This is a genomic window from Micromonospora sp. 15K316 (assembly GCF_004348525.1).
In the GTDB taxonomy this organism is placed as follows: Bacteria; Actinomycetota; Actinomycetes; order Mycobacteriales; family Micromonosporaceae; genus Micromonospora.
Genome location: NZ_SMKG01000031.1, coordinates 1 through 41,314 on the forward strand (window position 1 = coordinate 1; position 41,314 = coordinate 41,314).

General features: G+C 73.8%; 43 protein-coding genes. 21 read left to right on the forward strand and 22 right to left on the reverse strand.

The window, feature by feature from the left end:
• Positions 1 to 157: 157 nt before the first annotated feature.
• Positions 158 to 2,065 carry an adenylyl cyclase gene (locus tag E1211_RS09765; protein WP_132347627.1) on the reverse strand — a complete coding sequence of 636 codons (1,908 nt, stop codon included), beginning with the start codon at positions 2,063 to 2,065 and terminating at the stop codon, positions 158 to 160.
• Positions 2,066 to 2,265: 200 nt separating this feature from the next.
• A complete protein-coding gene (locus E1211_RS09770; protein ID WP_132347629.1) occupies positions 2,266 to 2,781 on the reverse strand; it encodes a helix-turn-helix domain-containing protein in 516 nt (171 codons plus the stop codon).
• Between the two features lie 118 nt (positions 2,782 to 2,899).
• Here E1211_RS09770 and E1211_RS09775 point away from each other — a divergent pair, with 118 nt between their 5' ends.
• From E1211_RS09775 to E1211_RS09790, 4 genes are all read left to right on the forward strand, one after another.
• Entirely contained in the window at positions 2,900 to 3,223 is a 324-nt protein-coding gene (locus tag E1211_RS09775; RefSeq protein WP_132347631.1) for a nuclear transport factor 2 family protein, read from the forward strand.
• A 55-nt stretch (positions 3,224 to 3,278) separates the two neighbouring features.
• A complete protein-coding gene (locus tag E1211_RS09780; RefSeq protein ID WP_243709466.1) occupies positions 3,279 to 4,070 on the forward strand; it encodes an FkbM family methyltransferase in 792 nt (263 codons plus the stop codon).
• Positions 4,071 to 4,175: 105 nt separating this feature from the next.
• On the forward strand, positions 4,176 to 6,575 hold the full coding sequence (locus E1211_RS09785) for a PEP/pyruvate-binding domain-containing protein (protein ID WP_132347633.1): 2,400 nt from the start codon (positions 4,176 to 4,178) through the stop codon (positions 6,573 to 6,575).
• 70 nt (positions 6,576 to 6,645) lie between these two features.
• Positions 6,646 to 7,290 (forward strand): TetR/AcrR family transcriptional regulator, encoded by a 645-nt coding sequence (locus E1211_RS09790; RefSeq protein ID WP_132347635.1) that lies wholly within the window; start codon positions 6,646 to 6,648, stop codon positions 7,288 to 7,290.
• A 36-nt stretch (positions 7,291 to 7,326) separates the two neighbouring features.
• Here E1211_RS09790 and E1211_RS09795 read toward each other — a convergent pair whose 3' ends face one another.
• From E1211_RS09795 to E1211_RS09805, 3 genes are all read right to left on the reverse strand, one after another.
• Positions 7,327 to 8,082: an ABC transporter permease gene (locus E1211_RS09795; protein ID WP_132347700.1), complete on the reverse strand. Its 756-nt coding sequence runs from the start codon at positions 8,080 to 8,082 to the stop codon at positions 7,327 to 7,329.
• A gap of 104 nt (positions 8,083 to 8,186) precedes the next feature.
• Positions 8,187 to 9,161 carry an ATP-binding cassette domain-containing protein gene (locus E1211_RS09800; RefSeq protein ID WP_132347637.1) on the reverse strand — a complete coding sequence of 325 codons (975 nt, stop codon included), beginning with the start codon at positions 9,159 to 9,161 and terminating at the stop codon, positions 8,187 to 8,189.
• 67 nt (positions 9,162 to 9,228) lie between these two features.
• A complete protein-coding gene (locus E1211_RS09805; protein ID WP_132347639.1) occupies positions 9,229 to 12,393 on the reverse strand; it encodes a BTAD domain-containing putative transcriptional regulator in 3,165 nt (1,054 codons plus the stop codon).
• 100 nt (positions 12,394 to 12,493) lie between these two features.
• On the opposite strand from E1211_RS09805, the gene E1211_RS09810 reads away from it, so the two are divergent.
• Positions 12,494 to 13,696, forward strand: a complete 1,203-nt coding sequence (locus E1211_RS09810; protein WP_243709467.1) for an aromatic acid exporter family protein — start codon at positions 12,494 to 12,496, stop codon at positions 13,694 to 13,696.
• A 76-nt stretch (positions 13,697 to 13,772) separates the two neighbouring features.
• On the opposite strand, the gene E1211_RS09815 is transcribed toward E1211_RS09810, so the two are convergent.
• From E1211_RS09815 to E1211_RS09830, 4 genes are all read right to left on the reverse strand, one after another.
• Positions 13,773 to 14,492: a hypothetical protein gene (locus tag E1211_RS09815; RefSeq protein WP_132347644.1), complete on the reverse strand. Its 720-nt coding sequence runs from the start codon at positions 14,490 to 14,492 to the stop codon at positions 13,773 to 13,775.
• A 67-nt stretch (positions 14,493 to 14,559) separates the two neighbouring features.
• Positions 14,560 to 15,642: a Gfo/Idh/MocA family oxidoreductase gene (locus E1211_RS09820; protein WP_132347646.1), complete on the reverse strand. Its 1,083-nt coding sequence runs from the start codon at positions 15,640 to 15,642 to the stop codon at positions 14,560 to 14,562.
• Between the two features lie 108 nt (positions 15,643 to 15,750).
• Positions 15,751 to 16,116: a hypothetical protein gene (locus tag E1211_RS09825; protein WP_132347647.1), complete on the reverse strand. Its 366-nt coding sequence runs from the start codon at positions 16,114 to 16,116 to the stop codon at positions 15,751 to 15,753.
• A 203-nt stretch (positions 16,117 to 16,319) separates the two neighbouring features.
• A complete protein-coding gene (locus E1211_RS09830; RefSeq protein WP_132347649.1) occupies positions 16,320 to 17,174 on the reverse strand; it encodes a hypothetical protein in 855 nt (284 codons plus the stop codon).
• Between the two features lie 76 nt (positions 17,175 to 17,250).
• On the opposite strand from E1211_RS09830, the gene E1211_RS09835 reads away from it, so the two are divergent.
• Complete coding sequence (locus E1211_RS09835) at positions 17,251 to 17,733, forward strand: hypothetical protein (RefSeq protein ID WP_132347651.1); 483 nt, start codon at positions 17,251 to 17,253, stop codon at positions 17,731 to 17,733.
• 76 nt (positions 17,734 to 17,809) lie between these two features.
• Positions 17,810 to 19,024, forward strand: coding sequence for an MFS transporter (locus E1211_RS09840; protein ID WP_132347653.1), 1,215 nt, complete (start codon positions 17,810 to 17,812; stop codon positions 19,022 to 19,024).
• A 25-nt stretch (positions 19,025 to 19,049) separates the two neighbouring features.
• Here E1211_RS09840 and E1211_RS09845 read toward each other — a convergent pair whose 3' ends face one another.
• Positions 19,050 to 19,988 carry an SMP-30/gluconolactonase/LRE family protein gene (locus tag E1211_RS09845; RefSeq protein WP_132347656.1) on the reverse strand — a complete coding sequence of 313 codons (939 nt, stop codon included), beginning with the start codon at positions 19,986 to 19,988 and terminating at the stop codon, positions 19,050 to 19,052.
• 272 nt (positions 19,989 to 20,260) lie between these two features.
• Here E1211_RS09845 and E1211_RS09850 point away from each other — a divergent pair, with 272 nt between their 5' ends.
• The 3 genes from E1211_RS09850 to E1211_RS09860 all read left to right on the forward strand — a co-directional run bounded on the left by E1211_RS09850 (position 20,261) and on the right by E1211_RS09860 (position 23,091).
• Positions 20,261 to 21,160, forward strand: a complete 900-nt coding sequence (locus E1211_RS09850) for a LysR substrate-binding domain-containing protein (protein WP_207915317.1) — start codon at positions 20,261 to 20,263, stop codon at positions 21,158 to 21,160.
• A 139-nt stretch (positions 21,161 to 21,299) separates the two neighbouring features.
• A complete protein-coding gene (locus tag E1211_RS09855) occupies positions 21,300 to 22,040 on the forward strand; it encodes an SDR family NAD(P)-dependent oxidoreductase (protein ID WP_132347658.1) in 741 nt (246 codons plus the stop codon).
• Between the two features lie 115 nt (positions 22,041 to 22,155).
• Complete coding sequence (locus E1211_RS09860) at positions 22,156 to 23,091, forward strand: MerR family transcriptional regulator (RefSeq protein WP_132347660.1); 936 nt, start codon at positions 22,156 to 22,158, stop codon at positions 23,089 to 23,091.
• A 46-nt stretch (positions 23,092 to 23,137) separates the two neighbouring features.
• Here E1211_RS09860 and E1211_RS09865 read toward each other — a convergent pair whose 3' ends face one another.
• Positions 23,138 to 23,476: a putative quinol monooxygenase gene (locus E1211_RS09865; RefSeq protein WP_243709468.1), complete on the reverse strand. Its 339-nt coding sequence runs from the start codon at positions 23,474 to 23,476 to the stop codon at positions 23,138 to 23,140.
• 150 nt (positions 23,477 to 23,626) lie between these two features.
• Between E1211_RS09865 and E1211_RS09870 the strand changes: the two genes are divergently transcribed.
• The 5 genes from E1211_RS09870 (at position 23,627) to E1211_RS09890 (ending at position 28,305) form a co-directional block, all read left to right on the forward strand.
• Positions 23,627 to 24,040 (forward strand): septal ring lytic transglycosylase RlpA family protein, encoded by a 414-nt coding sequence (locus E1211_RS09870; RefSeq protein WP_243709469.1) that lies wholly within the window; start codon positions 23,627 to 23,629, stop codon positions 24,038 to 24,040.
• 17 nt (positions 24,041 to 24,057) lie between these two features.
• The gene (locus tag E1211_RS09875) at positions 24,058 to 24,654 is read left to right on the forward strand and encodes a cell wall protein (protein ID WP_132347664.1); all 597 of its coding nucleotides are present in this window, start codon (positions 24,058 to 24,060) and stop codon (positions 24,652 to 24,654) included.
• 64 nt (positions 24,655 to 24,718) lie between these two features.
• Positions 24,719 to 25,585 carry a MauE/DoxX family redox-associated membrane protein gene (locus E1211_RS09880; protein WP_207915318.1) on the forward strand — a complete coding sequence of 289 codons (867 nt, stop codon included), beginning with the start codon at positions 24,719 to 24,721 and terminating at the stop codon, positions 25,583 to 25,585.
• A gap of 112 nt (positions 25,586 to 25,697) precedes the next feature.
• Positions 25,698 to 26,876 carry a peptidoglycan DD-metalloendopeptidase family protein gene (locus E1211_RS09885; RefSeq protein WP_132347666.1) on the forward strand — a complete coding sequence of 393 codons (1,179 nt, stop codon included), beginning with the start codon at positions 25,698 to 25,700 and terminating at the stop codon, positions 26,874 to 26,876.
• 52 nt (positions 26,877 to 26,928) lie between these two features.
• Positions 26,929 to 28,305 carry an N-acetylmuramoyl-L-alanine amidase gene (locus E1211_RS09890; protein WP_243709470.1) on the forward strand — a complete coding sequence of 459 codons (1,377 nt, stop codon included), beginning with the start codon at positions 26,929 to 26,931 and terminating at the stop codon, positions 28,303 to 28,305.
• Positions 28,306 to 28,403: 98 nt separating this feature from the next.
• Here the strand turns inward: E1211_RS09890 and E1211_RS09895 are convergent, their stop codons facing one another.
• From E1211_RS09895 to E1211_RS09920, 6 genes are all read right to left on the reverse strand, one after another.
• Positions 28,404 to 28,727, reverse strand: a complete 324-nt coding sequence (locus E1211_RS09895) for a TraR/DksA C4-type zinc finger protein (protein WP_132347668.1) — start codon at positions 28,725 to 28,727, stop codon at positions 28,404 to 28,406.
• A 457-nt stretch (positions 28,728 to 29,184) separates the two neighbouring features.
• Entirely contained in the window at positions 29,185 to 29,763 is a 579-nt protein-coding gene (locus E1211_RS09900; protein WP_165947218.1) for an anti-sigma-D factor RsdA, read from the reverse strand.
• A 61-nt stretch (positions 29,764 to 29,824) separates the two neighbouring features.
• Positions 29,825 to 30,373 (reverse strand): sigma factor-like helix-turn-helix DNA-binding protein, encoded by a 549-nt coding sequence (locus tag E1211_RS09905; protein WP_132347672.1) that lies wholly within the window; start codon positions 30,371 to 30,373, stop codon positions 29,825 to 29,827.
• Between the two features lie 105 nt (positions 30,374 to 30,478).
• On the reverse strand, positions 30,479 to 30,880 hold the full coding sequence (locus E1211_RS09910) for a DUF2267 domain-containing protein (RefSeq protein ID WP_132347674.1): 402 nt from the start codon (positions 30,878 to 30,880) through the stop codon (positions 30,479 to 30,481).
• A 107-nt stretch (positions 30,881 to 30,987) separates the two neighbouring features.
• Entirely contained in the window at positions 30,988 to 32,205 is a 1,218-nt protein-coding gene (locus tag E1211_RS09915; RefSeq protein WP_132347676.1) for a PP2C family protein-serine/threonine phosphatase, read from the reverse strand.
• A 61-nt stretch (positions 32,206 to 32,266) separates the two neighbouring features.
• Complete coding sequence (locus tag E1211_RS09920; protein ID WP_132347678.1) at positions 32,267 to 32,578, reverse strand: STAS domain-containing protein; 312 nt, start codon at positions 32,576 to 32,578, stop codon at positions 32,267 to 32,269.
• A 125-nt stretch (positions 32,579 to 32,703) separates the two neighbouring features.
• On the opposite strand from E1211_RS09920, the gene E1211_RS09925 reads away from it, so the two are divergent.
• Complete coding sequence (locus E1211_RS09925) at positions 32,704 to 33,126, forward strand: ATP-binding protein (RefSeq protein WP_207915319.1); 423 nt, start codon at positions 32,704 to 32,706, stop codon at positions 33,124 to 33,126.
• Between the two features lie 144 nt (positions 33,127 to 33,270).
• Here E1211_RS09925 and E1211_RS09930 read toward each other — a convergent pair whose 3' ends face one another.
• The 3 genes from E1211_RS09930 to E1211_RS09940 all read right to left on the reverse strand — a co-directional run bounded on the left by E1211_RS09930 (position 33,271) and on the right by E1211_RS09940 (position 36,480).
• Entirely contained in the window at positions 33,271 to 34,857 is a 1,587-nt protein-coding gene (locus E1211_RS09930; protein WP_132347682.1) for an MDR family MFS transporter, read from the reverse strand.
• A 35-nt stretch (positions 34,858 to 34,892) separates the two neighbouring features.
• A complete protein-coding gene (locus E1211_RS09935; protein WP_132347684.1) occupies positions 34,893 to 35,516 on the reverse strand; it encodes a TetR family transcriptional regulator in 624 nt (207 codons plus the stop codon).
• Between the two features lie 73 nt (positions 35,517 to 35,589).
• Positions 35,590 to 36,480, reverse strand: a complete 891-nt coding sequence (locus tag E1211_RS09940; RefSeq protein ID WP_132347686.1) for a LysR family transcriptional regulator — start codon at positions 36,478 to 36,480, stop codon at positions 35,590 to 35,592.
• Between the two features lie 101 nt (positions 36,481 to 36,581).
• On the opposite strand from E1211_RS09940, the gene E1211_RS09945 reads away from it, so the two are divergent.
• Positions 36,582 to 37,328 carry an SDR family oxidoreductase gene (locus E1211_RS09945; RefSeq protein ID WP_243709471.1) on the forward strand — a complete coding sequence of 249 codons (747 nt, stop codon included), beginning with the start codon at positions 36,582 to 36,584 and terminating at the stop codon, positions 37,326 to 37,328.
• 114 nt (positions 37,329 to 37,442) lie between these two features.
• Positions 37,443 to 38,579: a magnesium/cobalt transporter CorA gene (corA, locus tag E1211_RS09950; protein ID WP_132347688.1), complete on the forward strand. Its 1,137-nt coding sequence runs from the start codon at positions 37,443 to 37,445 to the stop codon at positions 38,577 to 38,579.
• A gap of 84 nt (positions 38,580 to 38,663) precedes the next feature.
• Here corA and E1211_RS09955 read toward each other — a convergent pair whose 3' ends face one another.
• Both E1211_RS09955 and E1211_RS09960 read right to left on the reverse strand, forming a co-directional pair.
• Entirely contained in the window at positions 38,664 to 38,849 is a 186-nt protein-coding gene (locus E1211_RS09955) for a hypothetical protein (RefSeq protein ID WP_132347690.1), read from the reverse strand.
• A gap of 233 nt (positions 38,850 to 39,082) precedes the next feature.
• Positions 39,083 to 39,598 carry a 2'-5' RNA ligase family protein gene (locus E1211_RS09960; RefSeq protein WP_132347692.1) on the reverse strand — a complete coding sequence of 172 codons (516 nt, stop codon included), beginning with the start codon at positions 39,596 to 39,598 and terminating at the stop codon, positions 39,083 to 39,085.
• A gap of 80 nt (positions 39,599 to 39,678) precedes the next feature.
• On the opposite strand from E1211_RS09960, the gene E1211_RS09965 reads away from it, so the two are divergent.
• From E1211_RS09965 to E1211_RS09975, 3 genes are all read left to right on the forward strand, one after another.
• Positions 39,679 to 40,191: a DUF664 domain-containing protein gene (locus E1211_RS09965; protein WP_132347694.1), complete on the forward strand. Its 513-nt coding sequence runs from the start codon at positions 39,679 to 39,681 to the stop codon at positions 40,189 to 40,191.
• Positions 40,192 to 40,323: 132 nt separating this feature from the next.
• A complete protein-coding gene (locus tag E1211_RS09970) occupies positions 40,324 to 40,725 on the forward strand; it encodes an SCP2 sterol-binding domain-containing protein (RefSeq protein WP_132347696.1) in 402 nt (133 codons plus the stop codon).
• On the forward strand, positions 40,722 to 41,314 hold a 593-nt coding region (locus tag E1211_RS09975), incomplete at its 3' end, for a glycogen debranching N-terminal domain-containing protein (RefSeq protein WP_305792200.1). The genes E1211_RS09970 and E1211_RS09975, both read left to right, overlap by 4 nt.

The following is a 41,314-nucleotide window of genomic DNA, read 5'->3' on the forward strand; positions in this document are numbered from 1 at the left end:
GGGTGGGGGACGACGGGCGGGCCCCGGCCGAGGTGGCGCCGAGTAGCGGCACCGTGCCGACCAGGAGGGCGATCGCGGCGGCGCTCGCCAGCCGCCGTACGGGGACTATCCGGAATGGACGGGTCGACGGGGCCATGCACTTCCCCTCTCGGGTGGATCACATTGGCCGGAGCCTATGGCCGCGCGCTCGGGAAGGGCAAGATCCCATCGACGTCGGTAGCTCGACCGGCGCGCCCACCCTCGTCGTGTCGGCCGCTTCGCCCACCCCGTTCACCACGTGGTCGATCGTCCCCGCGTTCAGGTTGACGGTCATGACGTGGTGCAGCCGTACGCCGGGCGCCTCCGGGACCTCGAAACCGTTAGCCGTGTGGATCGACGGGTTGTTCTGGTTGAAGACGTAGACGCCACCGCCGTGCAGGGTGTGGTGGCGCACCCGGTCACCGACCTTGTAGCCGGCCCACCCCTCGACGTCGCCGTTCATCCAGTCGGCCTGCGTCGGCGGGTCGTACGGCAGCTCGTTCTGGTAGAGGATCGTCGTGCCGTGGTCGCCGTTCCAGACCGTGTTGTACCGCTGGAAGTGCTCCACGAAGAGGCCGGTCGCGGTCACGTGGTCGCCGTTGATCACGGCGCCGTAGCGGCCGGTGTTGGTCCGCCAGCGCTCGGTGTCGCCGTTGACGCCCTCGGTGAAGCCCTCCACGCCGTGGTCGCCGCGCCAGACCCAGGTGTGGTCGATGAGCACGTGGTCGCTGTTCACCTCCAGGGCGATGTTCGTCCGGCCGATGTGCGGGCCGCCGACGCGGAAGTACACGTCGGAGAGGGTCGTCGGGTTGGACGGGCTGCCCCCGTCGCGGCCGTGCCGGTCGCCGACGCGCAGCAGGACGGGCGACTCCCGCAGGCCGGCGTCGATGGTCACGCCGGCCACGACCACGCCGGGGACGTCGGCCACCTCCAGCGGCACCGCGCCGTTCACGGCGGTGAGGGTGGCGTGGCCCAGACCCAGGACGACGGTGTCGGCCCGCTTGACCTCGATGCCGCGGGCGATGTCGTACCCGCCCGGGGTCAGCAGGAGGTGCTTGCCGCGGGCGAGCTGACTGTTGATGGTCCGCACCGAGTCGCCGGGGCGAGCCACGAAGAAGTCGTCGATCGGGATGCTACGGCCGGGCGTGATCCCGTTCGCCCAGGAGACGCCCCGGCTGTCGCGTTGCGCTGCGGGCACCCGGACGTGGTACCGGCCCTTGCCGTCGACGTACAGGTACGGCTTCTCCCGGCTGACCGGGGTGGTGTCGAGCGTGGTGTACGGCGGGTCGGGGAAGGTGGCGTCGGCGGGCGCGCCCACGACGCCGGCGAAGACCTGGTTCCAGACCGCGTTCGACCAGCCGGCGATCTCGCTGTTGCGGGTGAGCCACTGTTGCTGCGAGCCGTTGGTGGTGGCGGGCAGCCGCGAGTCGGCGATGAAGCCCCCGCTGGCGTACTGCGGGCCGGCGGTGCAGTAGTCCATCAGGGACAGCCCGCCACCACCGACGTCCAGCCGGCGCATCGAGACCGCCTGGGACACCGCCCAGAAGTTCGCCGAGGAGCGGCAGCCGTCCTGACCTGCCGCGTTGACGGTGAGCGAGAGGTTCGACAGCATGCGCCAGAAGTTGACAAGCGCGATGCAGTTGCCCGTGCCGCCGTCGGCGAGGCACCTGTTGTACGCCTCGATCTTGCCGTTGATCCGTACGTCGGTGGGCGACGCGCCGAGGCCCGCGATCTCGGTGTAGTAGCCGACCTTGATCTGCAGCGGCTGCTCCGGAGTGCCGTAGCTGCCCGGCTTGAAGAGGAACGCCTGCCGCTGGGTGCCCATCTCGGCGTCCACCTGCCGCGCGTACGTCGCGTCGAGGGTCGCCTGGATGTCACCGACCGGCATGCCGGGGTCGAAGACGGTGACGTGGGGGCCGAGGTCCGGCGTGCGGTGCCGGGGCGGGCCGGCGCTGGCGGTCGCGCTCGTCGTGGCGACGGTGGCGCAGAGCACCAGCCCGAGGGCGACTGCCCGGCCGAGTCGCCGGGCGCCTGGAGATTGGCTCATCCGGGTTCGTCCTTCCCGCCGCGTCCGGAAGGGGTTCCGCCGGCGCGGCGACGTGGGGGAGGAGGCGGTGAGAGCGCTCTCTCGTGCCTCCGGACTTGGTCCGCGTCGAATCAATTGATCGGCATGTTTCTACCCGGTAAATCCGTCGCGCGCTACGGCCGGGCGCCTCGAATCTCCGCCCTCGGGGAAGGCCGTCCGGATCAGCGCTGCCCGCCGGGCGTGGGCCGCCGCGGTGCGGCCTCCGCGTACCGGTTTCGCATGATCTCGCTGGCGGCCGGGCCGGCGGCGAAGACGAAGTTCTCCGGGTCGAGCTCCCGCCCGGTTCTCCGGTCCACCACCACGGGCTCGACCTCGGTCCCGGTCTCCCGGTCGACCAGGATCATGCTGCGCTGCTCGGGGTCGAGCCGGGAGTTGCCCCAGGCGGCGAGCGTGACGATCACCGGTCGCAGGCTGCGGCCCAGTTCAGTCAGGACGTACTCGTAACGGTCGGGGTGGGTCTGGTAGCGGCGGCGCTCCAGCAGCCCGTTGCCGGTCAGCGTCCGGAGTCGGCTGGTCAGGATGCTGGAGGAGATCCTCAGGTTCTCCTGGAACTGATCGAAGCGGGTGTAGCCGTCGAAGGCGTCGTGGAGGATCAGGAGGGTCCACCACTCGCCCACCACCCCGAGCGTCGCGGAGAGCGGGCACTCGCGGTCCTCCAGGCGGATCTTGCCGGCCATCCTTGCTCCTCACCGAGTTGGTGCTAATGTCGAAGTGACTAACTTCTAGTTCAGCAGTAACAGTACGACGCCGTCGCGCGTCCGTCTCGTGCCGCCCCTCGTCGTCAAGGAGTCGTTCATGACCGAGACCCCCGAGATCATCCGCCGCTACTTCGAGCTGGCCGGCCGGCCGGACACCGACGCCTACTTCGAACTCTTCGCCGACGACGCCGTGGTCGAGGACGAGGGGAGGACGTACGAGGGCATCGCGGCGATCCGCGCCTGGCGTGGTGCGGTGCCCCTGGTGACGTACGAGATCACGGACGTCGAGGACACCTCCGAGGGCACCGTGGTCACGGCGACCATCAGCGGCGACTTCCCCGGCAGCCCCTTCGCCGGCCTGCGGTACCGCTTCGAGGAGTACGACGGAGGCCGGATCCGCCGGCTCCGGATCGCGCCCTGACCGTGGCGGCCCGGAAGCCGAGACTCGCTCATGTCCGTCGGGCTAGATTCTGGAGGTGGATCCCCGAACCGGCGCTCTGGAGGCACTGAAGACGGATCCCGACACCGTCTCGATCCGCCGTTCGCTCGAGGTCTACTACGGCGACCCGGCGCGTGAGGCGGCCATGGACGCCTTCTATGCGCGCTTCGTCCGGCCTGGCGACCTCGTCTTCGACATCGGCGCGCACGTGGGTGACCGGGTGGGTAGCTTCCGCCGGCTCGGCGCCCGCGTGGTCGCCGTCGAGCCGCAGCCGACCTGTACGCGGGCGCTGCGGGCGATCTACCACGACGACGCCGAGGTGACAGTCGTCGAGGCGGTCTGCGCCGCCGAGGCGGGGAGCCTCTCCTTCAACGTCAACTCCGCCAACCCGACCATCTCCACCGCCTCGCCGCACTTCATCCGGGCCGCCGACGGCGCGGCCGGCTGGGAGGGGGAACGGTGGGACGTGCGGATCGACGTCGCGTCGCTGACGCTCGACGAGCTGATCGCCGCGCACGGGGTGCCCGCCTTCGTGAAGATCGACGTCGAGGGGTACGAGGACGAGGTGCTCGCCGGCCTGGGCCGCCCGGTGCCCGCGCTCTCCTTCGAGTTCACCACGATCGAGCGTGCGGTCGCGCAGCGGTGCCTGCGCCGATTGACCGGGCTCGGCTTCCCGGCCTTCAACCTCGCGCTCGGCGACGCCATGGCGCTGGCCTCCCCGGACTGGATGGCCGCGCCGCGGATGGCCGCGTACCTGCGTGCGCTGCCGCACGAGGCCAACTCCGGGGACGTGTACGCCGTCTCCCGGGCGCTGCGGCGCCTCGGCTGACGACGTGCCCGGCTGCGGGACGCCCACCATCCTTGGCATTGCACCTGCATTGTCAAACGGGTAGCCTCCTTTGCAATGCATATGCATTGCAAAGGGGGTGCGTCGATGCACGTGATCGCGTTGTCCGAGCTGGCCGACGGGATGGCCGACCTGGTCGGCGGCAAGGCAGCCGGCCTGGGGGCGCTGATCCGGCTCGGTGAACGGGTGCCGGCCGGCTTCTGCGTCACCACCGCGGCCCAGGCGGCGGGCGTGCTCCCGGCGGCGGAGATCGAGGCGGCGTACCGGCAGCTCGGCGGCGGCCCGGTGGCCGTACGCTCCAGCGCCACCGCCGAGGACCTGCCCGACGCCAGCTTCGCCGGGATCCAGGACACGTTCCTCGGCGTCACCGGCCTCGCCGACCTGCTGTCGGCCGTCGAGAAGTGCCGGCACTCGCTGCACGCCGACCGTGCCGTCGCCTACCGGGACGCCCACGACATCGACCACGGGTCCGTGCGGATGGCGGTCGTCGTGCAGCGGATGGTCGACGCCGCGGTCGCGGGTGTGCTCTTCACCGCCAACCCGGTCACCGGCCGGCGGACCGAGATGGTCGTCGAGGCCGCCGCCGGCCTCGGTACGGCCGTCGTGGACGGCGCCGGCGACGTCGACAGGTACGTCCTCGACGGGTCGCCGCGGCCCGCCCAGGGCTCGCTGACGGCCGCCCAGCTCGACGAGCTGCACGCCGTGGGCGAGCGGCTCCAGCGGCGGCTCGGCGCGCCGCAGGACGTCGAGTGGGCCTACGACCGGCAGGGCGTGCTCTGGCTGCTCCAGTCGCGGCCGATCACCACCCTCTTCCCCCTCCCACCGGCCACCGACGACCCCGAGCCGCGCGTGTACCTGGAGTTCGGGCACGTGCAGGGCATGCTGCGTCCGGTCACCCCGATGGGCATGTCGACGTTGAAGTCGGTGATCGTGGCGATGCTCGCCAGCCTCGGGCTGCGGGTCGAGGTCACCGACATCGGCGGGCGGCTCTACGGCGACCTGACCGACCTGGCCCGGGACCCGTCCGCCCGCAAGCGGCTGGTCAAGCTGATGGCCGTCGACTTCGGCCCGCGCGCCCAGGCGGTGATGGAGCGCGTGCTCGACGACCCCCGTTTCGCGCCACGGCGCGGCCGCAGGGCCGAACGCGGCGGCACACCGGACGCGCGGACGGCGCTGCGGGCACTGATCGGCGTGCTCCGGGCGCTGGCCCGGCCGGCGGCCGCCCGAACCCGGTTGTTCCGGGAGATCGACCGGCTCGCCGCCGATTCGGCCGCCCCGGCCGAGCTGCGCACCGCCGCCGACCGGCTCCAGTTCGTCCGGCACGAGGAGGCGTCGTCGTCGGGCGCGGACGCCATCGTCTGGCCCATCGTCGCCGGCATGCTGGCGGCCGCCCTCCCCGGCCACCTGCTCAAGGGCGTCGCCGAGCGCGACGAGATCGACACCGTGCTCGGCGGCATGCCGCACAACGTCACCATCGAGATGGACCTCGCCCTGTGGCGGCTCACCGAACGGGCCCGGGAGCATCGTGACCTGCTGCTCAGCACCGCGCCGGGTGAGCTGGCCGACCGGTACCGGCGCGGCACCCTGCCCGAGATCGGGCTCGCGGCGTTCCTGGACCGCTACGGTCACCGCGCCGTCGCCGAGGTCGACCTCGGGGTTCCCCGCTGGGCGGAGGACCCGACGCCGGTCTTCGCGATGATCGCCAACTATCTGCGGGTCACCGACCCCGAGCAGGCGCCCGACCGGCGGTTCGCCCGCGCCGCCGCCACGGCCGAGGCCACCCTCGACCGGCTCGTGGTACGGGCCCGCCGCCGGCGACCGGTCCGCGGTCGAATCGCCGGCTTCCTGCTGCGCCGGGCCAGGTCGCTGGCGGGCCTGCGCGAGGCCGGCAAGTTCGCCGGCCTGTACCGGCTGCGTGAGATGCGACGCCAGTTGCTGCTCATCGGCGCCGACCTGGCCGACGGCGGCCTGCTGGCGCGGCCCGACGACATCATGTTCCTGAACCTGGAGGAGGTGGCGGCGGCCGTGCACCAGGGCGTCGACCAGCGTCCGACGGTCGTCGCCCGCCGCGCCGTTCACGAGCGGGAACTGCGCCGCCGTACCGTGCCGGTGGCCCTGCTCTCCGACGGCACCGACCTCGAGGCCGCGCTGCCGGTGCCGGCCGTGGCGTCCGGCGCGCTGCGCGGGGTCGGCGCGGCGGCCGGTGCGGCGACCGGGCCGGCACGGGTGGTGCGCGACCCGGCCACCGCCCGACTGGAGCCCGGCGAGATCCTGGTCGCGCCGACCACCGATCCCGGCTGGACGCCGCTCTTCCTCACCGCCGCCGGGCTGGTCACCGAGACCGGCGCGGTGATGGCGCACGGCCCCACTGTCGCCCGGGAGTACGGCATCCCCGCCGTCATCTGCGTGCCGGACGCCACCCGGCTGATCCGCACCGGCGACATCGTCACGGTGGACGCCGCGGCCGGGACCGTGACCGTGCGGTGAGCCGGAGACGCCGGTCCGCCCCGACCGGCGACGATCAACCACCCACCCACCACGTGACAGCATGGGGACCATGCCCAAGAAGGTCGACCACCACGAGCGGCGCACGCTCATCGCGGACGCGCTGATGCGGGTAGCTGCCCGGCAGGGCCTGGAGGCCGTCAGCCTGCGCCACGTGGCGGCCGAGGCGGGCGTCTCGTCGGGCATGGTCCAGCACTACTTCCGCACCAAGGACGAGATGATGGCGTTCGCCATGGCAGTGGTGCGGGAGCGCAACCAGGCGCGGGTCGGCGCGGCCCTCGCCCGGCTGGGCGACGATCCACCGCCCCGGCTGTTGCTGCGCACGATGTTCGTCACGATCCTGCCGCTCACCGAGGAGTCCCGCGCCGACGGCCGGGTCGCGTCGGCGTTCCTCGCCTACACCGCGGTACGGCCCGAGGCCGCCGGCGACCTGATCGAGGACACCCGCCAACTGACGGACTTCATCGCGAGCCTCCTGCCCGGCCCCCGGCAGCAGGAGCGGGCGGTGGGCCTGCTGGCGCTCATGGAGGGCCTCGGCATCTACCTGCTCGGTGGCCACTACCCGCCCGAACGGGCCCTGGCCGCACTGGACGCGCAGCTCGACGTCGTCTTCGCCGACGCCGACGCCGACGCCGACGCCGACGCCGACGCCGACGCCGACGCGGACGCCGGGGCCGGCGCCGCCGACGCGAGCTGAGCCGCGTCGGCGGCGCGTCGCGCCCGGCACGACGGATCAGCTGCTCAGCCGCTGGTAGCGCCGCACGGCGAGCGGCGCGGTCACCGCGATCAGCAGCACCGGCCAGCCGGCCGCGAGCAGGAGCGCGTGCTGCGCCGCCCAGGACTCCCCACCGATGCCCGGATTGCCGAAGAGGTCACGGGCCGCCGCCACGGTGGCCGAGAGCGGGTTCCAGGCGGCGATCGCGCCCAGCCACTCCGGCAGCAGCTCCGGGGCGACGAAGACGTTGGAGAGGGCGGTGAGCGGGAAGGCGAGCGGAAACACGATCACCGACACCGTGTCCGGGTTCGGCACCAGCAGGCCCAGCAGGATGCCCAGCCAGGTGAGCGCCAGCCGCAGCAGCAGGATCAATCCCACGGCGGCCACCGCGTCGCCCACCCCGTTGCGCCACCGCCAGCCGACGAGCAGCCCGCAGACCACCAGCACGGCCAGCTCCAGCAACGCACGGAGCAGGTCCGCCCCGGCCCGCCCGGTCAGCGGCGCGGAGCGGGCCATCGGCAGCGAACGGAACCGGTCGACCACACCGCGGCCGGCGTCCACGGCGATCTGCGACGCGGTGGCCCCCAGGCCGTACAGCATGGTCATCACGAACACCCCGGGGAGCAGGAACTCCCGGTAACTGCCGTCGCCGGGCACCGCCATGCCGCTGCCGAAGACGTACCCGAAGACGAGCACGAACATGATCGGCAGGCTGAAGTAGAGGACGATCTCCTCAGGCGAACGGATCACGTGCCGCATGTTCCGCCCGGTCATCACCCAGCCGTCGACCACCGCCCAGCGCAGCCGGCTGAGCGGGCCCGCGGCTGACGCCCGCTCCGCGTGGCTCGACGGGACCCGAGGCGTCTCGACCGTCGTCGTCACGCCGCCACCTCCGTCCGCGCGCCGCCGGGGTGGCCCCCGGTGAGGTGCAGGAACGCCGCGTCCAGTGTGGGCCGGCGCAGGACGACGTCCTCCACCGCGATCCCGGCGTCCCGGAGCGCGCGCAACAGCTCCGCGAGCGCGGTGATCCGGTCGGTGACGGGCGCGCTGAGCCGGCGGATCTCCCGGTCGACGCGGACCGGCCCGCCGGTGACCCGCTCGACGAGCCCCGCCGCCGCGGGCAACTGCCCGGCGTCCCGGACGACCAGCTCGATCCGGTCCGCGCCGGAGCGGGTCTTCAGCTCGGCCGAGGTGCCCTCGGCGACCACCCGACCGGCGTCCACCACCGAGACGCGGTCGGCGAGCTGGTCCGCCTCCTCCAGGTACTGCGTGGTCAGCAGCACCGTGGTGCCGTCGGCGACCAGTGTTCGGACCGCCTCCCAGAGACCGTTGCGGCTGCGCGGGTCCAGCCCGGTCGTCGGCTCGTCGAGGAAGAGCACCTGCGGCGTGGTGATCAGGCTGGCGGCGAGGTCGAGCCGGCGGCGCATGCCCCCCGAGTACGTCCCGGCCGAGCGTCCCGCCACGTCGGTGAGCCCGAACTGGTCGAGCAGCTCGTCCGCCCGCCGCCGCACGGTACGCGGGGGCAGGTGCCGGAGCCGGCCGAAGAGCACCAGGTTCTGCCGGCCGCTGAGGGTCTCGTCGACCGCCGCGTACTGCCCGGTCAGGCCGATCGCCGCGCGTACCCGCTCGGGGTGCCGGGTCACGTCGTGTCCGGCCACCCGGGCGTGGCCGGCGTCGAAGCGGAGCAGGGTCGTCAGCACCCGCACGGCGGTGGTCTTGCCCGCGCCGTTGGGGCCGAGCAGCCCGCAGACCGTGCCCCGCGGCACCGTCAGGTCGAACCCGTCGAGGGCCGCCGTGCGGCCGTACGTCTTCCGGAGGCCCCGGGCCACGACGGCCGATGTCTCGTCAGTCATGGCGGCAGCGTCGCCGAACGCGCTGACCGGCCGCGCACCGCGCGCTGACGGCCCGCGCCGCGCGTCGTCAGGCGCCCTCCAGCAGCGCGAGCGCCCGCTCCCGGCCGAGCGCCGCGCCCCGGGTGAACTCCCGCCCGAACCGTTCGGCGCCGATGCCGGCGCGGGTCGCCCCGGTCACCGCGGCGGCCTGCGCCGCGGGCTCGGCGCCCGTGCCGACCAGCACCGCCGACACCGCGCCGAGCAGCAGCGCCGCCCGGTCACCCTCGCCGCGCCGCAGCACCGGCCCGATCAGACCGTCCACCGCGGCGCTCACGGTCGGCGCGTCCCACATCCCGACGGTCGCGCCCAGCACCTCGCGATAGTGGCCGCGCGCCGTCGGCGCGTCGCCCGCCGCGTCCGCGATCTGGCCGAGCGCGACCAGCGCCGCGAGCCGGACGACCTCGGCGCCGAACCAGCCGGCCGGGCACTCCGCCATCGCCTGCTCGCAGAGGCGCCGGGCCTCGTCGAGGTCACCGCGCCGGCGGGCGGTCTCGCCGAGCCCGTAGTGCGCCGCCGCGACCAGCTCCGGCGCCCCGGCCGGTTGCGCGATCGCCACGACCCGCCGGTAGTCGGTCTCCGCCCCGTCCAGGTCACCGCCGCCGAGCCGCCCGTCCGCCCGGGTCCGCAGCAGCTCCGCCGTGTCGAGCGCGGAGCCGAGCTCCTCGGCCAACCGCAGGGCCTGCGCCATCGGCCCGGTGGCCGCCGCCGCGTCACCGACCCGGTAGGCGGCCTCGCCGAGCGTGGTGAGCGCCAGGATCATGCCCCACCGTTCGCCGATGGCGCGGAACCCGTCGAAGGCGGCCGTCAGCTCCGCCCGGGCCTCGTCGTACCGGCCGTCGAGCAGCCACACCAGCGCGACGCCGAGTGATCCGAGCGCCTCGCTCCACGGATCGGTGCCGAGCACCGCGCGCCGCTGCTCGACGGAGTTCATCACCGACATGCGTTGCTGCGACGGGGGACCGGCCGTCATCCCCGACAGGTAGAGCAGGAACGGGTGCCGCGGCGGTCGCCCCAAGCTCCAGAGGATGTCCCCGGCCGTGCCGAAGTCCGTACGGGCCGCGCCGCCCGACACGCCCAGCGCGGCGACCAGCAGGCAGAGCGCGTACTCCTCGGCCAACCCGGCGGGCGGACCGTCGAGCCGGGCGACGAGCCGGCGGGCGAGCGCCGCCCCCTCGCCGCGCAGTCCGCGCAGCCACCAGTAGAACGACAGCGCGGCGACGAGTCGCAGCCCGCTGCCGGTGTCGCCGTCGGCGATCGACAGGCGCAGCGCGGCGTGCAGGTCGTCCCGGTCGGCGTCCAGCCGGCGCAGCCACTCCAGCTGCGTGGGGCCACGCAGGCCCGCGTCACCGGCCCGGGCGAGGTCGAGGAAGTACGCCACGTGCGCCCGACGCAGCGGTTCGGCCTCGCCCGCCTCGGCCAGCCGCTCGGCGGCGAAAGCGCGTACGGTCTCCAGCATCCGGAACCGGCCGTCACCCGCCTCGACCAGGGACTTCTCGACCAGGCTGGTCAGCACGTCGAGCACCTCCGCGCCGAGCGGCGCGCAGATCCGCTCGATCGCCGCCAGGTCGGCGTCGCCGGCGAAGACGCTCAGCCGGCGGGCCAGCCGCCGCTCCGGCTCATCCAGCAGGTCCCAGCTCCACCGCACCACCGCGCGCAGGGTCTGGTGCCGGGGTGCGGCCGCCCGGCTGCCCCGGTTCAACAGCCGGAACCGGTCGTCCAGCCGGGCCGCGACCTCCGCGACGGGCAGCGCCCGCAGCCGCGCCGCGGCCAGCTCGATGGCGAGCGGAAGGCCGTCGAGGGTACGGCAGATCCACAGCACCTCGGGCACGGTCCGGGCGTCGACGGTGAACCCGGGTGCCACGTCGGCGGCGCGGTCGGCGAAGAGCCGTACCGCCGCGTAGCGGTGGACCTGCTCGGGTTCGGTCTCGTCCGGTGGCACCGGCAGGCCGAGCACCGGGCAGAGCGCCTCACCGGTCAGCCCGAGCGGTTCCCGGCTGGTGGCCAGCACCCGCACCGAGGGGGCCGCGCCGAGCAGCCGAGCGGTGAATCGGGCGGCGTCGTCGATCACGTGCTCGCAGTTGTCGAGCACCAGCAGCAGCCGCCGGTCGGCGAGCGCCGCGACCAGCCGGTCGGTGGCGTCGCGCGGCCCGCCCGGTACGCGCAGCGCCGTGTCGCGCAGGTTCAGGGCGGCCAGCACCGCCGGGGCCACCTCCGCCCCGGGCGGCAGCGCGGCGAGCTCGACCAGGCAGGCGTCGCCGTCGTACCGTCCGGCGGTCTCCACGGCCAGCCGGGTCTTCCCGGCGCCGCCCGGGCCGTGCAGCGTGACCAGCCGCGCCTCGGCGAGCAGCTTCGCCAGGCGGCGCAGCTCCTCCTCCCGCCCGACGAAGCTGGTCAGCTGGCCGGGCAGGGGCGGCGGCCGCGGTGTGATCGGCACGGCGGCGGCCTCGTCGCGCAGCACTGTCGCGTGCACGGCCACCAGCTCGGCGGAGGGGTCGGTGCCCAGCTCGTCGGCGAGCAGTCGGCGCAGGTCGGCGAAGACGGCGAGCCCCTCGGCGCGGCGGCCGTCGGCGTGCAGCGCGCGTATCAGCTGGCCGTACAGCCGTTCCCGCAGCGGGTGGGCGGCGACCAGCTCCCGCAGCTCGGTCACCACCGGCCGGACCAGCTCCGGAGCGCCGGCCAGGGCGAGCTCCGCCTCGATCCGGTCCTCGGTCGCGGTCAGCCGGCGCTCCCGCAGCCGGGCCGCGTGGGAGGGCGCGAACGGCGCGTCGATCACGTCCGCGAGCGGCTCCCCACGCCACAGCGCGAGCGCCTCACGCAGCAGGCCGGCGGCGCGATCATGATCGCCCGCGGCGAGCGCGAGCCGACCGGCGTCGGCGAGCCGGGTGAACCGGTGCGCGTCGACGTCATCCGGATCGACCGCGAGCCGGTAGCCGCCAGGGTGGAGCTCCACCGGGTCGACCGCCCCGGACGAGAGCAGGCGACGCAGCCGGGACACCTGTGACTGGAGCGCGTTCGCCACCCCGGCCGGCGGGTCGGCGCCGTAGAGGCCGTCGATCAGGCGGTCCCGGGGCACCATGCGGCCGGCGTCGAGCAGCAGCAGCGCGAGCAGCGCCCGCAGCCGTGGCCCGCCGACGGTCAGCCGGCGACCGTCGGCCGGGTGTACCTCCGTCGCGCCCAGGATGCCGAACCGCACGGCGCCATTGTCGCGCAGGCGCGGCGGAGGACCGCTCGGCGGACACCCGACTGTGGGCGGCCGCGACGATTGGTCAGGGCGGCACAGGGTAGATGCGGCCGTGGTCCAGACCGCTGCCCGTAGGGACGACGGCGAAGCCCGCCACGGCGGGCACGGCCGGATCGCCGCCGTCCTGGCCCGGTTGCGCAGCCGGACGACGGGTACGCTGCCCGACCGGCTGCGGCGGATACGCGCCAGCGGTGGACTGGCCGTGCAGGCGGGTCTGGCGGCGGGCCTCGCCTGGTGGCTGGCCGACAACCTGCTGCACATCCCGCAGCCGGTGTTCGCGCCGATCTCCGCGGTGGTCGCCCTGGCCGCGTCGGTCGGCCAGCGGATCCGCCGGACCGTCGAACTGATCGTCGGGGTCTCCGTCGGGGTGCTCATCGGCGACGCGCTGATCTACCTCCTCGGCACCGGGGCGTGGCAGCTCGGCCTGATCGTGGTGCTCTCCATCATCGTGTCGGTGCTGCTCGGCGGCGGTCCGTCGGTCATGGTGCAGGCCGCCGCCACGGCGGTCCTCATCGGCACGCTGAGCCCGGTGGTGGAGAACCTGGAGTTCCCGCGCTTCCTCGCGGCCCTCGTCGGTGGCGCGGTGTCGCTGGTGGTCACGGCGGTGCTGCTTCCGCTGCACCCGTTGCGGGTGATCAATCGGGCGGCGGCGCCGGCGCTCTGCCTGCTCGCCGACCAGCTCGACGCCACCGCGGGCGCGCTGCGGCGACGCGACGCGCCGGCCGCGCAGGCCGCTCTCGACCGGCTCCGCGACAACAAGCAGGAGATCGGGGCGCTCGCCGAGGCTTCGCAGGCCGCGCGGGAGGCGAGCGCGCTCTCCCCGGTGCGCTGGGGAAGCCGGCAGGGCCCGGTGGGACGGTACGCGCGGGCGGCGGAGCCGATCGACCGGGCCATGCGCAACAGCGGCACGTTGATCCGCCGTACGGTGACCCTGATCGAGGACGGTGAGCCGGTTCCGGAGACGTTGCCGGCGGCGGTCTCCGCGCTGGCGGAGGCGACGCGGCTGCTCCGCCAGGAGTTCGCCACCGGTCACGAGCCCGACAAGGCGCGGGAACGGGCGTTGCGGGCGGTGGCCGGGGCGGGTGACGCCTACCGCACCGGCGTCGGATTCTCCGGCTCGGTGGTGGTCGCCCAGGTCCGGACCACCACGAGTGACCTCTTCGTGGCCACCGGAGTGGCGCAGGAGGAGGCGAACCGTCTCGTCCGGCACGCCTTCGGATCGTTGGCGGGTGGTGCGACGGGCTCCGCCGGCTGACCGGGCGGCGGCGACGGGCCGGAGCCGCGCCGGGCGGTGGGCGCCCGACCCGCTGGATCCGGAGGCGCCCCGTCGGTCAGGCGAACCGTTCGGTCGTCACCGGGATGAGCCCGGCCAGGCGTACGGCGGAGGTCAGCTCCTGCATGATCGGCCCGACCGCCTCGTCGGCGGGGCGGGCGAGCTCCGCGGTCAGGTCGAGGGCCCAGGCGAGACCCCCGCCGATCCGGCGCACCGTCCAGCTGAACCGGTCGTCGCCGAGGCGACGGTGCCCGCCGGGCGCGCCGTCGGCCGCCGGGTCGACCGTGGGCCGCCAGTGCGCGGCGAGCCCGGCCATCCGGTCCGGCGCCGGTTCGCCGGCGAAGAGGACCCGGTACATCCGCCGCTCGTGGCAGCCGGGCGGCGCCGACGCGGTGCCGAGCCGCAGCGGCGCGGTGGTCGGGAAGGCCTGATGGTCGTGGAAGTGGGCGCGCAGCGACGTCTCGTCGGCGAGCGGACCGCCGCCGAGCCGCCGGTGGGTGGCGTCGGCGGCGTCGCGGGGGACCGGTCGGACCCGGGCGCGCAGCTCCGGCTCGCCGCGCATGGCCCGGCTGAACGACGCGGAGCTGCGCCAACCGGCCCCCGGCGTCCAGGCCGTGCTGCGTAGCCCCACCGTCGACCAGTCCGGGGCGCGGACGAACTCCTCCACGACGATCGCCTCGGCGCTCTCGTGGAGCCCGCCCGGCCGGTCGAGGAGCAGATAGTAGTCGAGCGGTGGGCTTCCCGTGCGCCGTTGCGGCACCCACGTCCCGATGGTCACCCCGGCACCTCCCGCCGCTACGGCCCCCGACCCGGGCACCGTAGCGCAGGCTCCGGCCCGCCGACGGTCAGCGCGCCGTGGACGGCGGTACCGGAAGTACCACGCCCTCGGCGGCGGAGCGGTGTGCCAGCTCGATCAACGCGACGGTGTCGACCGCGTCCCGGGCGTCCACCGGTAGCGGCTCACCGTCGCGCAGCGCCGCCGCCACCTGCGCGTAGAAGCTCTGGTAGCTGCCGGGCTCGGTGCGCAGCGGCCGCAGGTCACCGTCGACGCCGAAGCGGCCGTACTGCTCGGGGGCGACCTCGCCCCAGCCGGAGCCGCCCGGCCGGCCGCCGTCGCGCAGCGCGTCCTCCTGCGGGTCCAGCCCGTACGAGGTGTAGCCCGCCCGGTCGCCGAGGACGCGGAAGCGCGGGCCGAGCTGCGGGGTGAGGGCGCTCATCCAGAGGTGCGAGCGGAGCCCGCCGGCGTGGGTCAGCGCGACGAACGCGTCGTCGTCGACCTGCGCGCCGGAACGCCGGCGGTCCACCTCGGCATACACGTGGGAGGGGGGCCCGAACAGCTGCACCGCCTGATCGATGAGGTGCGCGCCCAGGTCGTAGAGGACGCCGCCGGCCTCGTCCGCGGCGGCGTGCTCCCGCCAGCCCGGCTTGATCGTCGGCCGCCAGCGCTCGAACCGCGACTCGAAGCGGGTGACCCGCCCCAGCTCACCCTGCTCGACGAGCCGGCGGACGGTCAGGAAGTCGCCGTCCCAGCGGCGGTTCTGGAAGACGGTCAGTGGCACGCCCAGCCGGGCTGCCTCGTCGACCAGCTCGCGCCCCTGCGCGGCGGTGGCGGCCAGCGGCTTGTCGACCACCACCGGCAGGCCGGCGGCGAGCGCCGCCCGGGCCATCGCGACGTGCTGCCGGTTCGGGGTGGCCACCACGACCAGGTCCAGCGCCTCGGGCGAGCGCCACAGCAGCTCCGCGTCGTCGACCAGGCGGGCGTCGGGGTGCTCCTGCCGGACCTGCTGCCGGCGCTGCGGATCCCGGGTCACCACGGCGTGCAGCCGCAGCCCCGCCGTCGCGGCGATCAGCGGGGCGTGGAAGACCCGGCCCGCGATGCCGTAACCCAGCAGCGCGACCCGCAACGGTGCCTGCGCCGTACCCGTCATGCCATCCTCCGTCGCCCAGGCCGCGTCCTGGTGACGGGCCCGGCGGCACCGAATCTACGCTGGCCGCGGGGTGCCGTCGGCATGAGGACGATCACCTCGCCCGAGTTGTCAGAGCCGCTGGTACTGGCGACGGAGCAGGGCCTCGACACCCGTGACGTCATCCGAGGCGCCGCCGCTCGCGGTGACGAGCACGACGATGTCGTCGTGCCGCGCGACGGCGTGCACGTCGGGCGGGACCGCACCGTCACCCCTGATGCCGACGAAGGCCGCCGCGTCGGGCACGGAGGCGAGTGCCACCGCCGAGCCGGGCCTGCGCCTGAACCGCTCCATGCTCGCGTAGGAGGTCCGGAAGTCCTCGGCCAGCTCCGACGTGTCGAACTGGAACAGCACGACCATCATCGAGGCGGAGTTCGGCTGCGTCCAGGCCGTGCCGGCCGTGTGCCGTACGTTGAGCAGTCGCGGGAAGATGAGCATCGCGCCGGGTTCGGCCAGCGAGGTGATGCGGGTGATGTCGACCCTGTCGTCCCGGACCGGGGCGAGGACGGGCGTCGCGTCGTCCGGGGCCGTGACCAGAAGCGCGGCGAGGCCACCGGAGGCGTCGCCCGTCCCGGCTCCCCGATGGTCGCGATCTCGACCCCGTCGGCGGCGCTGCGGTCGTCGGGACTGTCCGGCCGAGGTCAGGCCAGCACGGTGGCCACGGCCGATAACGCGACCGCCCCGAGCGCGGCGGCACCGACCGCCAACGGGCGTCGTCGCGCGGTGCGACGAGAAGCGCGCGCGGGCGCGGGTCGGAACAGCGGTGCCGGCTCGGCGTCGAGGACGGCGGCCGCGCCGGCGGGGACCGGACCGTGCGCTGCCGGTCGCGGCTCGCCCGGGTGCTCGGCAACCGGAGCGCGGCTCTCGTCGGGCGCCGGCGCGGACGTGCCTGCGGGCCCGGACGTGCCCGTAGTGTCGGACGTGGCCGCAGCCCCGGGCGTGACGGCAGCCCCGGAGGTCTCTGCGGGCCCGGATACCTTCGCGGTCCCCGATGGTCGCGGCAGCATCGCCAAGGCCGCCCCGGACAGCAGGAGCAGGCCACTGAGCGCGAGCCAGGTGCCGGTGAGATAGGTGCTGGTCGGCCAGTCGGCCCGAGGAAAACCACTGGCATCCATCGCGGCGCCGCTCGGCAGGAAGGTCAGCGCCGCGCCGGCCAGTGTCGCCGCCAGGCACGCGAGCCGTAGGCCGTCCCGCCACTGCGGTCGTACCCAGGCCAGGACCAGGACCGCCAGCAGGGCGAGCCAGCCCAGGTACAGCGCGATCCGGGAACCCGGCAGGTCGGCCAGGGCGTACGTCTGGGGGGCCTCGGACGGGGTGATCCCGAGCAGCCGCTCGTCGAGGTCCTGCCCGGGGCGCACCAGAATCCAGGGCAGGGTGTGCGCGTTGCCGAAGGCGGCCAGCCCGGCCAGCGCGAGGGTCGCCGACCGTACGCGCTGCGGGGTCAGCCGGGACGGCCCGCCCGCCGGGCCGACGTCAGGACGGTTGTTGATCTCCACGGGAGAGCATAGTCGCAGCCACGCTTCCCTTCTGCTGCCCCCATTTCCCGCCGGAGTGTCAATGTAATGTTGACAGGTGGCCGACGAGCTGGACAGGTTGGGCGAACTCCGGGCCGACCGCCTGCGCCTCGACGAAGAGGAGTTGGAACTCATCGACCGTGCCCGGTACGCCGGCGCGACCTGGGCGCAGATCGCCGTGGCACTCGGCCTGGCCAGTCGGCAGGCGGCCGAGCAGCGTCGGCAACGCCTGGCGGCGGCCCGTCGGGCCCGTCGGCGGGACCGGGACCGGGAATGGTCGGACCGGCTCGTGACGCTGCGCGCGACGGTGGCGGACCTCCAGCGCTGGATCGACGCCGACCAGCAGTGGGACGGCCGCTTTCCGGCTGCGGCGCTCGTGCGTGACACGGTGTCGGTCAGCCACGACGCTGACCCCGGCGCGCTGTACACGCTGTCCCGGCACATCGCCGACGACCTCGTCCGGGCCGGGCGGGAGCGCCTCCCGGCGCCAGTGCAGGCGGTCACCGCACGACTGGAGATCGGGCTGTCAACATTTGATTGACAGCCGCCGTCGGCATTGATAAAGCGCGGCTCACCTTTGAGGATCTGAGTCATCTCGACTCAACCCTGGAGTGGCTGTGCGACGCAACGCGGCGCTGTTCGTGGCGATCTCCGTGCTCTCCGGCCTGGGCGGCAGCGCCATGAACCTGGTGACCGGCATCTGGATCCTCGACCTCACCGGGTCGGCCGGCCTCGCCGCCCTGGCCGGGATCTGCCTCTACGGCCCCCAACTCGCCGGCCCCTGGCTGGGTGGCGTGCTCGACCGGGTGCCGCGGCGACCGCTGCTCGTCGTGACCAACCTGGTCCTGGCCGCGGCCGTGTCGAGCCTGCTGGTGGTGCGCGGCTCGGGCCAGGCATGGCTCCTCTTCGCGGTGGCGACCGGCTACGGGGTCAGCTACCTGCTGATCGACGCGGGGGAGACCGCGCTGCTGCCGTCGGCGTTGTCGCCGGCCGAACTCGCCCACGTCAACGGCTGGCGCTCGAGTGCTCGGGAGGGCATGAAGCTGATCTCCCCGGCGGTGGGCGCGGGCCTGTACACGTGGCACGGTGGGCAGGCCGTGGCCGTGCTCTGCGCCCTGATGCCCGTGCTGGTGGCCGTCCTGTACGCCGCCCTGCGGCCGGCCCGCGCCCCGTCCGTCGGCGCGACCGAGCAGCCCGGCGGGGTGTGCTCCGGCTTCCGCGTCCTGTTCGGGCAGCGGGTGACCCGGGTGACCGTCGGGCTCGCCGCCGCCTCGATCGCCATGTCCGGCTTCGCCACCGCACCGGTCTACGCGGTCGTCACCGACTACCTGAACCTGCCGAGCGCCTTCCTCGGCGTGCTGCTCGGCGCGCAGGGCGCCGGATCGGTCGCCGGGGGACTGGTCGTCGGCCGGCTCCTGTCCCGGCACGGCGCGGTAGGGGTGGCGACGGTGGGCGCCCTGCTCTTCGCCGCCGCCTGCCTCGGCCGGGGCCTGCCCTGGCCGCCGGCCGTCGTCGTGGCGGCCGTGGTCGGCGGGATCGGCCTGCCGTGGACGCTGGTCGCGGCGATCACCGCGGTGCAGACACACACGCCGCCGGCGCTGCTCGGTCGAGTGTCCGCCACCGCCAACACCGCTATGTTCGGACCCATAGTGCTGGCCACCCCGCTGGGGTCCGCCGCCGTCGGCCTCGGCGCTCGCCTGTCACTCGTCGTGGCCGCCGCGGTCTGCCTGCTCGCCGTGGCGGCCGCCGTGGTGCGCCGATCCCCGCCGGGCGGGGCGTCCGCGGGGAGTGCCTCCGGCGCCGCGCAGCGGGAGAGGGAGCCGGCCCGGTGACGAGTGGCTCCCCCTCCTGGCTGGATCAGCGCGGCGAGACGGCGACCGCGTCGTACTCGGTGGTGGGGGTGGGCGTGGTGGTGAAGCGGGCGTTGGGCAGGTAAAGCCGGCCCAGCGCCTTCGCCACGGTGGTGGGCACGTCGAAGCCCGGATCGGTGATCGTGCCGATGAGCCGGCCGGCGGTGCCGGCGCGGTTCAGCGCCACCACGGCGACCTGGTTGAGCCGGTTCTGCACCACGTAGAGCGTCCGGCCGTCGAGCAGCAGCCCGTCGCCGTTGGTGAAGGTGTGCCCGGGCACGGCCACGGTGCTCGTCGCCCCGGTGGCCGGGTCGACCCGGAAGAGCGTGCCCGTGTTGGACTGCACGACGAGCAGGGCCCGGCCGTCCGGCGTGCGGACGATGCCGTTGGCGTTGACCCCGGTGCCGATCTGCTGGAACGCGCCGGTCAGCGGAATCGTGGTGAAGCCGCCGGCCGGCGGCAGCGAGCCGTGGCGGCCGAGCGGGAGCCGGTAGAGCACCGGCTTGTTGGAGTCGGTGAAGTAGGCGGCCCGGTCGGTGAGGACGACGTCGTTGACGAACGTCGGCGCGGCGGCGAACTGGTAGCGGGCCAGCACCCGGCCGTCGCGGGTGTCGATCACCCGGGCGTCACCGGCGGCGCCACCGGCGACGAAGAGCCGTCCGCGCCGGTCGACCTTGAGTCCGAGCGAGGGGGTGCCGGTGGCGGGGCTGAGCACCCTTCCGTCGCCGTCGAGCAGATCGGCGCGGTAGATCTCGCCGGTCGCGCGCGAACCGAAGTAGGCGTACCGGCCGGCGGTGGCGATGCCCTCCGGCTGGAACCCGTCGGGCAGGGCGATGACGGCGGGCTTACCACCGCGTCGGTGCGCCTCGGCGGGCGCCGCCGCGACGGTGGCGAGGAGAGTGGCGGTCAGGGCTGCGGAGAGCGCGGTCCTGAGGTGTCGGTTCACTGTGCTCCTTCCGGTCGGCGGCCGGCTGCCACGTCCGCTGCGGGCGCGGCGCCGGACCAGCCACGATCAGTGGGGCCAGGACTGCCCACTCTACGTCGCCCTCCGTCGATGCATCGGATTCGCCGGCGTGGATGTGCCGAGGGTGTCGGGCCGGCGGGACGACTGTCGGCTCGACAGTTCCCGGCGCGGTTCCCGGAGCCGTCCGGGTGGCGGACGTGACGTCGCCGGCCCGTTCCGCGAACCGGCCCGGCCGGGCGTGGTGTCATGGGCGCGTGGAGCTGCGGGAGATGCGGGCGTTCGTCGCGGTGCTGGAGGAGGGGAGCCTCTCCGGGGCCGCCCGTCGGCTGCACGTGAGCCAACCGGCGTTGTCCCAGCAGATGAACGGCATCGAGCGGCAGCTCGGCGTGCAGTTGCTGGTCCGCAGCAGCACCGGGGTGCGGGCCACCGAGGCGGGGGCGACGCTGCTCACCGAGGCGCGCGCGGTGCTCGCCCGGTACGACGAGGCGGTGGCCGCGGTGACCCGGCACACCGGGCCGGGTCAGACGGTGCTGCGGCTGGGGATCCCGCTGGAGCTCCCCGCCGACCTGCTCGCCGGCCCGCTCGCCGAGCTGGCCGGCGCGTACCCGGGCACCCGCGTCCAGGCCCTGCACATGTCGACCTCGGCCCAGGTCGACGCGCTCCGGGCCGGGGAGCTCGACGTCGGTCTGGTTCGGGAGCATCCGGTCGGCCCTGACCTGGACGCCGTGCTGGTCGTCGAGGAGCGCCTGGGGGTGCTGCTCGCCGCCGAGCAGGCGGCGAGGCTCGCCGGGCCCGACGGGATCCGGCTGGACGCCCTCGCCGGGCTGGACTGGGTCGGCTTCCCCCGCTCCGGAAGCCCCACCTGGTACGACGAGGTCACCGCCATCCTGCGCAGCCACGGACTCGACCCGGGCCTTACTCCGCCGGAGGGGCCGGGGCTCATCGCGCCGGTGAAGCTGGCCGCGGTGACGAGCGGCGGCGCGTTCGCGTTGGCGCCGCCGGACTGGCCGCAGCCCATCCCGGAGTCGTTGACCTGGGCGCCCCTGGTCGGGCATCCGCTGGTGCGGCGTACGTGGGCCTCGTGGCCGGCCAGCTCACGCCGGCGTGACCTCGGGCACCTGATCGCGGCGCTGGAGTATCGGGGGCCGGCGTAGGCGCGGGGAGCGCCTTATGGCGGCCATAAGCGGTCCCGTGAGTCAGTGGGGAAAGCCCGGATCGCCGCACGCCTTACATCCACGGGTCGGGACAACCCGACCGGAGCTTCACGCGACATGGATGTGGGTGGGAGAGATCATGGAATTGCAGGAAACCGTGGCGCTGGTGACCGGTGGCACGAGCGGCATCGGCCGGGCGGCGGCCCTCGCCCTCGCCGAGCGGGGGGCCCACGTGGTGGTCTCGGGCCGGGACGAGGCGCGGGGCGCCGAGGTGGTCGGCGAGATCCGGGCGGTCGGTGGTCGCGCCGACTTCCTCGTCGCCGACCTGCGCGACGAGGCGTCGGCGCGGTCGCTGGCCGCCCGGGCCCGAGCGGTGGCCGGCCGGGTGGACATCCTGGTCAACAACGCCGGCATCTATCCGTTCGGCCCGACCGAGCAGACCGGTGAGCAGGACTTCGAGGCGGTCTACTCGCTGAACGTCAAGGCGCCGTACTTCCTGGTGGCCGAGCTCGCGCCCGAGATGGCCGAGCGGGGCCACGGCGCGATCGTCAACGTGACCACGATGGTGGCCGAGTACGGTGCCGCCGGGTTCGCCCTCTACGGGTCGAGCAAGGCGGCCCTGGTGCTGCTCACCAAGTCCTGGGCGGCCGAGTACGGGCCCCGGGGGGTTCGAGTCAACGCGGTCAGCCCCGGCCCGACCCGGACCAGCGGCACCGCCCCGATGGGTGACGCCCTCGACCGGCAGGCCGCCCAGGCTCCGGCCGGCCGGCCCGGCTCGGCGGAGGAGGTCGCCGAGGCGATCGCCTATCTGGCCAGTGACCGGGCGAGCTTCGTGCACGGCGCGGTGTTGCCGGTGGACGGCGGACGCATCGCCGTCTGACGCACCGTGGCGCGGCGGCCCGCTCCCGTCGGCGGAGTGGGCCGCCGCTCGCGCCCGATCCGGTGACCGGACGGGCCTTGCATCTCCCCCGGGGGGAGAAGCGAGGGTGGAGGACATGAACGGCGACACGTGGTACTCGATCGGTGAGCTGGCCCGGCGTACCGGGCTGTCGGTCAAGACCATCCGGTTCTACGCCGACCGCGGCATCGTGCCCCCGTCCGGGCGGAGCTCGGCCGGTCACCGCCGCTACGGGGTGGCGGCGCTCGCCCGGCTGGAGCTGGTGCGGACGCTGCGCGTGCTCGGGCTCGACCTGCCGACGATCGCCCGGGTCGTCGACCGGGAGGTCCCGCTCGCCGAGGCCGCCGCGGCCCACGCCGACGCGCTCGCCGTCCAGATCCGGCTGCTGCGGTTGCGCCGGGCGGTGCTCACGGTGGTCGCAAGGGGCAACGGCACGACCGAGAGGATGGAACTGGTGCACAAGCTGGCCACGCTCGCCGAGGAGGAGCGGGAGCACCTCGTGGGCGATTTCCTCGACACCGTGTTCGGCGGGCTGGACACCGATGGCGCCGTCGTCGGTCTCCGCCGCTCGATGACCCCGCAGCTGCCCGAGGATCCGGAGGTCGACCAGGTCGAGGCGTGGATCGAGTTGGCCGAGCTCTGCCAGGACGAGTACTTCCGTGCCGGGATGCGCCAGTTGGCGGAGCAGTACGCGGCCGACCGCGCCGACGGTTCGGCCACCGTGGCCCGTCCGGACGCGGTGGCGCTCGTCCGGGCCGAGGCCGGACCGGCGCTGGCGGCGGCCGTCACACCGGACTCGTCGCGGGCGGACGCCGTGGTCGCCGCGATGAGCGGTCGGTACGCCCGGCTCTGCGCCCGCCCCGACGACCTCTCGTCGCGGCGCCGGCTGCTGTCCCGGCTGGAGGCGGCGAGCGACCCGAGTCGGGAGCGGTACCTGCGACTGCTCTCGGTGGTCAACGGTTGGCCCGCGACGGAGAGCCTGGCCCCGGTGCTGGACTGGTCGATCCGGGCGCTGCGGGCCCGCGGCGTGTGAACCGCCCGGTCCGGCCGTCACGGCCGGCCCGAAGCCGGCGTGGGCCTCACACGCCGAGGCCACCCACGACTGTCATCTCCTGGCCGGCGAACTCGCCGGTCAGCAGGGGCATGGCCCGGGCGATGGCGGCCTTCGTCTCGGGCAGTTGGAGTGACCTGTCGTGCTGCTCCTTCGAGTCCCAGAGCTCGCTGACCCGGATCAGGTCGGGGTCGTCCTCCGTCACTCCCACGGCGTAGAGGTGGCATCCGGCGGCGCGCAGCCCGTCGACCCCGGCCAGCAGGATGGTCACCACCTCGTCGCGGTGTCCAGGCCGGGCCTTCATCGAGTTGAAGTAGCCGTACGTCATCTCACGCCCCCACATCGCGTCGCCACCGTCCCTGGACATCCTGCCCGGCCGGTACGACGGGGCGGTGAGCCGCGCCGCGCGGCAGATGTAGGAAAACTTCTTTCAAGCGATTGACTTCGATGCTTTGTGACACAACAATTCCCGTCTATATCTATGAGCATCGATTGTCATCCATGGAAGGAGGCACTCGTGGTAGCTCTGCGAGGCGAGGTGTCCTGGTTCTGCTGCGGCAGCGCCTGGGGTCCCTGCGGCACCGCCGGAGGCGGCGCCTGCGGCACCTGCCGATCGGCCAACTACCAGCACGCCTGGCCGAACACCTCGGATGCGTGCCTGGCCATCACCCGCCCCGACGCCTGCGGCGTGACCGGGATGAGCCGGCGCGGCTGCGGCTTCCGGCACTACACCACCAACCTCTGCAACGGCGCGCGGGTCGGCACCACCATCGCCGACTGCGGACCGCAGACCGACCTCTTCTGCGGCGAGCGGACCTGCTGCGGCTCAGCCTGCGGCAGCAACCGGATCATCGACCTGACGCCCGCCGCGTACAGCGCGATCGCCAGTCTCACCACCGGGCTGCGGCCCTGCTCCGTCGACACCGTCTGAAACGGGAGGGCGTCACCGTGAACCAGACCCTGGACCGTCGCCGACTGCTCGCCACGGCCGCGCTCGGCGGCATGGTCGGCGCCACCGGACTCGGCTCGCTCGCCCCCGACGCGGCCTTCGCCGCCGAGGCGTCCGCCATCGAGCCCGGCCTGCCCGACCCGAACTTCGCCGAGGGCCGGATCAGCAAGATCTCCGGCAACATGCTGCTGGTCACCGGCTCGGACACGGTCCTGCACTCGATCCGCGTCACCGACGGCACGAGCATCTGGAAGCTGCGCCCCACCACTTTCGACCGGGTCGCGACCGGCGACGGGCTCTACGCCCGTGGTGTGCGACTGCCCGACGGCACGCTCGCCGCCGACTCCGTCTGGGTGAACATCGTCAACGTGCACGGGCACATCACCTCCGTCGGCCGCAACGTGCTGCACCTCGACCACAAGGGGCAGCGCATCGTCGCGCACGTGGTGCCGCAGGTCTCCGCCGCCGTCTACAACGGTGCCCCGGCCGTCAGCGACCTGTCGCTGCTGCGGGTCGGCCGGCACGTTCAGGTGCTCGGCGCCTGGCACCCGGACACCAACGAGATCGACATCGCCACCGTCTACGCCGCCGCCTGAGCGCGGCGTCCCGGGCGGCGCCGGGTACCGCCCGGGACGTCGCCGGACCCCCGGAGGGAAACCCATGATCGAACTGATCGCGGCACTGCAACCGCTGGTCGTCGGCGCGGTGCTGCTCTGGTCCGCCCGGGTCAAACTGCTCAGCCGGCACGCCGCCGCGACCGTCGACCGGTCGGCGCTCGTCCGGCTGGTCGGCCACTCCCGGGCGCTGCCCGCGTACCGGCTGCTCGGCGGGTTCGAGCTGACCCTCGGCGGGCTGCTCCTGCTGCCACCCGCCCAGCCGTGGGAGGCGGTCGCCGCCGCCGCGCTGGCCGCCGGCTTCCTCGGCTACCTCGGCTACGCCCGCCGGGTCGCGCCCACCTCCTCCTGCGGCTGCCTGAGCACCCAGACCGCCCCGGTCTCCGGCCGCAGCCTCGGCCGCGCCGGGCTGCTGATCGCCGCCGCCGGCCTGGCCGCGTCGGCCGGCGGCGGCTGGTTCACCGCGCTCACCGCACGGCCCACCGGCGGCACGGTCGTGCTCCTGGTCGAGCTGGCCGCCGTCGTCGCGCTCTCGCCGGAGCTGGACCGGAACTGGCTGCTGCCCCTGCGCCAGCTGCGGATGCGGATCACCCACCCACTCCGCGGCACCTCCGGCGTGCCGCTGCTCGCCACGGTGCAGCAACTCCAGCGCAGCGACGCCTACCGGCAGGTGTCGCCGCTGCTCCGCTCCGACGTGCGCGAGCACTGGGACGACGACGGGTGGCGCTTCGTGGGGCACGCCGCGCGCTATCAGGGCCGCCCGGCGACCGCGGTGTTCGCCGTGCCGCTGGCCGACCCGGAACCGACGTCGGTGCGGGTCGCCGTGGTGGACGAGGCCACCGGGCAGACGCTGATCAGCCTGGCCGGCGCGCCACCGGCGGCCGGTCCGCACCTCACCGTCGTCCCGGCCTGACCGTCCGGGCCGCCGCTCACCCCTGACCGTCCGGGCCGTCGTACCCGGCAGGGCCGACGGTCGCACCGAGGTCAACCCCGTCGAGCGTACGAAGAGAGCGAGGTCACCGACGATGCACAGTCGACGACGGGCCGGCGGCACGGCCCTGGCCCTGCTGACGACCCTGGGACTGCTCGCGGCCGGCACGCCGGCCGCCGCGGCCCCGGTCACCGGGGCACCGGACACCACCACCCTCACCGCTGCCGTCACCGGCAAGCTGCTGGCCACGGCCGGGCCGGCGCGGGACACGACGGCGCCCCGCACCCGGGTCAGCGTCGACCGCAGCGCGGCCGGCTGGGCCTTCGGCACCGCGGTGGCGCTGGCCCCACCCGAGGCGGACGCGCACCCGACCGGTGCGGTCTTCGTCGCCCGCACCGAGCGCGGCGGATGGCGGATCGCGTTCGACGGCGAGGCGGACTTCGCCCCGCTCGCCGCCGCGTCCCCGCTGGTGACGAGCCGGGAGAAGACGCTCTTCGCCACCGCGCCGGCCCCCCTGTACGCCGGTGGCGACTACCGCACCGGGATGGCCCTGCCGTTCGCCGTCGGGCAGACGTGGACGTTGAGCGGCGGCCCGCACGGCTGGGGCGGCAGCGAGACGCCCTACAGCTCCGTCGACCTGCACGGCGGCGACCAGGTGGTCCGCGCCGCCCGCGCGGGCGCCGCGTACACCATGTGCCAGGGGTGGATCCGGGTGATCCACGACCGCGGCTACGCCACCGACTACTACCACCTCTGGAACAACGTCTCGGTCAACGGGGCGAGCGTCGCTCAGGGCGCCTTCCTCGGCTACACCGGCACCGACGTCACCTGCGGCGGGGCGGCCTCCGGCCGGCACGTCCACTTCGGGCTGCGGCAGAACAACGCCTACGTTCCGATCGCCGACCACGACATCGGCAAGTGGGCGTTCGCCAACGGTGCGGCGGCCTACCAGGGCGGGGCCCGGCACGGCTCGGCGTGGACCGGCGCCGGTGGCGCGATCCACAACTACGGGGCGCTCGGGCTCACCCAGGGTGTGGTGGACGCCAACGGCGGCGGCACCCTGACCCGACGCGCCGGCCCCGGCACCGGCTACGCGGTGCTGGGCTCGCTGGCCGACGGCGCGACCGTCACCATCTCCTGCTCGGCGAACGGCACCACCCACACCGGGCGGTACGGCACCACCGCGCTCTGGAACCGGCTCGGCGACGGCAGTTGGGTCTCCGACGCGTACCTCTGGACCGGCGTCAACGGTCCGGTCAACGGCTGGTGCTGACCAGCGTGTCCGTCGGCGGCCGCCGGGCGGCCGACCCTGGGAAGGAGTGGCAATGACCGCAGTCGGCACCGCCCGCCGCGCCCGTTCGGCGCTCGGCGGCGCACTCGCCCTGCTCACCGCGCTCGCCGGCACGGCCACGGTCGGCTCGCCGGCGACCGCCGACCCGGCCCGGGCACCGTCCGCCCCGCTGGCCGTCGCCTTCGACACCGCGGCGCTCCGGTACGACGTGCCGCGCGACCTGCTCGTGGCGCTCGGCTACGTGGAGACCCGCCTGGACATGCACGGCGGGAATCCGAGCGCGACCGGTGGGTACGGCCTCATGCACATGGTGAGTCACCCGGGTCGGCGCACCCTCGACGAGGCGGCGGCCCGCACCGGACTGGATCCGGCGGCGCTGCGCACCGACCCGGCGGCGAACGTGCTGGGCGCGGCGGCCGTGCTCCGCGGGTACGCCGACGAGGCGGGCCTCACCGCGGCGGCGCGGGACGACCTGGGCCGGTGGTACGGGCCGGTCGCGCGCTACGGCAGCGCCGGCGCGGCGGCCACCGCCCGCCGTTACGCCGACGCCGTCTTCGACCTGCTGCGCAGTGGTTTCCCGGCCGAGCGCGGCGAGGCGCTGACCGGCCGGGTCGTCACCCCGCAGCGGGGCGAGCCGGACCGGGCCGGGGATCGGGTCCCGCTCAGCACCGACTACCCGCCGGCCGCCTGGGTGCCGGCCCACAGCGGCAACTACACCGTGGCCTCCCGGCCCACCAGCCAGCAGATCGACTACGTCGTCATCCACGTGACCCAGGGCTCGTACGCCGGCTCGATCAGCTGGTTCCAGAACCCCGCGTCGAGGGTCAGCGCGCACTACACGTTCCGCTCCTCCGACGGCGCGGTGACCCAGTCCGTGCGGGAGAAGGACATCGCCTGGCACGCGGGCAACTGGACCTACAACACCCAGTCGATCGGCATCGAGCACGAGGGGTACGTGGACAACCCGGCCTGGTTCACCGACGCGATGTACCGTGCCTCCGCCGCGCTCACCCGCGCCCTCACCACGAAGTACGGCATCCCCCGGGACCGCGCGCACATCATCGGGCACGTGGAGGTGCCCGGCGCCACCCACACCGACCCGGGTCCGAACTGGAACTGGACCTACTACCTGCAGCTGGTCAACGGCGTCACCGGCATCGGCTCCGGCACGGTGAACACCGGGTCGGCCAACCTCAACGTGCGCTCCGGGCCCGGCACCGGGTACCCGGTCGTCGGCTCGGTCGCCGACGGCGCACCGGTGAGCGTCTACTGCCAGACCGCGGGCAGCACCGTCACCGGCCCCGCCGGCACCACCAACGTCTGGAACCGGATCGGCACCAACCGCTGGGTCTCCGACGCGTACGTCTCGACCGGGCACAACGGGTACATCCCCGGTGTGCCCCGCTGCTGAGCCCGATCCGCCGCCGGGGTGGCGTACTGCCCCGGCGGCGGGCGTGTCGTCGAGGGACGGTCAGGGGGCCGGTGCCGTCCTTCCGCCCTCGCGACGGATCAGCCGTTCTGCTTCTGCTGGCAGGGGACGCAGAAGCGGGCGTGCGGCAGGATCTCCAGGCGCTCGGCCGGGATGTCACCCTGGCAGCGTTCGCAGACGCCGTAGCTGCCCTCGGCGATCCGCCGCAGCGCCCCCGCGATCTGCTCGATGCTCTGCCGGGCGGCGGCGATCAACGCCGACTGGGTGTGTGCCTGGCCCGGGTCGCCGGTGTCGGCGGTGAGTTCGGTCAGCCTCGCGCTCTGCGCCTCGAACTCCTTGCTGAGGGATGCGTGCAGGTTGTCGAGCCGGTCCTGGTCGGCCCGCCGGTGGGTGCCCGTACTCATATGAGGTCTCCTTATCCGGATAAAGAAAAAAGGGCCGAAGCGGTTCGCTTCGCCCTTGGCGTCCGTTCCTGGGATGTGACGGATCCGCCGGTGGGCCACGGCCCGGAACCGGGCTCGGCAGGCCCTGCGTGGGCCGGGTGGGCGCGAGGAGCGCGCCGGCGCAACGCCCTCCGGGCAGCGCGGCACGGACCGGTCGGTGGGCGGCCTGCAGCACCGTCAGCGTCGTGACGGTGGCGGCATCCTTACCGACCGAGGGCATCCGACCACCATAGGTGGCCGACTGCGGAAAGCCAACCGTGTTCGGCGGATCAGCCGGCCAGGGCCGGGATCGGCTCGGGTGGGCGCAACCGCCCGCGGGCCACCGGCCCGTCGCGCCGCGCCGGGCCGGTGGGCGCCTCGCCGGAGCCGATCGGACAGCGGAAAGCCGGCGCATCCACCGGACCGGATGACCCGATCGTCAGCGGAACGGGACCGGTCCGCGCTCCGGAACCGTCGTCGCCGGCTCCAGCACGCTCTCCAGCGCCTCAAGGTCGGCGAGCAGGCGCCGGGCGTCGGCAGTGTCGACCCCGGTGAGCCGCCGGCGGGCTCGTTCGAGCTGGCGCCGCGCCTCGTCCGGGCGGGCCGCCCCGACCGCCGCGCGGGCCCGCACGAGCTCCTGCTCCGCGCTGCGCAGCTGCGCCAACTCCGGATAGAGGGCCCGGGTGACCGGCCATAGCGGACCTCCCGGCTCCGCCCGGCGGCCGGCCACGGCGAGCCCGGTCGCGAGCGCCAGGACGACGATCACGGCCGCGGCGAGCCGCGACGCGCCGCGGCCGGCCCGCGTCGAGGCCACCTGCGCCGGGGCCGGCACACCGCCCCGGCGCGGTCGCGGGGGACGGCCGTCGACGAGGTCGGTACGCCAGGCGGCCAGCGTCGCCGCTACCGGATCGTCGGCGGGGCCGTGCTCGCCCCGGCCGAGCGCGTCGAGCAGCTGATCGTCCCGGGCTATCGTCGCGAGGTCCAGCTCCTCGCTCTCCTCGCGGTGCGGCTCCGTCACGCGGCGACCCCCGCGTCGTGGTCCGACTCCGGCACGCCGCGACCCCGCCGTCGCGAACGTGTCACGCCGCGACCACGCCGAGCGCGCTTCCGGGAAGGGTGCGGAGCCGGGCCAGCGCACGGGACTGGCCGAGCCGCACGGCGGCCGCGGAGATGCCGAGGGCGGTGCCGACCTGCTCGGCCGTGAGGCCGACCGCCACCCGGAGCACGAGGATCTCCCGCTGCGCCTCGGAGAGCAGGCCGAGCAGGCCGGCGAGCCGGCGGGTCGGGTCGGCGACGGCGGTCCGGTGCGGTGGCCCCTCGGCCGGCGACTCGGCGGCGACCCCGCGGATCGTCGGCCGCGCCTCGGCCACCAGCCGCAGCGCGATCCCGTGGACGAACGCGGGAAACGGCATCCCCGGTCCGAGCCGGGGAAGGTCCCGCAGCACCGCGAGGCAGATCTCGTCGGCGAGGGCGTCGGCCTGGGCGTACGTGTCGCCGGCGCGGCCCAGCCGCGCGCGGCAGTAACGGATCAGTCCGGGCCGGACGTCGGCGAGCAGGGTCGCGGCGGCCACCCGGTCACCCCGGGCGGCCCGCCGGACGAGCTGGGGGTCGGCGCTGGTCGTCATCATCCTGAGTGACACCTTCATTACCCGAGCGTTAACGGGCACGCTATCGAGCCACTCGCCGAATAGCCAGCTTCGCATCAATCGATGTCTGGTCGACCCGGTCCCCGGTCAGCTTCCGCGGCGGCCGTCGTACCGGCCGGCAGAGTCGGTGAGCTGCCAGAAGTCCGCCGGCAACTGGGTGATGACGTCGTCGTACGCCCCCGGCGGGATCGTCTCGCGCAGCGTGTCGAAGACCGCGCGCACCCCGTCGCGGGCCGTCGAGCCGTCCACCTCGGCCCGGCCGCTCACCTGGTTGATGAACGAGTCGAAGCTGAACCGCCCGGTTTCGCCGGCGGGCCCGTGGGCGTACCCCTGGAGCTCTTCGGGCAGTTGGGCGGCGAGATCCTTCGCCTCACCGCTCTCGATCCGCTCGGCCAGCGTGGTGAGCGTGGCCCGCGTGATGGCGGTCGCCTGCTCGGACGAGGTCCGCAGCCGCTTCGCCACGGAGTCGATGAACTCGTTGTTCTCCACCTTCGCCGCCCTTCCCTGGAACGGACAGCGGCGTCTACCCGCGGGCGGGGGCGGCAAACCGCGGGCGGCGAGCCGCCGCCGCGCCGCCGGGGCCGAGGCGTCGGCGGTCAGCCGCCGGTACGCCGGACCGCCATGATCGCGACGTCGTCGGTGGCTTCCGCCTCGGAGAGCAGCGCGCCCATCGCGGTGCTGCACATCGCGTCGGCCGGTTGACAGGTCAGCGACCGCAGCAGCAGGTCGATCCCCGCGTCGAGGTGGCGACCACGCCGTTCGATGAGCCCGTCGGTGTAGAGGAAGAGGCAACCGACGGGCGCCAGCTCGATACGGGCGACGCGCCGGGACGCGCCCGGGTAGGCGCCGAGCGGGAGGTCCGGTTCGATCGGGACGAGCCGGGTGCCCTCGCCCGGCTCGGCGACGAGCGGGGGCAGGTGCCCGGCGCTGGAGACGGTGACGCTCTCCAGGGTGGGGTCCAGGACGGCGTAGATCGCGGTGGCCATCGCCCCCGGCTCGAAGAGCTGCACCTTGCGGTCGAGGCGGGTGAGCACCTCGGCCGGGTCCTCGGTCTCCAGCGCGTACGCCCGCAGCGCGCTGCGGATGCGTCCCATGACGACCGCCGCGCGCAGACCGTTTCCGGCGACGTCGCCGATGGCGATCCCGATGTGGCCGGACGGCAGCCGGAACAGGTCGTACCAGTCGCCACCGACTCCGGAGGCGCTGCCGGGCACGTAGCGGGCGGCGACGTCGAGCCCGGGCACCGCCTGGGGCCGGGCGGGCAGCAGGCTGCGTTGCAGGGCCACCGCGGCGGCCCGGTCGAGCCGCGACAGCCGGGCCTGGGTGGCCAGGCTGGCCCGGTCGGCCACCAGGCGCAGCAGCTCGACGTCGTCGGCGGTGAACCGGCGCGGGGTCAGGGTGCCGACGTGCAGGACGCCGATGACCTGGGGGCCGTCGAGCATCGGCACGCCCAGGACGGAGGCGACTCCCCGGCTGAGCAGGATCGGGTTGATGACGTTGGCGTGGTCCACCTGCTCGATCATGACCGGCTCGCCGTGGGCCGCCACCGAACCGGCGAATCCGCGACCGATGGGCAGCCGTACGCCCTGGCGGACCTCCTGCTCCAGGCCGCTGGCCGCGGTGGCGACCAGCTCCGTGCCGCTGGCGTCGACGAGCAGGATCGCGGCCGTGTCGGCCTGCAGCAGGTCGCGGGTGCGTTCCAGCAGCTCGTCGAGGAGGTCCTCGACGCCGAGCTGGGAGAGCGCGGCGTCGGTCACCGCCTGCAACCGCCGGAGCTTCTCCTCGCTGCCGGCCTGCGAGGTGTCGCCGCCCATCACCATCGCATCCTCACCCGAGTGTCTGCCGGCCGCGGTGGCCCCTGCCGCCGCAACGCGGCTACCCGCCCGCCGGCGCGGAGAGGTGGTCCCACACCCCGGTCAACCGCAGCAGCTGCCGGACCATGCCCTGCGCGTTCGTGACGCGGTACGGCTTGCGGTGATCGTCGGCGAAACGCCGCCCGGTGAGCAGGGCGTTGATCCCGGCCGAGTCGAGGAAGGTCACCTCGCCGAGGTCGACGGTGACCGCCGAGGCGGGGCCGGCGACGGCCGCCTCGATCTCGCGTTGCAGATCGCCGGCGGTGGAGAGATCGATCTCGCCGCGCGCGACCACCGTGACGGCGTCGGTCTCACGATGATGGGGGGTCGACATCGGCGGGCCCTCCTCCTCTCGCGTCCCGAACCGGTGAACGTGCTGACTTTATAGTGAACCACCGGCATCGCGGCGTCTCGGGCGCAGATCGCCGGTGGTGGTTAGGCTCCGGCGGTGAGGTCGTTGTGGACGTGACATCAGCCGGCCAGCCGGATTCCCGTCCGGTGGCGGCGACGGTACGTGGTGTCACGGCGCCCGGCGTCGCCGCCGTCCGGCACCGGGTGACCGGCGCGGCGCTCGACGCCGGCCTGGATCTCGACCGCGCGGAGCAGTTCACCATCGCGGTGAACGAAGTGGTGATCAACGCGATCCAGCACGGCGGGGGGAGCGCCGACGTCACCGTCACCACCGCCCTGGGCGCCGTCACGGTCACCGTACGTGACCACGGAGGCGGTATTCCCGCGGACGTCTCGCCCCGCCTGCCGTCCCCGCAGACGCTCGGCGGCCGGGGGCTCTGGCTGGTGCAGCGGCTCTGCCCGGACGTCACCGTCCAGACCTCCGGCAGCGGCACGGTCGTCACCCTGAGCGCCTTCGCGACCCCGGCCTGAGCTGGGGGATGAGTTCCCCTGGCCCCGCCCGCGGGGCCAGGTGTCGGCACGCGAGCGCTGCCGGTTCGAGGCGCGTGGCCGGAGGCGGCGGAGGGTCCCGCGGCGCGGTGCCGGCGCCGCGGGACCCCGTCCCGGTGGGGGTGGTCAGTGGGACAGGGATGCCGCCTGGGCGGCTTCCTCCTGCGCCCGCCGCTCCTCACCGCTGAGGGTGTGCAGTGGCTTCTCCTTGATGAAGAGAACCACGATCATTGCGAGCAGCGCCAGTGGCGCGCCGATCAAAAACAGGTCGGCGGTGGCGATGCCGTAGACGTCCTGCACGATCCGCAGCACCGGCTCGGGCAGTTCGGTGAGGTCGGGGACCTCGTTGGTTGAGGAGCCGCCGGCCGCGGCCGGGCCGAGCTTCTCGGACATCAGGGTGGTGATCCGGCTGGCGAGTACGGCGCCGAGCGCGCTCACGCCGATCGCGCCACCCATGCTGCGGAAGAAGGTCAGCACGGAGGTGGCCGCGCCGAGTTCCTGGGCCGGGACGTCGTTCTGGGCCGCCAGCACCAGGTTCTGCATGAGCATGCCGACACCGATGCCGAGCACGGCCATGTAGATCGACAGGACCGTCACGCTGGTCCCCGCGTCGATGGTGCCGAGCAGGACCATTCCGGCCGTCATGATCGCCCCACCGGCGACCAGGTACATCTTCCAGCGACCGTACTTGGTGATGAGCTGGCCGGCGACCGTCGACGAGACCAGCAGGCCGAAGATCATCGGGAGGCTCATCAGGCCGGCCACTGTCGGCGTCTTGCCGAGCGAGATCTGGAAGTACTGCGACAGGAAGACCGTGCCGCCGAACATGGCCACGCCGACGAGGACACTGGCGATGGTGGCCAGCGAGACCGTCCGGCTCCGGAAGATCTTCAGCGGGATGATCGGCTCGGCGGCGCGGGACTCCACGAAGACCGCCACGGCCAGCAGGAGGACGCCGCCGGCGACCATCAGGGCCGTCCAGCCGGAGGCCCAGGCGAACTTGTTGCCCGCCAGCGACGACCAGATCAGCAGCACCGAGACACCGGTCGTGATCAGCAGCGCGCCGAGCCAGTCGATCCGCACCTTGCGCCGGGCGACCGGCAGGTGCAGCGTCCGCTGGAGCAGGAAGATCGACAGCAGGGTGAACGGGACGCCGATCAGGAAGCACCAGCGCCAGCCGAGCCAGGACGTGTCGACCAGGACACCGCCGATCAGCGGTCCGGCGATGGTACCGACGCCGAAGACGGCACCGAAGACGCCGGCGTACCTGCCGAGTTCACGCGGCGGGATCATCGCGGCCATGACGATCGTGGCCAGGGCGGTCATGCCGCCCGCCCCGATGCCCTGCACGATCCGGCTGACCAGCAGCACCTCGACGTTCGGGGTGAAACCGGCGATGAGCGAGCCGACCACGAACAGCCCCAGGGACGACTGGATGAGCAGCTTCTTGCTGTAGAGGTCGGCCATCTTGCCCCAGAGCGGCACCGTCGCCGTCATGGCCAAGAGTTCGGTGGTGACGATCCAGGTGTAGACCGTCTGGCTGCCGTGCAGGTCGGCGATGATGCGCGGCAGCGCGTTCGCCACGACCGTGGACGCGAGGATCGACACGAACATGCCGACCATCAGTCCGGAGAGGGCCTGCAGGACCTCCCGGGGGGACATGCGTGCCGGTACGGCCTCGACCGCGTCGATCGGCGCGGTGGGTGCGGACATCGGGTTCCTTAACTCGTCGGTACGGAAGGGATGGGTCAGGGTGCCGGCTGCGGATCGGGCAGGCCGGCGGCGAGCGCCTCGAACGCGTCGTCGACGAGTTCGGACAACGAGCGGGCCCCGTCGCCGGCGGCCCAGCGGAGCATGGCCGACCGGAAGGCGGCACCCGTCACGGCCGCGACCAGCGCCGGAAAATGATGATCAGAAGGTACGCCCACGCGCTCGGCGACCAGCTCGGTCATCGCGCGCTCCGTCTCCACGCCGGCGGCGACCAGGCGCGGCAGCAGGGCGGGATTCCGCTCGATGACCACCATCCGCAGCAGCCAGCGTTCGCGGTCCGCCTGCATCCGGTCGACCATCTCGCCGAGGGCCGTACGCACGGCCGCGAGGGCGGGCACCTCCGTCGGCACCTGGGCGAGCCGGGTCAGGAAGCAGGCGCTGTCGACGGAGTGATCGGCGACGAGGGCGTCGTCCTTGCAGGGGAAGTAGTTGAAGAACGTCCGGGAGGACACGTCGGCCGCCGCACTGATCTCCTCGACCGTGACGTGTTCGAGTCCGCGTTCGGCGACCAGGCGCAGCGCGGCGGTGGCCAGCGCGTCGCGGGTCTGCTGCTTCTTGCGGTCCCGTAGTCCGACGGTCGGGGCGGCGGGGTGGACGGTCACCCGGACAACCTAGGGAGGATCTTTCAGCCCCGGCAAACTTTCGCGGTGTGAAGTGAGAAGGCTAACGTCCCCGTCACCCTGGGCGTAGCCGCCCGGGCCGGTGCGTCTCTGCGGCGATGGTCAGGAACTGCCGCACCAGGCGGCTACGGCTGTCCGCGGCCCACGCGAGGCAGACCCGGTTGGGGCCGATGTCGTGTACGACGCTGTGCGTGACATCGGGCCGGCTGTAGAAGAGGGCTGTGGAGAGCGGCAGCACGATGACGCCGCGCCCGGCCGCCACGTGCTCCAGCTTCTCCTCCACGGTCAGCGCCGGCACCTCGGTGGCGTACGGTGTGCCCCGCCGGCGGGTGTCGTCCGGCCACTCCGGGACCGCCTCCGGGTTCTGGAGGAGCTGCTCGTCGGCGAGTTCCTCGATGCTGACCCGTGGCCGTCCGGCCAGCGGATGGTCGGCCGCCACCACGATCACCCGGGCCTCCTCGAACAGCGGCTCCAGGGCCAGGTCGCGCTCGTCGAGCGGGAGACGGACGTATCCGACGTCGACGCGACCGTCACGGATGACCTCGGCCTGGGTGTCCCAGCTGGTGCGGACGACTTCGACGGCCAGCCCGGGATTGGCCTCGCGTAGCGCGCGCACCTCCGCCGTGACGGTGAGGCCGGGCATGAACCCGACGGTGAAGGTGCCGGCGCCACTGCGGGCGGCTTCGGCGACCCACCGTTGCACGGCGGTCGCCCGGGCCAGCAGTGGCCCCGCCTCCTCGCGCAGTCGCTCGCCGGCCGGGGTCAGCTCGGTGCGCCGCCGGTCGCGGACCAGCAGGGCCGCGCCCAGCTCCCGCTCCAGCGCCCGGATCTGGCGAGAGAGCACCGGCTGGGCGATCCGCAGCTGGGCGGCGGCCCGGCCGAAGTGCCGGTGCTCGGCGACGGCGAGGAAATAGCGCAGCTTCCGGAGGTCCAGGTCGGCGGGCATGTCAATACCTTACGGGTATCACAGGAGGCCAGAGAGGTCTTGGACGCCGGCTCGTTCCGGCGCGCAGGGTGGTGCCAGGACATTCGTGAGAAGGGCACACAGTGGCATCACAGAACCTGGGCTCCCAGCACGTCGTCGTTCTCGGCGGCACCTCCGGCATCGGCCTCGCCACGGCGCGCGCGGCATGCGCCGCCGGGGCGACCCTCACCGTCGTCTCCAGCAGTCCGGCCAGCGTCGATCGGGCGCTCGCCGAGCTGCCGGAGAAGGCGCGCGGCCACGCGGTCGACTTGACCGATGCGGCTGCGGTGGGTCAACTCTTCGCCCGGCTGGCCGACAACGGCACCATGATCGACCACCTCGTCTACACCGCCGGCGAGCCGCTGGCACTCATGCCGCTGGCCGAGCTCGACCTGGGGCAGGCCCGCGAGTTCTTCACGCTGCGCTACTTCGGCGCGCTCGGCGCGGTGCAGGCCGCGGCGCCGCACCTTCGCGCTGGCGGCTCCATCACCCTGACCACCGGCACCGCCGGTAGCCGCCCCGGCCCGGGCTGGTCGGTGGCCTCCAGCATCTGCGGAGCGACCGAAGCGCTCACCCGGGCACTGGCCGTCGAGTTGGCGCCCCGCCGGATCCGGGTGAACGCCGTCCGCCCCGGCGTCGTCCGCAGCCCCCTCTGGGCCGGCCTGGACGAGGGGGTCCGGGAACAGCTGTACCGCCAGACCGCCGACGCGGTCCCGCTGGGCCGGGTGGGCGAGGTCGACGATGTCGCCCCGGCCTACCTGTTCTGCATGGCCGACTCGTTCGTCACCGGCACGGTCATCACCGTCGACGGCGGCGCGCTGCTCGCCTGAGCGGCGGGGCGGGGCGGTTTCGGTGGACGGAAGGCGGGGATGCAGGGCGACCCGGTCGGCGTGGTGAGCGGGTAGCCGCCCGTGCCGTCCGTAAGGCAGCCGTGGGAGGTGGTCATGGTCGGCGTCGGTCACCTTCCCGAGGAGGAGGGCGGCTTCGGCCGCCGCCTCGACGAGCACGAGCACGAACATCAGGTGGGCGGGTGGTGGCCGCAGGGGCCGGCTTCCGGGCCCGGCGGGCTGGTCGACAGCGCCGTCTACGCCCAGGGGCGGCGGCACGCCTCACCCCCCACCCTCGCCGACACCTACCGCTGCCTCCAGGAGCTGGACGACGGGATGGCCTGGATCGGCCTCTACCGGCCGGGCCGCGAGCAGATCCTCTCCCTCGCCCAGGAGTTCCGGCTGCACGACCTCGCGGTGGAGGACGCGATCAACGCCCACCAGCGGCCCAAGCTCGAACGGTACGGGGACACCCTCTTCGTCGTGCTGCGCGCCGCCCGCTACGTCGACGTACGCGAGGTGGTCGAGTTCAGCGAGGTGCACCTCTTCATCGGCCCCGGCTTCGTCATCACCGTCCGGCACGGCGAGGCGCCCGACCTGGCCACCGTCCGGCGCCGGATGGAGGGCGAACCGGAGATGCTGGCCCGCGGCCCGCAGGCGGTGCTCTACGCGATCCTCGACCAGGTCGTCGACGGGTACGCGCCGGTGGTGGCCGGACTGGAGCACGACATCGACGAGATCGAGACGGAGGTCTTCGGCGGCGACCCGAACGCCAGCCGCCGCATCTACGAGTTGAGCCGGGAGGTGATCCAGTTCCAGCGGGCCGCCCGGCCGCTGCTCGGCGTGCTGGACGCGCTCGAGGCGGGCTCCGGCAAGTACGGCACCAACGAGGAGCTGCAGCGGTACCTGCGGGACGTCAACGACCACCTCACCCAGGTGGTGGAGCGGGTGGACAGCTTCCGGCACCTGCTGCAGAACATCCTCACGGTCAACGCCACCCTGGTCTCGCAGCAGCAGAACGAGGAGATGCGCAGCCTCACGGCGGCCAGCTACGCGCAGAACGAGGAGCTGAAGAAGGTCTCCTCGTGGGCGGCGATCCTCTTCGCCCCCACCCTCATCGGCACGGTCTACGGCATGAACTTCGTACACATGCCGGAGCTGCGCTGGCGGTTCGGCTACCTCTTCGCGATCGCGCTGATGGCGCTCGTCTGTGGCACCCTGTACCTGATCTTCAAGCGGCGCGGCTGGCTGTGATCCGGCGCGGGCGGTGATCCGCGCGCGGGCCGGCGCGGATCTCGCGGTCGGGTTCCGAGATCCGCGTCCAGCCGGCTGCGGCGGCTACTCGAAGCCGCGCAGGATGTGCCGCTCGTCCTCGACGTCGTCCTCGTCCGCGCCGATGCGACCGAGCAGGGCGGCGGCCGCCCAGATCGAGAGGGGGGTGGAGGGTCCGGTGGTGCCGGTGACCTGTGCGTCTTCGCTGGTCTGGCTCCGTTCGGCCGGTGGCGCGCTGCGCTGAGCCTGCATGGCGATGCCTCTCTCTTGCCGCCGTGACTCCTCGGAGCCCACCGACAGCGACGGTGGGTGGCAGGTGGGCGGATCCCGCCCCCTCGCGGCCCGCCGCCAACCTGTGACACGGCTCACTCGAACGATCCCACGCCGGGGAGCATCTGCACAGGTGGTTTCCCATTACCCGACTCGTGTCGGCCCGAACCGCGCCCCGCCGACGTTCGAAGAGCGGCCCGCCGGGCGCGCGGGGCTCAGTCCAGGGGGCAGGAGATGCCGCGGGCGTGGTCGGTGAGCGCCGCGCCGACGACCGTCGCCTCCAGCGGCAACATCTCCAGGCACCGACGTACCGCCGCGGCCATCAGCGCGTTCGGCACCCGCATCGAGAGCGTGCAGTGCGGCACCCAGCGCCCCGGCTGGTAGTGCTCGACCAGATCGACGCCGGCCGCGGCGAGCCGGGTGTGCACCTGACGGTGGTGAGCGAGCAGCTCGACGGTCGGCGTCGGCCCGAGCCAGAGCACCCGGCCGACGAACTGCCCGACGTGCTCGAACGACAGCCGCAGCGGCGCGGCGACCACCATGCCCCGCAGCGCCGCGCCGACCAGTTCCGGATCGAACCGGGGCGCCACCGCGAGCGACACGTGCGGGCGGTGCCGCTGCTCCAGCAGCGACCGCATGCTCTGCACGCCCTCGGACTCCAGCGCGTCCCAGAGCACCCGGATCCGGCGGGTGGCGTCGGTGTCCAGGTACAGCTCCAGCGCGGCGACCACATGATCACGGTAACCGGCAGGTTTGGCCGGGGGTGGCGGGCGGTACCAGGCAGCGGAGGCGATCCCGGGAGGCGTACGAGATGGACGCGAGTGACCTGCTGATCGAGGCGTACGACCGGCTGCCCGACCTGGTCCGAGGGGCGGTCGACGGCCTCAGCCCGGAGCAGCTGCACCAGGCGCCTCGGCCGGGCGCCAACTCGGTGGGCTGGCTGGTCTGGCACCTGACCCGGATCCAGGACGACCACCTGGCCGACGTGATCGGCACCGAGCAGCTCTGGGTGACCGGCGACTGGGCGGGTCGCTTCGGCCTGGACGACGCCGACCCGAGCGACACCGGGTACGGCCACACGCCCGAGCGGGTCGCCGCGGTCCGGCCGGAGAGCGCGCGGGCACTGCTCGACTACTACGACGCGGTGCACACCCGTACCCGGCGTTTCCTGGCCGGGCTGCACGCCGAGGACCTGGACCGGGTGGTCGACACCTCGTGGGACCCGCCGGTGACGCTCGGGGTCCGGTTGGTCAGCGTGATCGACGACGACCTTCAGCACGTCGGCCAGGCGGCCTACCTCCGGGGGCTGATCGGGAAGGGCTGACCGCGCGCGGTCGACCGCCGTCCGTTCCGTTTCCTCCTCGTCTCCCACCTCGCGACGCCCGGTTCACCCGCGGCGGGTGAACCGGGCTCACCCCGAACGGCGGGAAGGTGACCGGACGAGGGGAGGCCAGCGATGGGTACGACGGCGACGGAGCACCTGCGGACGCTGACGCCCGAACAGCGTCCCGGGATACCGGAGACGATGGCCGGGACGCTCCGGCTCGACGTGTACGAGGACGGCTGGACCGAACACTGGTACCTCACCGTCGCCGACCAGCACATCGAGGTCAGCCGCTCGGCCGACGACGCCGATCTGGTCGTCCGCGCGCACCGGTCGGTCTTCGACCGGCTGGCCGCCGGGGAGGTGCGGGCCTCCGCGGCGATGCTGCGCAACGACCTGACCGTGCAGGGCGACATGCGGCTCTTCGTGGTGTTCCGCCGCGTCTTCCCCGGCCCGCCGGGCGCTCGCCATCCCCGGGAGGCCGCCCGGCAGGCGGCGGCCGAGTCCGCCGCCGCACAGGAGGCTCGGCCATGAGGCAGGAACGGGTCTACGTGACGTCGGGGAACGCCTTCGCCATCTGCGACGCGCAGGGCGACATCGTCGTCGACCCGCACGACCCCATCGGCTACTTCTCGTTCGACACCCGCTTCCTGTCCCACTGGGTTCTCAAGGTCGACGGCGAGCGGCTGAACAGCCTCTCCCGCGACGACATGAGTTACTTCGAGACCCGGTTCTTCCTGGTGCCCGGGGCGGCCAGCCACTACGTCGACGCGGACGTCTCGTTGATCCGGCACCGCTCCCTCGACGAGGCCTTCAACGAGCGCCTCATCGTGCTCAACCACTCCGCCCAGCCGGCCGAGTTCACCATACGGGTCGACGTCGGCAGCGACTTCGCCGACACCGCGGAGATCCAGCAGCCGCGTCCACGACGTGTCTCCGTCGTCGCCGACTCGGCGCGGCGCCAACTGCGGCTGCGTTACGCCCGCGAACGGTTCGTCCGACAGACCATCGTGACCAGCACCGCCCCGGTGGAGGTGGACGAGGGCGGTCTGACGTACCGGATCCGGATCGAGCCCGAGGGCGAGTGGGTCACGGACCTGCACGTCGCGACGCTCATCGAGGG

Coding starts and splice junctions, on each gene's coding strand:
- E1211_RS09970 (WP_132347696.1), top strand. CDS start 40,324: ATGGGTACGACGGCGACGGAGCACCTGCGGACGCTGACGCCCGAACAG.
- E1211_RS09770 (WP_132347629.1), bottom strand. CDS start 2,781: ATGGCCGGCAAGATCCGCCTGGAGGACCGCGAGTGCCCGCTCTCCGCG.
- E1211_RS09825 (WP_132347647.1), bottom strand. CDS start 16,116: ATGCTCATCTTCCCGCGACTGCTCAACGTACGGCACACGGCCGGCACG.
- E1211_RS09890 (WP_243709470.1), top strand. CDS start 26,929: ATGACCGCAGTCGGCACCGCCCGCCGCGCCCGTTCGGCGCTCGGCGGC.
- E1211_RS09885 (WP_132347666.1), top strand. CDS start 25,698: ATGCACAGTCGACGACGGGCCGGCGGCACGGCCCTGGCCCTGCTGACG.
- E1211_RS09930 (WP_132347682.1), bottom strand. CDS start 34,857: ATGTCCGCACCCACCGCGCCGATCGACGCGGTCGAGGCCGTACCGGCA.
- E1211_RS09800 (WP_132347637.1), bottom strand. CDS start 9,161: ATGACTGACGAGACATCGGCCGTCGTGGCCCGGGGCCTCCGGAAGACG.
- corA (WP_132347688.1), top strand. CDS start 37,443: ATGGTCGGCGTCGGTCACCTTCCCGAGGAGGAGGGCGGCTTCGGCCGC.
- E1211_RS09820 (WP_132347646.1), bottom strand. CDS start 15,642: ATGACGGGTACGGCGCAGGCACCGTTGCGGGTCGCGCTGCTGGGTTAC.
- E1211_RS09920 (WP_132347678.1), bottom strand. CDS start 32,578: ATGTCGACCCCCCATCATCGTGAGACCGACGCCGTCACGGTGGTCGCG.
- E1211_RS09765 (WP_132347627.1), bottom strand. CDS start 2,065: ATGAGCCAATCTCCAGGCGCCCGGCGACTCGGCCGGGCAGTCGCCCTC.
- E1211_RS09860 (WP_132347660.1), top strand. CDS start 22,156: ATGAACGGCGACACGTGGTACTCGATCGGTGAGCTGGCCCGGCGTACC.
- E1211_RS09790 (WP_132347635.1), top strand. CDS start 6,646: ATGCCCAAGAAGGTCGACCACCACGAGCGGCGCACGCTCATCGCGGAC.
- E1211_RS09865 (WP_243709468.1), bottom strand. CDS start 23,476: ATGTCCAGGGACGGTGGCGACGCGATGTGGGGGCGTGAGATGACGTAC.
- E1211_RS09905 (WP_132347672.1), bottom strand. CDS start 30,373: ATGATGACGACCAGCGCCGACCCCCAGCTCGTCCGGCGGGCCGCCCGG.
- E1211_RS09965 (WP_132347694.1), top strand. CDS start 39,679: ATGGACGCGAGTGACCTGCTGATCGAGGCGTACGACCGGCTGCCCGAC.
- E1211_RS09895 (WP_132347668.1), bottom strand. CDS start 28,727: ATGAGTACGGGCACCCACCGGCGGGCCGACCAGGACCGGCTCGACAAC.
- E1211_RS09940 (WP_132347686.1), bottom strand. CDS start 36,480: ATGCCCGCCGACCTGGACCTCCGGAAGCTGCGCTATTTCCTCGCCGTC.
- E1211_RS09855 (WP_132347658.1), top strand. CDS start 21,300: ATGGAATTGCAGGAAACCGTGGCGCTGGTGACCGGTGGCACGAGCGGC.
- E1211_RS09785 (WP_132347633.1), top strand. CDS start 4,176: ATGCACGTGATCGCGTTGTCCGAGCTGGCCGACGGGATGGCCGACCTG.
- E1211_RS09775 (WP_132347631.1), top strand. CDS start 2,900: ATGACCGAGACCCCCGAGATCATCCGCCGCTACTTCGAGCTGGCCGGC.
- E1211_RS09915 (WP_132347676.1), bottom strand. CDS start 32,205: ATGGGCGGCGACACCTCGCAGGCCGGCAGCGAGGAGAAGCTCCGGCGG.
- E1211_RS09955 (WP_132347690.1), bottom strand. CDS start 38,849: ATGCAGGCTCAGCGCAGCGCGCCACCGGCCGAACGGAGCCAGACCAGC.
- E1211_RS09795 (WP_132347700.1), bottom strand. CDS start 8,082: ATGACCGGGCGGAACATGCGGCACGTGATCCGTTCGCCTGAGGAGATC.
- E1211_RS09880 (WP_207915318.1), top strand. CDS start 24,719: ATGATCGAACTGATCGCGGCACTGCAACCGCTGGTCGTCGGCGCGGTG.